This is a genomic window from Desulfonatronum sp. SC1 (assembly GCF_003046795.1).
Taxonomy (GTDB): Bacteria; Desulfobacterota; Desulfovibrionia; order Desulfovibrionales; family Desulfonatronaceae; genus Desulfonatronum.
Genome location: NZ_PZKN01000010.1, coordinates 1 through 56,875, shown reverse-complemented (window position 1 = coordinate 56,875; position 56,875 = coordinate 1). Strand labels below are relative to the sequence as shown.

Below are 56,875 nucleotides of genomic sequence, written 5' to 3'. Positions count from 1 at the left end.
TCCACGTGTTCAGCGACGAGGAACCGGCCTTCGAGTATGCCCGCAAACACCCGGTGGACATGGCCATTCTGGACATCAAGCTGAAGAAGATGAGCGGCGTGGAAGTCCTGGAAGAACTGAAAAAAATCAACCCAAGAATCCGGGTGATGATGCTCACCGGCTACCCCACTCTGGAAACGGCCAAAGAGGCCTTGCAGCTGGGAGCGGACGAATACTGCGTCAAACCCATCGACATCGACGAACTGGAAGAGAAGACCGCCGAAATTCTGGCCAAGGGATGACGAAAGGGAAAACGCCATGGCTCTTGCATCCATCAAGCGCTGGGCCGAACGGGTCTTCACCCCGGATGAGGCGGTTCGCCGCCAGTTCGGCCTGTTTCGGGAGCTGCTGCATGAAGACAAGCTTTGCCTGAAAGCCATCACCCGGCTGGAAGAGATCGGCCGGGAACCGATCCTGGTGGACTGGTCCCGGGTGGAACTGCTGGCGCGTCACCTCCTGGACTCCATGGACCGCTTGGCGGACCGGCTCCAACGCATGGCTCCGGACGGCTACCCGGCCCTTGCCCCGGCTTGCGGGCGCATCCGCGGAGAGATCGAGGCCTTGCTCGGCCAGGAACACTGGCGACCGGAAAGGCCATACGTGCTGCACCTCGAAAAAGGCTCCGCTACGGAGAGCGCCCGCGAAGTCATGGGCGGCAAGGCCCAAGGGCTGACCCAAATCATTGCTCGGACTGAAATCCCGGTGCCCCCGGCCCTGGTCATCACCACCAACGCCTACCAGCGTTTTCTGCAGGCCAACGGACTGCGGGAGATGGTGCGCAAGAAGCTCCTGACCCTGGACTTCCGGCGGCCCGAGCGCTTGGAACGTACGGCGGCCCTGATCCGGAAAGCCATTCTTGAGGGTGTTGTTCCCGACGACATGGCCGAGGAGGTCGACGCGTCCCTGGGCCAGCTCGAAGCCATGGCCAAGGATGAACCCGGAAACACCGCCGACCGACAGGCCGCGGAGCCGTTGTTCGCCGTGCGCAGCAGCGCTCTGGCCGAGGACGGCGACGCCTCCTTCGCCGGGCAGTACGCCACGCGACTCAACGTCTCCCGTCGGGATTTCTGGTCCGCCTATAAGGACGTCCTGGCCGGAAAGTTCACTTCCAAGGCCCTGACCTATCGCCTGCACTACGGCCTGAGCGACGCCCAGACGGCCATGGCCGCGCTGGTCCTGCCGATGATCGAAGCCAAAACCAGCGGGGTGGTCTACAGCCGCGACCCGCTGGATCTGTGCAAAGGCGCCTGCCTAGTGATCTCCGCCGTAACCGGAGCTGGCAGCCGCTTGGTGGACGGCAGCGCGGTGCCGGACACTTTTTTGGTCTCCCGCCGGGACCCCACCCATTTTCTGGCCAAACAGGCCGCCCCGGAACAGGACGATCGCCCCCTGCCCACCTTGCGCGACGAACTCTGCCTGGACGACGCCTCCGCCACGACCCTGGCCCGGTGGGGCTTGGAACTGGAGCAGGCCTTCGGCCGCCCCCAGGACATCGAATGGGCCCAGGACCATGCCGGCAATCTGATGATCCTTCAATCCCGTCCGATCCACGTCACAGCCCCAGGGGAAGACAACGGCAGCGTTCCGTCGGAAAGCATGGACGAGGCGGACCGCGCCACCCCCCAGCCCTCGGACCACGTGGCCTCGATCCTGGACGTGGGCACTCCGGCCAGCATCGGGGTCGCTTCGGGCCGGATACACCGCATCACTTCGGAAGCGGACCTGGACGCCGTGCCCCAGGGGGCCGTGGTCCTTGCTCCGGGCATCCCGCCCTCCCTGGTCCAGATCGTTCACAAGGCAGCCGGCGTGATCGCCGAGCAGGGCGGCAAGGCCAGCCATTTCGCCTCCGTGGCCCGGGAATTCGGCCTGCCGGTGATCGTGGGCATCGGAAGCGGGGCCGCGGCCCTGGAACAGGACCGCCTGGTGACCATGGACGCCCACCGCGGCGTGGTCTACGACGGCGAGCTCCAGGAATTGCTTCAATGGCAACAAAGGCAGCGGGCCAAACCGCCCACGCCCTTCCAGCGGCGAATGACTCCGCTGCTCAAGCTGATCGCGTCCCTGAACCTGACCGATCCGGAGGCCGATACCTTCTCCCCGGATCATTGCCAAAGCGTGCACGACGTGGTCCGCCTCGTCCACGAGCACGGTACACGGGAAATGTTCTCCCTGATGGACATCAAGGGCCGGGGCATGCGGCGGGCCAAGCCGTTGGAGAGCGATATCCCCATCGTCATGCACGTCCTGGACCTGGGCGACGGGCTTCGCGCCGGGGCCGAAAACGAGCGCGCCCTGACCATGGAGCACGTTCGTAGCGGGCCGATGCTGGCCGTATGGGCCGGCCTGACGGACAAAGACGTTGCCTGGTCCGAGGGACTGCTGCATCTGGACTGGGAGCGCTTCGACCAAGTCAGCGGGGGCATCTTCAGCCTCAAGTCCTCCCTCCTGAGCAGCTATGCCCTGCTGGCCAGCCACTACGCCCATCTGCTGCTGCGTTTCGGATATCACTTCGCCGTGCTGGACTGCCTGGCCGGTGAACGGGCCGAGGAGAACTACATTCAGTTCCGGTTCAAGGGCGGAGGTGGGATCGACGAAAAAAAAAGCTGGCGCCTGGAGATGATCCAGACCGTGCTCCAATCCTTCGACTTCCAGGTTCGGATCCGGGAAGACCTGTTGGAGGCCAAGTGCGCCCGCCAGGACAAACTGCGTACCGAACTGCGGCTGAACGTCCTGGGATATCTCCTGGGCCGCACCCCGCTGCTGGACATGGCCCTGGAAAGCCGCGAACATGCGTTGCGTCTGGCCGAGGAAATGCAGGGCAAATGGCGTCCGGCCGAGGAGCAATCATGAGCGACACAGGAACATATCCCGTCTACTGGGTCACCCCAAACCTGGCCACCGGACCGGCTCCCATGTCCTACGACCACCTGGACCATCTCCGGACCGAGGGTGTGGACGCCATTCTGAACCTCTGCGCCGAGTACTGCGACCTGCACGACATCGAATCCAGCCAGGGCTTTGAGGTCCACTACCTCCCGGTGGAAGACGAGGAAACGCCCCAACTCCAAGCCCTGGAAGAAGCCCTGGCCTGGCTGGACGAGGCCATCTACCTGGGCAAGAAGGTCTACGTTCATTGCCGTCACGGCATCGGGCGGACCGGAACGGTCATCTCGGCCTATCTCCTGCGGCGGGGGCTGGGCAGCAAGCTGGTCAAGCAGAAGCTCAAGAAGCTGCGCTCCCAGCCGGCCAATTTCGATCAATGGTGGCTGGTGCGCAAGATCGGCAAGAAGGAAGGCCGGCTGACCATCCGGGAACCCTCCCTGGAGTGGAAGACACTTGTAGACCTGGGTCCGTTCTTCACGGACCACGAACTGCTGCTGAGCGAAGCGAACCAGCGGGTTGAAAGGCAGGTTCCGAATCCGGAATTTTGCGGCCTGGACCATATCCGCTGCTGCACCCGGCACCTGGAGGTCAGTCTGATCGAAGCCGCCTACCTGACCCACCACCTGAACCGCAAGTTGCGCAGCGCTGACCGTTTGGCGGCCATTGAGCGCTCCGTGGAAACCACCCGCTCCATTCGGGCCTTGCGCCGGGAGACACGGGAGGAAGACCTGCCGCCACGGTTCGCCGAGGTCGGCTTGTTTTGCCCGTTGCTGAGCGAAGGCCGCTGTCTGGTCTATCCGTCGCGCCCCCTGGCCTGCCGCCTGGACGGCCTGCCCTCCGTGCCGGAGAACGAGGTCTTTCTGAAGGCGCTGCAATCCCGCACCGAACAGCTTTCTCAAGGGCTGTTCCTGGCCCTGACCGGCGACTTCTGCAAGCGCCCCCGGGTGAGATTCCCCCTGGTGGACGTGGTTTCAGGTCGGTTCGTCCAGTCGTTTTTTCATTTATTGTCCGGCCAGGGCGGCTCGCTTCAAGCCGAAACGACCGTTCCGCCCGGCGGAACCGAGGAAACCACGGGGAAACCCCGAGAAAACCCATTTTGATCCAAACCTGTACAAGGAGCACTCCGTGCACGAAGTCAGCCTTGATCAAAGCATTCAGGACTACTTGACCGGCGAAAACCTGGAAATGACTACCTACGAGGATCTGCGCCAGGGCTTGGCCCGGCTACTGGTGGAGGAAAAAGGCTACCCCAAGGACAACCTTTCCCCGCGCGTTGCCATTCAGTTCCACGTGGACGACAAACCCTTCTCCCGCAATGTGGACATCCTGGTTCGCGACGGGCAAGGCCGCCCGGCTCTCGCCCTGCTCTTCTGCTCCGGCACCCCGGAGACCTACACCCGGGAGGCGATGTACGCAGCCAGGCTGTTGCCTGACGGCCCGGCTCCCCTGGTCATTGTCACGGACAGCAAGGACGCCAAGCTCCTGAGCGCCGCCAGCGGCAAGGTTCTGGCCGACGGTTTCGTCGCCATCCCCTCCTGGGAGGAACTGCAAAATCTCCTGGCCGAACATCCGGCCCCCGACCTGGACCCGGCCCGTCTGGCCCGGGAACAGCGTGTCTTCTACATGTACAGCGGTTTTCTGGAAGGCTGTTGCGGCCAGGAATGCCCCACCTGAACCGCGCTCCACGTCATGGAGCAGTGCCTGGGGGCGAGGCCGGGGGTGCAAAGCTGAAGATCGAATGCACGCCGAATCGCCCTGTAACCCAGCCAAATGCGCCCTTGGCTGGGTTACGGGGCGATCATGTCTTGTTTTGGCTGACGAAGGGATTGCGGACGAGCACTCCTTCAATGCATTGCCCGGCATTGAGATCTTCGCTGATGACGATATCGGCTCCGGCCTTGGAAGCGGAAACGATGATCATGGCATCCCAGAACGAGAGGCTGTTTCTTTCTTGGACCTCGGATGCGCGGAGCACGTCCTGGACTTCCGGTGTCATGACCTCCCAGGCGCAATAATTTTCAATGAGCCCGCGGGCAATGGAGGGCGTCAAGGGCTGTGGGATTTTCCGGGTGATGTTGACATAGAACTCCTGCAAAACCTGGATGCTGAGCACACCCTGCCCGGTTTCCCAAAGTTCCGCTACAAGCGAGGCGGCCACGTCATGACGCCGTCCCGCGTCCAGATCGTGGGCGTAGATCAGGATGTTGGTATCTAGGAACCGCTTACCGGGCATGGAGCTCTTCCCTTGAAGCGGGACGTCCGCCAAAGTGGTAGCCTTGGCGCAGGGAGGCCAGCGCCCTGTTTTTGCACTGCTCGTATTGCTTTTCCTGCTCCACGATTTCCCTGAGTTGGCTGCTGAGCATCCCGCTGATGGACATGGATTTCCGGGCGGCGAGGACTTTCAATTCAGACAACAAATCCTTTTCCAGGGCCAGCGTAATATTCTGTTTCATCAGCAACCTCCTTTTGTCACGTAAATACGTGCCACACGCGTAACACGTGGAGCAATGAGAAGACAAGTCACGCCCAATAGCTCATAAAGATATGGAGGCAACCATGCCCGACCGCACGGTGCGTGATTTTGAAGCCATCATTGAAGCCAGGGTGGCGAGGGGGAAGACCGGTCCGTAGAGAAGGACAGGTGGGAGAGACGGTGCGCTATGCGCACGCGAAAATGGTACCCGAGACCGGGCGGAGCTCATCGCTGATCATCCGCCCCATGTGGAGCGCGGGCTTTTCGGAAGGCCGGAAAAAGGGAAAGGGACCGCCGATCAGTGTTTGACGGCCATGGGGTTTTCCTGGAGCACCAGAGATTTTTCGCCGTCTCGAAGCAGGCTGATCATCCGGGCCAGGGAATGGTCGTGAAGTTCGTGGATGTACTCCTTGTCCACTCGAATTTTGCGGCGGACGTTGAGCAGGGAGAGGAAGACGAGGCTTTTGTAGATTTTTCTATTGGTCTTGAACGAAAAGATATAGCTGTCCAGGGAGCTTTCCAGGAAACGGTCGTTGCGCCGCTGCACGGCCCGGCTGAAGCTCACGGACTGCAACCAGTAGGCACGGTGAATCATGGCGTCGGCCTGCATCTCCAGCCAGGCATGGGACTGTTCCTGCTGTTCCTCCACCAGAATCCCGTGGGCCACGGTGTCGGCGGCCAAGTGACAGAGATAGCCGTAGGCAAAGGCCTTTTCCGAGTCGTTTTGGGCCTGATCCAGAAACCGCATTCCCGTGGTCCAGCTGTGCGGGCTCTTGTCCTCGGGCAGGTAGCTCTTGCCCAGAATCATGTCCGCCATCAGGTTGCCGTATAAAAAGTCTTGACGATATTTCGTCAACAGCCCAAATATGGCGGATGGGATGATCGAGGCGTAGGCGAACAGTTCGCTGGCCACGTAGATGTGGGTCAGCGGCCCCCAGGCCCAAGCGGTGGACGGTATGACGAGCAGCCCGATAAGGACCAGCAGACATCTGATGAACATAACGATTCGGTTTCCTCCGAAGTTGAATCCGGCATCTCTAGCCGAACCTGCCAGAGACCGCAAGGCGCTTTGTTCCTTTCGCCCGCTTTTCCTCGTGCAGCGCATCAGGTATGCTCTTTCCATGCAATGTCCAGAGTGTCGCCTGATCCATTTCAAGTCAAAAACTTGACAGCCAGTGTTTCCTCCCTATCTTGGGCATTCATTTCCACATCTTGCCACGTTGATCTTGCGCAAGGAGAATAATCGACCATGAGCGTTTCCTTCAAAGACTATTACCAACTCCTGGACGTATCCAAGACCGCGTCCCAGGACGAGCTTTCCAAGGCATTCAAGAAGATGGCCCGGAAGTACCACCCGGATCTGAATCCGGACAACCCCGAAGCGGAGAAGAAGTTCAAGGAAATCAACGAGGCCTACGAAGTGCTCAAGGACCCGGAGAAGCGGAAGCTGTACGACTCCCTGGGCCCGAACTGGCAGCACGGCCAGAATTTTCAACCGCCTCCGGGCTTTGATTCCAGCCGATTCCGTTCGTATTCGTCCGGTGGCCCTTCTGGCGGTCCGCAATTCGAAGGCGGCTTCGGCGGGTTCAGCGACTTTTTCGAGACCATCTTCGGCGGCCAGTTTCGCGGAGAACAAAGCTACCAAGGCGACCCCTTCGGTTCCGGAGGATTCGGTCCCCGGCAGACCAAGGGCCGGGACGTGGAGGTGGGCATGGAACTGCCCCTGGAAGACGCCTTTACCGGGGGCAGCCGGACCATTTCCTTTCAGGAGCAGGTGATGGGCCCGGACGGAATGCCGCGCATGGAAACCAAGTCCCTGCAGGTGAACATCCCGGCCGGGATCAAGAACGGATCCCGTATCCGGCTGGCCGGGCAGGGCTCGCCCGGCATGCGCGGTGGTCCCAGCGGGGATCTGTACCTGAAGATCAGGGTCGCCCCGCACCCCAAATTCAAGTTGGAGGGCAACTCCATCATCTACGATCTGCCCCTGACGCCCTGGGAAGCGGCTTTGGGAACCAAAGTCCGGGTTCCAACCCTGGCCGGAGCCGTGGAAATGAACATCCCGGCCGGGACCGGCAGCGGCAGGAAGCTGCGCCTGCGCGGCAAGGGCCTGGGCAAGGGCGACCAGCAGGGCGATCAGCTGATCCGCGTGATGATCGCGGTCCCGGAAAAGCCCACCGACCAGGAGCGCGAATTGTGGGAACAACTGGCCCGGACGTCCACGTTTCAGCCCCGGCATGACGGCTGATCAATTCACAGGGAGCAATAATCCATGGCACTGAGCATCAAAATACTGACTGAGGAACTGCCCGCGACGTCGGAACTGGTGATCTGGTCCCGGTTCATCGAACTGACCGGAATCCACCCGACCAGACTGGGCGAGCTGGTCGAGTTGGGCTGGCTCTGCCCGAACAGGACCCAGGAAGACTGCTACCTGTTCCATCCCCGGGACGTGTACAAGGTTAGCAAGCTGGAGCGAATCTGCACCGACTTCGAACTGCCCGCCTTGGCCGGAACCATCATCATCGACCTCCTGGAACGCATCGAAGACCTGGAGTTGCAAGTCCGCGACCTGCGGCGTTTGCTGTAACTCCCATGCCCCCATCATTCTCATACGTCCCATAACTCCCATCGCACCATTCCACCTCCAAGGAGGAACCGCATATGGACATGAACAAATTCACCCAGAAATCCCAGGAAGCCCTGGCCGAGGCCCAGGCCGCGGCCATTCGTTTCGGGCATCAGCAAATCGACGTGGAGCATCTGCTCCTGGCCCTGGTCAGCCAGGAGAACGGCCTGGCGCCCCGCTTACTGGATCGAGCCGGAGTCAAGCCGCAGAATTACATGCAAGCCCTGGAAAGCGAGATCGGCAAGCTGCCCAAAATCAGCGGCCCCGGGGCCCAGCCCGGTCAAGTGGTGGTGACCCCGCGTCTGAACGGCGTTTTGCTCAAGGCTCAGCAAATGGCCAAAAAGATGCAGGACGAATACGTCAGCGTGGAGCACGTCCTGCTGGCCATCCTGGAGGAGCCCTCCTCCACGGCCGCCGGGCGGGTGAACAAACAGTTCGGCCTGACCCCGGACCGCATCCTGGCCGTGCTCACCGAAGTCCGCGGCAACCAGCGGGTCACCTCGGCCAACCCGGAAGACACCTACGAGGCTCTGCAAAAGTACGGTCGCGATCTGGTGGAGGAGGCCCGCAAGGGCAAGCTGGACCCGGTCATCGGTCGGGATCAGGAAATTCGCCGCTGCATCCGGGTGCTGTCCCGGCGGACAAAGAACAACCCTGTCCTGGTGGGCGAGGCGGGGGTGGGCAAGACGGCCATCGTGGAGGGCCTGGCCCAGCGCATCCTGAAGCAGGACGTGCCCGAGGGCCTCAAGGGCAAGACCGTCTTCTCCCTGGACATGGGCGCACTGATTGCCGGAGCCAAGTACCGGGGTGAATTCGAGGAACGGCTCAAGGCCGTGCTCAAGGATATCCAGCAGTCCGAGGGCCGGATTCTGCTCTTCATCGACGAAATCCACACCATTGTCGGCGCTGGCAAGGCCGAGGGGGCCATGGACGCCGGCAACCTGCTCAAGCCCATGCTGGCCCGGGGCGAACTGCACTGCATCGGGGCCACCACCCTGGACGAATACCGTAAGCACATCGAAAAGGACCCGGCCCTGGAGCGTCGTTTCCAGCCCGTGCTGGTGAACGAGCCCGGCGTGGAGGACACCATCTCCATCCTGCGGGGCCTGCGGGAACGCTTCGAGGTGCATCACGGGGTGCGGATCAACGACAGCGCCATTGTCGAGGCCGCGGTGCTTTCCCACCGCTACATCACGGACCGCCAGCTTCCGGACAAGGCCATTGACCTGATCGACGAGGCCGGGGCCATGCTGCGCACGGAAATCGACTCTCTGCCCTCGGAACTGGACGAGATCAACCGCAAGGTGCTCCAGTTGGAGATCGAGCGGGAAGCCCTGAAGCGTGAGACGGACGATAGTTCACGGGACCGCCTGGAAAAACTGGAGAAGGAACTGGCCGACCTCAAGGAAGCCCAGGGCACGCTCCTGGCCCAGTGGGAAAAGGAAAAGCAGACCATCGACGAGTTGCGCAACGTCAAGGAGGAGATTGAAAAGGTCCGCCTGGAAATCGAGGAAGCCGAACGGGCCTATGATCTGAACAGGGTGGCCGAGCTGCGCTACGGCAAGCTGGCCCAACTGGAAAAGATGCTTTCCGCCCAGGACGACAAGATGACCGCCGAATCCGGCGGGGCGCGGATGGTCAAGGAAGAGGTCGGCCCGGACGACGTGGCCGAGATCGTCTCCCGCTGGACCGGGATCCCGGTTTCGCGGCTTCTGGAAGGGGAACGGGAAAAGCTGCTCCGTCTGGGCGACACCCTGCACGAGCGGGTGGTGGGCCAGGACGAGGCGGTCACGGCCGTGGCCGACGCAGTGCTACGCGCACGGGCCGGGCTGAAGGATCCCAACCGGCCCATCGGATCGTTCATCTTCCTCGGCCCCACCGGCGTGGGCAAGACCGAGCTGTGCAAGACCCTGGCCCAGGCCCTGTTCGACACCGAGGAAAACATGGTCCGCCTGGACATGTCCGAGTACATGGAAAAGCACACCGTGGCCCGACTGATCGGCGCGCCCCCCGGCTACATCGGCTACGACGAGGGCGGGCAGCTCACGGAGGCCGTGCGTCGCAAGCCTTACAGCGTTATCCTCTTCGACGAGGTGGAAAAGGCCCACCAGGACGTGTTCAACGCCCTGCTCCAGATCCTGGACGACGGCCGGTTGACCGACAGCCAGGGTCGAACCGTGGATTTCAAGAACACGATCATCATCATGACTTCCAACCTGGGCTCCCAGTACCTGCTGGAAGGCATCACCCCCGAGGGCGAGCTACGGCCCGGCACCCGGGAACAGGTCATGGGCACGTTGCGCTCCCACTTCCGGCCCGAGTTCCTGAACCGGGTGGACGAGGTGGTCCTGTTCAAGCCGCTGTTGCTGGAACAGATCAAGCAGATCATCGACCTGCTGCTCCAGGGGCTGCGCGGACGCTTGGCGGACCGCAAGATCGAGCTGGAGATGGCCGACCAGGCCCGGGAATTCATTGCCCGGGAGGCTTACGACCCGATCTACGGGGCCCGACCCTTACGGCGCTATCTCCAGGCCCGCCTGGAAACCCCGCTGGCCAAGGCGATCATCTCCGGCAAGATTCTGGACGGCCAGAAGATCCGCATCGATGTGGGCGACGAGGGGTTGGTGCTGAACAATGGGTGAGGTGAAAGACAGAGATCAGAGGTCAAAGGTCAGAGGTCAGAACCCGGAAGAGGGGAACCGAGAGGAAAGCGCGGCCCGGGAGTTTGAAGAGGGGCCGCGTTCCGTTCTGTGCCTGGACATCGGCAGCGGGACCCAGGACGTGCTGTTGCACATCCCCGGCGAGCAGCCGGAAAACTGCCCCAAGTTCGTGCTGCCTTCCCCGGCCCGGGTGATTGCCGAGCGGCTCGCGGCCCTGACCGCGGCCCGGCGGGCCGTCTGGCTCTACGGGGACAACATGGGCGGCGGCTTTTTCCGGACCGCCAAGGCCCATCTGGAGCAGGGCCTGCCCCTGGCCTCCCATCCGGAGGCGGCTTTTTCCCTGGGGGACAATCCGGATCGGGTCCGGGCCCTGGGCGTGAACCTGGCCGAAACCTGCCCGCCCGGCCACGTCCCGCTGCATCTGGCGGACTTTGATCCGGGATTCTGGCGGACCTTCCTTGCCGCCGCCGGACTGGACTACCCGGACCTGATCCTGGCCGCGGCCCAGGATCACGGCTACCACCCGGATTCCAGCAATCGCGTCGGAAGGTTCCAGCTTTGGCGCGACTTCCTGCTCCAGGCCCAGGGACGGCCCGAGGCCCTGGTCTTTGCCGACCCGCCCGCGCAGCTGACCCGCCTGCGCACCCTGAAAGCCCGCATTGGCGCCGGGCTGGTGGCCGACACCGGCGCGGCCGCGGTGCTCGGCGCGCTCTTCGAGCCCGAGGTCCGGCAGCTCCAGCGCACCCAAGGCGTGTGCGTGGTCAACGTGGGCAACAGCCACGTCCTGGGCTTCCTGCTCTTCCAGGACCAAATTCTCGGCGTCTACGAGCAGCACTCCAACCGGAGCCGGGAAGACGTCCTGGCCGACCTGGACCTGTTCCGCCACGGCCTGCTGACCCACCAACAGGTCATGGACCAGTACGGTCACGGCTGCCTGACCCTGTACCTGCCGCCGGAAGCCGGAGCCTTCGCCCCCACCTACGTCCTCGGCCCCCGCCGCGCCCTGCTCCGGGACACCGGAGCCGTGTTCCTCGCCCCGGGCGGGGACATGATGCTGGCCGGGTGTTTCGGGTTGCTGCAAGGCTGGGAGTTCACGCGCCCAAGGTCGCTGATCAGGGCCGCTGATCAGGACAGGATCATCACCTTGCCCTGACTGGGTTCCAACACCCGCCCTGCTCCATTGCCACCGTTGAGCACCGCGGCGTCGTTCAGGCGCACGGCCGGACTGCCCTCGATCATCACCTTGCCGCTGCCCGTGCTGAACGACGCCGCCCCCTTGACCTCCCCGGACACCACTCCCCCGGCGACCCCTTGTTCGTTCCCCGCGCTGGGCCCGCAGGACGAGTTTTGATGCAGGGCCGGCATCCCGGCGACCAACAGCTTTTGGGCCTTGGGCCTGCCCTGGGCCGGCGACGTGGTGTTGGCATAGACGACCGGCGTGGTTCCTCCAGCCGAAGGCGTCCCGCAGACGTCCAATTCCCCGCCGATCCGACCGGCGTTGGTGGTTACGGCAAACATCGGCCCTCCGTGGCATAATCGTCAGTGTTCAATCAAAAAACCCGTTGACGCGCGTCGCGACGGCGACGCGGCTATCTGCCCTGGCCGCGGCGGAACTGCCGCACGGCCCGGTTGTGCTCCTCCAGGGTGCGGCTGAAGGTGTGCGAGCCGTCGTTGTTGGAAACGAAGTAGATCAGGTTGTGTTCTTCGGGCTGGAGCGCGGCCCGCAGCGAGGCCAGGCCGGGAGAAGCGATGGGCCCCGGCGGCAGCCCCGCGTGCATGTAGGTGTTGTAGGGGTTGCCCGGGTCGTCCAGGTGCCGTCTGAGCAGCGGCCCGGAAAAGTCCGGCCCCAGGCCGTAGATGGTCGTGGGGTCGCACTGCAGGCGCATGCCGATGCGCAGCCGGTTGGCAAAGACCCCGGCCACCCGTTCGCGTTCCTCGGCCAATCCGGTTTCCTTTTCCACCAAGGAGGCCAGAATTACCAGGTCCCGCACCGTTTCCGGGTCGGGACGGCCTTTTGGCCAGAGGTGCTGATCCGTGGCCCTTCGGAACATCTCCAGCATCATTTCCACGATGGGCCGGGCGTCCTGGTTTCGAGGCCGAGGAAGAAAATAGGTTTCAGGGAACAGGAAGCCTTCGGCGTGGTCAGCGGGGATGTCGAATCGGCGCAGCAGTTCCGGGTCCGATACGGCCTGGGCGAAGTTTTCGAAGCTGGCCAACCCGGATTCCTCCACGATCCGTCCGGTCTGCCACCAGGTCAGGCCCTCGGGGATCCGCAACCGGTGCAGGTGGACCCGGCCGGTGGTCAGGACGTCCAGGACCTGGCGAGGCGTCCAGCCGGTGTTCAGCGCGAATTCGCCTGCCTGGACCGACGCGCCCAGTCCCATGAGTTGCGCGTAGATGCGAAACCGCTGCCCGCTGGAAACGATGTTTTCCCGCTCCAGGAGCCCGCTGATTCGAACCATGGACATGCCTGGGACGATGTCCACCAGGCGGGTTTCCCCCGGCTGCTCCGGCGGAACATGCAGGAATCGGTAAGCGTCCCAGGCCGCCGCGCCGCCGACAAGCAGCAGGACGACCAATAAAAAAAGAAAAGCCTTGCGCAACCGGCCCCTGGGTTTGCCGACAGGCGTTGCAACCTGGAGGTCCGGACCGGGCTGTCCGGATTCAAAATCCGGATTCGGGCGATCAACCGTCACGGGCCAGCACCTCCATGGCCTGGTCCACGCTCAGGTCATCGTGGACGATGCCGTGCATGGCTCTGAGCAGGGATTTCGGTTTTTCTGCCTGAAAGATATTTCGGCCTATGGACAGTCCGGCCCCTCCAGCCTTGATGGAGTCGGAAACGACCTGGAGCACGTCACGAACACTGTTCATCTTCGGCCCTCCGGCAATGACCACGGGTACGCAGCAGGCGTCGACCACCCGCTGGAAGCTGTCCATATCCCCTGTATACGGCACCTTGACCAGATCCGCGCCCAACTCCACGCCCACCCTGGCGCAATGGGCCACCACTTCCGGGTCATACTCGTTGGGCACCTTTGGCCCCCTGGCGTACATCATGGCCAACATGGGCATGCCCCAGGAAGCCGCGGCGGCGCTGACCCGGCCCATGTCCTCCAGCATTTCCCGCTCGTTCTCGTCGCCCAGATTGACATGTACTGAAACCCCGTCCGCGCCCAGGCGCAGGGCTTCCTCCACCGAGGCCACCAGGGTCTTGGCGTTGGGGAAAGGGGAGAGGGAGGTGCTGGCCGAGAGGTGAATGATCAGACCGATGTCCGGCCCGCTGCCCCGGTGCCCGCACCGAACCAACCCCTTGTGCATGACCACGGCATTGGCCCCGCCGGTGGCGATTTGGCTCAGTGTTTGGCGCATGTCGGTCAGGCCGGAAAGCGGCCCCACGGTCACGCCGTGATCCAGAGGCACGATGATGGCCCGCCGGGTATCGCGATTCAGAATCCGTTCCAGTCTGATCTGTTTTCCAAGATGCATGGCGCTGACTCCTGTGAGGGCGGTTGAAAGGGCGGAAACCCGGAATAATCCGTTGAAGGGATGATCTAGCCAGGAGTGGTTCCAAAAATCAAGCGCAAAGGCGCGCTCATTGCATCAGGCGATCAATCCGTCGACTCCCGGATGCAAGGCTGAACATGAAGCGGGCAAATCCGGAAGATAAAAAAGATCCAATCTTGCTTTGCGTCCGCGCCCGGCCTATCGTTTCCGCACCCATGAACCATAATGACCCAAAGCAGTGAGAGGTTCCTTGCATGCTGGACAACGAAACCCTGCGTACCATCGCGGCCCGCCGCAGCATCCGGCTCTTCACGGACCGGGAGGTCGGCGACGAAACCGTCCACGCGGTCTTGACCGCTGCCAACCAGGCACCTTCGGCGCATAACGAGCAATCCTGGCGTTTCATCGTGCTTCGCGGGGACAAGAAGATGGAGCTGGCCCGGCTGACCACGGAACGAGCCGCCGACTTTCCCAAGCCTTCGTCCTCCCTGCTGCGCATGGCGGCCCGGAGCATCACCAGCGCGCCCATCGTGGTGGCCGTGGTGAACACCGGCAACCTGATCGCCCGGGGCGAGAAGCTGTTCAAGCTGGACATTTCGGAAGCGCGCGACTTCTTCCGGACCATGGAAATCCAAAGCTCCGCCGCGGCGGTGCAGAACCTGCTCCTGGCGGCCACTTCGCTGGGCCTGGGCTCGGTCTGGCTGGGAATCCTCTTCCTGATCAAGGAGGACGTGCGCCGGTTCCTGGGCGAGCCCGAGGGCGAATTCATGGCCGTCATCCCCCTGGGCTACACGGATCGCACGATCAAGGGGCCGAACAAAGTCCCAGCGCAAGAGGTCACGCGGCATCTCGTCTGAGAAAACGGAGAACGTGGGTGAAGGAGTACCTCCTTCATGCATTCCGCCGCCCGCCGGTTTTGATCGCTATGCCTTCCAAAAGGCCGGCAGCAGGAAGATGATCACGGCGTAGAGTTCCAGCCGTCCCAGGAGCATGCCCCAGGCGAGCAGCCATTTGGCGGCGGCGGGCAGGTGGGCGAAGTTCTGCGCCGGGCCCACGCCGCCGAAGCCCGGGCCAATGTTGCCCATGGCCGCGATGGCCGCGCTGAAGGCCGTGACCAGGTCCAGGCCCATGGCGGCCAGCAACAGGGACAGCACCAGATACAGAGCCGCGAACAGGCCCAGAAACCCCCAGATGCCGCTGATCACGCTTTCCTCCACGGGCTTGCCGCTCATCTTGACCTGGACCACGGCCTGGGGATGGATGACCCGGAAGCTTTCCCTGTACATATGCTTGACCGCCAAGAGGACGCGCATGCACTTCACGCCTCCGGAGGTGGACCCGGCGCATCCGCCGATGAACATGGCCGCGAAAAGAAGAGCCGCGGCCAGGGGCGGCCAGAGGGCGAAGTCCGCGGTGGCGTAGCCGGTGGTGGTGATGATGGAGACCAGGTTGAAGGCGCTGTACAGGAAGGCTTCGCCGAGGGTTTCGTAGGTCCGGTTCGCCCAAAGGGTCAGGCCGATCACGGCGATGGCGCCCAGGACCAGCAGGGTGAAGAAGCGGGCCTCGGAATTGCGCCACAAGGCCAGGGGGCGTCCGCGCAGAGCTTGGTAATGCAGGGCGAAATTGATCGCGCCCAGGAACATGAACACCGTGACCACCAGGTGCAGATAGGCGCTCTGGTAGTGGCCCATGGACAGGTTCTTGGTGGAGTAACCGCCCGTGGCAATGGTGGCGAACATGTGGCACAGGGCGTCAAAGAGATTCATCCCGCCCAGCAGCAGCAGAACCACCAGCACGGTGGAAAACAGCAGGTAGACCTTCCACAGGGACAAGGCCGCGGCCCGGACCCGGGGCTTGATCCGGTCCTGCCTGCCCCCGGAAAATTCGGCCCGGTAGAGATGCATGCCGCCCACCCCGAGAATGGGCAGCACGGCAACGGACAGCACGATGATGCCCATGCCGCCGATCCACTGGGTCATGCTCCGCCAGAACAGCAGCCCCGGAGCCACGGCCTCGATGTCCGTAAGCACCGAGGAGCCCGTGGTGGTGAAGCCGGAGACCGACTCGAAAAAAGCGTCCGTGAAGGTGTCGAACATTCCGCCGAGATAAAAGGGCAAGGCTCCGACCAGCCCGGCGCTGATCCAGCACAGGGCCACCACGGCCATGGCCTCCCGGCTGGTCACGGTTTCCGGGGCGTGCTTGCGCCAAACCAGGTACAGGGCTACCCCCCCGAGGCTGACCGAGACCATGGAGAACAGCAGGGGCGTGACGCCCGCGTCTCCGTAATACAACGAACAACCCAGGGCCGGGAGCATGAGCAGACCCACGGCGGCGATGATCGCGCCGGTGTAGGAGAAGATGCCTCGCCAGTGCATGGCGTTTTCCTTGCAGTGACCCGTGACGGACGGCTTGTGGCTTGCTTCGGACGAATCACCGGACACAAGCCACTGATCACGATTTCAGATGTATTCCAATTTGACGGCCAATGCCCGTTCCACCTTGGAGATATTCGCCCGGATGGAGAGGATCACGATTCTGTCGCCGGGCCGGATCACGCTGTTCCCGTCCGGAATGATCACCTCTTCGCCGCGAATCACGCAGAGGATCAGCGCGCCCTTGGGAAACCGCAGATCCTTGATCGGCTTGTGCACGATGGGCGACTTCTCCTGGGCCACGGCTTCCAGTGCCTCGGCCTCCTCGCCGCGGATGAAGACCGAGGAAATGACCTTGCCTCGGCGGACATGGCGAAAAATGGTGTGGACCGCGGAAATCCGGGGACTGATCACGTTTTCCAGGCCGATGGCCCGGACCAGGGGAATGTAGGCGAACTTGTTGATCCTGGTGATGGTTTTGGCCGCGCCCAGCCGTTTGGCCAGCAGGGAAAGCAGGACGTTGGTCTCTTCGCCGCCGGTCAGGGCGATGAAGGCGTCGATTTCCCGGATGCCCTCCTCCTGAAGCAGATCCCCGTCCGAGCCGTCGCCGTGGAGCACGATGGTCTTGTCCAGTTCCCCGGCCAGCTTTTCACAGCGTTGCGGGTCGCGTTCGATGAGCTTGACGGACAGGCCTTTGCGTTCCAGGGCTTTGGCGGCCAAGAGCCCCACGCTGCCTCCGCCGACGATCATGGCGTTGCGGATCTTTGTCGTGCAAGGGGAAAACAGGGGCAGGACGCGTTCGACCCGGTCGCCGCCGCAGATGAAGTAGACCACGTCTTCCCTGCGCAAGGCGTCCGGCCCGGTGGGGATCAGCAGTCTCTCGTCGCGGACGATGGCCGCGATGATGAACCGGTTGTCCCGGTAGCGGTCCGGGATGTCCATCAGCCGCACGCCGATCAACGGGCTGTCCGGGCAGACCTTGACTCCGATCAGTTTGACCCGGCCCCCGGCAAAGGGATTGACCTCCATGGCTCCGGGAACCTCCAGCATCCGTTCCAGGGCCAGGACCACTTCCTGATCCGGATTGATCACGTGGGCGATGTTCAGGATTTCCCGGGTCAGGGTGGACTTGTAGTGCAGGTACTCCTGGTTGCGGATCCGGGCCAGCTTGGTCAGTTCCGGGGCCAGGGCCCGGGCGAACAGGCAGGCCGTGAGGTTGGTCTCATCGCTGTCCGTGACCGCCAACAACAGCTTGGCCTGCTGGATCCCGGCCTGCTCCAGAAGCACCGGGCTGCTCCCGGAACCCAGAATGGTCTGCACGTCCAGGTGATCGCTGATCCGCCTGAGAGCCTCCGGGCTCTTGTCGATGACCACCACGTCCTTGTGCTCCTGCGAGAGGCGCTGGGCCACGTGAAACCCGATCTCCCCGGCTCCAATGATCACGATGCGCATGCGGCGGATGCTCCTTGCCATGGTTTGACGGCTCATTTCGTGAACCACTCCGATGGGCTCATTACGCCAGCTCGGACCGTCACGCAAGACAACCCTCTCAGCGAAGAGCAGAGCTTTCTTGATGTTTGCATGGGGTTTTGTCACAAGCCGTTTGGCGTTGCTCACGGAACCATGACAGGGGGTTGCCGGAAACGCTATAAAAGACCTGACCCCCGTCCAGTCCCCCTGGGGCGATTATGGCGGCTAAAAAGTGTCCGCCTTTTTTTAGCCCCCGTGAACCATCCCTTTCAGGGAAAGAGAAATCCGGCGGCGCTCCAGGTCCACTTCCAGAACCCGGACCCGGACGTGCTGGCCTGTCCGGACCACTTCCGCGGGATCGCGGACGAAGCGATCGGCCATCTGGCTGACATGGACCAGCCCGTCCTGGTGCACGCCCACGTCCACGAAGGCCCCGAACCGGGTCACGTTGGTCACGATGCCCGGCAGGACCATGCCCGGGGAGAGGTCTTCCGGACGATGCATGCCCTCGGCAAAGGCAAAGTGTTCAAATATCGGCCGGGGGTCCCGCCCGGGGCGATCCAGTTCGGCCAGGATGTCGGTCAGCGTGGGCAGCCCGGCCTCTTCGGACAGATAGCGATACGGATCAATCCCCGCCCTGATTCGGGCATCCCGCATCAGTTCGCGCACCCCGACGCCCATGTCCCGTGCCATGCCCTCCACCAGGCCGTATCGTTCGGGATGGATGCCCGAGGCGTCCAGGGGATTGTCCGCGTCCCGGATGCGCAGGAAGCCGGCGGCCTGCTCAAAGGCCTTGGGCCCGAGCCGCTTCACCCGGAGCAGATCCCGCCGGGAACCGAACGGCCCGTTTTCATCTCTCCAGGCCACGATGTTCCTGGCCAGGGCCGGCCCCAGCCCGGAAACAAAGGACAACAGGGCGGCGCTGGCCGTGTTCAGCTCCACGCCCACCGCGTTGACGCAACTGACGACGGTATCGTCCAGGGCCCGTTTCAACGCCGCCTGGTCCACGTCGTGCTGATATTGGCCCACGCCGATGGCCTTGGGATCGATCTTGACCAGCTCTGCCAGGGGGTCCATCAACCGCCGTCCGATGGACACGGCCCCACGTACTGTCAGGTCCAGGTCCGGAAATTCCTCCCGGGCGATGTCCGAGCCGGAATACACCGAGGCCCCGGATTCGTTGACCAGGACCACGAAGACGCCCTGCAACCCCAGGGAGCGGACAAAAGCCTCGGTTTCCCGCCCGGCGGTGCCGTTGCCCACGGCCACGGCCTGGACGGCGAACCGCTCCACCAACTCCCGGATGCGCCGCGCTGATTCCGCTGCCTGCCGTTCCGACCCGACCACGAAAACGGTCTCGTGATGCAGCAGCCCGCCCTGCTCGTCCAGACAGGCCAGCTTGGCCCCGGTGCGAAATCCCGGGTCCAGGGCCATGATCCGCTTGCGGCCCAGGGGCGGGGACAGGAGCAGCTCGCGCAGGTTCGCGGAAAACACGCCGATCGCCTCCGCGTCAGCCCGGGTTTTCAGGTTCGCCCGCAGTTCCGTCTCCATGGACGGCGCGAGCAGTCGCCGGTATCCGTCCTGAACAGCCAGGCGCACCTGCTGCGCGCACGCTCCCCCACCGCGCACGAAGCGGCGTTCCAGCTCGGCCGCGGCCAACGCCTCGTCCGGACGCACCTCCACGGAAAGAACAGCCTCTCGTTCGCCCCGGAACAGGGCCAGAATCCGATGGCCGGGAGCGGTTGCCGCGGGCTCCTCCCAGTCGTTCCAATCCCTGAACTTGGCCGCAACGGACGGATCGATCTTGGCCGCGCCCCTGGCCGGACGGGACCGCAACCGGGCCTTGGTCGTGAACAGGGCGCGCATCGCGGCTCTGGCCCCGGCATCCTCGGAAATGCGCTCAGCCAGGATATCCCTGGCCCCGGCCAGGGCCTGTTCCGCTGTTTCCACGCCCTTATGCGGATCAACAAAGGAGGACGCGGCAACAACCGGGTCCGCGGCCCGCTGTTCCATGAGCAGGTCGGCCAGAGGCTCCAGCCCTTTCTCCGCGGCCATCATCGCCCGGGTGCGTCGCTTGGGCCGATGGGGAAGATAGACGTCCTCCAGTTCGGCCAGGGACCGGGCCCCTTCCAGGGCGGTGCGCAAGGCATCGGACAACAGCTCCCGTTCCTCCAGGGAGGCCAGCATGGCCGCCCGGCGCTTGTCCATATCTGCCAACGCCTCCAGCCCGTCGCGCACCTTGCGCACGACCACCTCGTCCAGGGAACCCGTGGCCTCCTTGCGGTATCGGGCGATAAACACCTCGGTGGAGCCTTCCCGGAGCAAATCCGCCACGGCCTGAACCTGTCGCGCCGTCAAGCCGAGCTGCGCGGCAACCTGATTGATATGAGTCAATTGCGTTGTTCCTCTAAACGATTCCCGTTGAAACCCGGCCCCATTTCAGTGGCTACCGCGGCAGCGATGGCCGGTTCGACAAGCCTGTTTTGCCCGCCTCTATTGCTTTGTCCTCTATTGCTTTGTCCGCCGCGGACATTGGAAAAGAAACACCTGCATCAAACTCTCAAAACATCGACCGAGAAATCGCCGCCCACGTTCCTCATCCTGAAGAGGGGCAATGGACGATCCACCCGGCTGCCGTCCGACCCATGCCGAAAGCGTGGGGCGATTGCTGGGCGGATACGCGGGTGTAAAAAAAGGCCCCACGTGTTCATCATTCAGATTCCACCATCAACTCGGCCCTTTTTTGTCTGGACAATGGTATCCACTTTACAAGGAACACGGCAGGCAGGCGCTGCCAAAAGGAAAATGGGCCGTTACCGGATGAAAACTAATTCACGGGAAAGTAGAGGTGAAAGCGGGCACCTTGTCCGGGCGAGCTGTGAACCTCGATGAATCCGCCATGCTCCTCGATGATTTTTTTGCAAATGGGCAGTCCCAGGCCGGAGCCGAGATCTTTTGCCGTGGTGAAAGGCTCAAAGAGAACGCCTGTCATGGCCTCCGGCACGCCCGGACCGTTGTCCGCGACAATCAGCTCTATCCAGCGACGCTTCTCCTTTTCGACAACCTCCGCGCTGATGCTCAGCCGCCCCTCGTCGGGCAGGGCCTCCAGGGCGTTGTCCAGCAGCTGGTTCACGACAATCTCAATCTGCTCCACTTCCATCGATATCAAGGGGAGCGCGGAAGAGATACGCGCATGCATTTCAATCCCGCGTTCATCGATTTGTCGCTGATAGCGATCCAGGGCGCCTTGCAGCACCTCGGCCAGGGATTGGTTCGCCGCGAGAGGAGCTTTTTCGCGGCTATAGATGAGCAGTTCCTTCAACATTCTTTCCAGGCGGCGCAGTTCGGCCAGAATAATCCCGGCATAACGGCGTTCTTCTTCACTCTGGGCAACCATTTCCAGGCGACGGGCAAAACCTCCCGCGGACGTCAGCGGATTTCTGATGGCATGGGTTACGTTTTCGGTCATGCGGCCCAAGGCGGCCATCTTTTCCGCATGAACAAGCTGTTCCTGGGCTTTTTCCAGTTGTTCCCTGATCCGGTTCACCTCCAGCTCGAGGGTTGTATTCCATAGTTGCATTTTTTCTCTGGAAGCATGCAGCTCTTCCAGCATTGCGTTGAAGCTGACGCCCAGCAGACTCAACTCATCTCGAGGCGGTTCGACCTGGAGACGGCCCTGTTGATGGCCGGAAGACTTCTGAAAGGAGACCAACAAGCCTCGAAGAGAGGAGACGACGATTTTATTGAAAAGGACGCCCAGAGCGACAAAGATGAAAAACAGGGTCGCGAAAATTACCAGGAACCCGGAAACAGCCCTGCTCCTCAACTGGCCCAGGGCCGCATCCACGGGTATGCCTACGGAGATCACTCCGGCCAGTTCCCCGGCCCTGCGTCCAAATCCTCCCGCAAAACCGTAGATCTCGATCAATTCCGTCGGTGCGTGTTTCGGATCGCCATGACAGCGCAGGCACTCCTGTTCAAAGTAGACCGGCTTGTAGCGGCGATATTCAGGCTGCCCTTCCACCTCCACTAACCCCTGCCACTCCAGAACGTCGGGATGTTCCCGGAAATAGACAATCATTTCCACTTCGGATTCTCGTGATTCATATTTCGGATTGCGGGCATTGATCGAGGTGCGGCGATACTCGATGTCGGGCAGGGCCGGTGAAAGACGATCCGCGAAGGCTCTCGCCACATACGAGGTGGACATGGCCTCGCGCAGGAAAAAGTCATACCCCATAACTTCCTGCATTACGGGACGCAGCTCCTCGCGAACATAAGCCCTGGTGGCTTCCACCGCGGACATGACCATTTCCGACTCGGCATAGGCCTTGTCCATAAGCTGGCGCTGTTCATAAAAGTAAATGAGCAAAGCTCCTCCTAAACAAAAAGCGAGGAGAATCAAGGAAGTGCCGATCAGAAACTTTGTCTGCAGCCCCAGGGAAGGCTGTTCCCGCTGATAATGGGCATGACCGTCCGCCTCATGCTTTTTTGCTGAATCGAGAACCTGTTTGGCTGTCTGCATTATCAATCCCCGATGAGAATACGGTTTTTTTGCGCCCTTCCTCTCTTTAATCCATGATTCTTTCAGCTCTTCAAACAGGGGGAATCTCGCTGCTGGATCATTGCCTTGCGTGAACGCCGTCTTTCTCTTGAAAAGAGTCAGGTATCATGCTTGCGGCAATGAGAAAACACAAGCTGAATTCCTGTTCCTCCGGCCATATCCGGAATGGCGGCCGCATGTGGATATATCAGCGTTCGCGTCGCCCCATCCTGATCAGGATGGGTTACGGAGAAAACGCTAAAATAAATAACCTGCCCCGCGTACATTTGGTGTGTTCCGGATACATGGCAAGCACCTTTTAGCCAACTTCGAGGCATTTGTTCAGGAATATGGCGAAATTTCTTAAAACTATTATGTTTCTTCCAAAGAATACAACCGTCCTGGGACGGCATACGCCATTGATTGAGAATTGGCGAAAACGCAGGTATAGTTCTCGACATCGATAATTTGTACGTGTCCTTTTACATTTCATTGTTTCATAATCTATCTCACCAAAAGCAGACTATGGGGGCAACCCTGTATTTATCCTCCTGATCAACGGTACCGTGACCGAGCCATGACAAAGGCTCACATGCTTATGCCCGTAACAACCACATATCCAAAGTCGCCCACCGACCCCGCGGTCACTGCGGGACATCCGTTCCGCGGCGAACAACGGCCCATGCCGAAGAGGATTTTTTTGCTGCTGGCCGTGTTCTGGACGATTCTCCTGGTGATCCTGGCCGGGATGGTCTATCGCCATGCCCATTCCACGACCTTCGACGTGGCCGTGGCCAGCGCCCGGGATACTTTCTCCAGGGACCTGCTGTACCGTCTATGGGCCGCCAAAAAGGGCGGCCTGTACGTGCATCTTTCTCCCGAGACGCCTCCCAACCCTTACCTGTCCCATATTCCGGACCGGGACATCGCCACGCCCTCGGGACGGCAACTGACCCTGGTCAACCCGGCCTACATGACCCGGCAGGTTCATGAACTGGGCAAGGATCTGTACGGGTTGCGCGGGACCATCACCGGTCTGCGCCCGCTGCGGCCGGAAAACGTGCCGGACGAATGGGAAAAAGAGGCCCTGTTGGCTTTTGAACAGGGAGAAAGCGAGGTTGTCTCCCTGGAAAGCATGGACGACGAGCTGTTCCTGCGGTTCATGCGCCCCATGTTCACGGAAACAGGATGTCTGAAGTGCCATGCCGAACAGGGCTACAAGGTCGGCGATATCCAGGGCGGGATCAGTGTTTCCGTGCCCTGGGAAGAATCCGACCGGAACCTTCGGGAACTGCGGCGGACCATGGTTTTCGCCTTCGGGCCGATCTGGCTTTTCGGAATGTTGGGGCTGTTGCTCGCCCGGCAGCGCATCCATCACCATTTTCTCGCACGCCTGCGCACGGACGACGCGCTTCGGGATTCCCTCGCGGAAAAGGAGATGCTCCTGCGGGAGGTGCACCACCGGGTCAAGAACAACCTGGCCGTGGTCACGGCCCTGCTGATTATGCAGCGATCAAACGTCACCGATCCGGCCGGGGCCGCGGCCCTGCTGGATCTGGAGGGCCGGATCAAATCCATGGCCCTTGTCCACGAAAAACTGTACCACAGCGCCAATCTGGCCCGCATCGACTGCCAGGACTATCTGGAAACCTTTCTACAGGAACTGCGTCAGTCCTTGGACATCCGGGGCGACATCCGCTTCATCGCCGATGCCCAGGGCGTCAGCCTGGAGCTGGACATGGCCATCTCCTGCGGGATGATCATCAACGAACTCGTGACCAACGCCTTCAAGTACGCCTTTCCCGAAGGAGAAGCCCGGAATGGAGGAGGCGACTGTGAAATCAGGGTGGCCATGCGCGCGGCGAACGGACGATGTACCCTGGAGGTGGTGGACAACGGCGTGGGAATCCCCGCGGACGTCGATCCGTTGTCGGCGCAATCCTACGGACTGCGCCTGGTTCGAATGATCGCCACGCACCAGTTTTCCGGGCATATTGAGGTGGACCGTTCGGAAGGAACCAGGATCGCCATAACCATTGAAGCCCGGGAAGGGAAAACATGAACCCCGGACAACGCATCCTCGTGGTCGAGGACGACGCCATCCTCGCATTAACGCTGGAAACCATGCTGGACAAACTGGGATACACCGCGCTGCGGCCCGTGGCCCGGGGGGAGGACGCCGTGGCCGCGGCCACGACCGAACAGCCGGATCTCATGCTCATGGATATCCGGCTGGCCGGAGAGATGGACGGGGTCACCGCGGCCCGGCGGATCAGGTCCTTCTCCGAGATACCCGTCGTCTTCCTGTCCAGCCATTCCGAGGATGCTCTCCTTCGGCAGGCCAAGGCCAGCAACCCTTACGGCTATCTGGTCAAACCGGTCTCGGAGCGTGAGCTGGCGGCCTGTCTGGAGATGGCCCTGCACCGGCACGCCATGGACATGCGGTTGCGGGAGAGCGAGGACCGGTACCGGACCATCGTGGAGAACATCAACGACGCCCTTTTCATCCACGATTTTCAGGGCAGGATACTCGACGTCAACGAAACGGCCTGCCGCATGGTCGGACATGCCCGGGAAGTGCTTGTCGGCGCGAACTTGGCAACAATCGTCCAACCGGAAACCGCACGGCGCCAATCCCAACGCATGGCGCAACTGATGGAGAATGGAAGCGTCGTTTTTGAAACAGACCTGGTCCGCAAGGATGGGACCAGTACGCCCGTGGAAGTCAGCGCCAAAGTGGTGACCCAGGAATCAGGCGGCATTGTGCAGGGTTTTGCGCGGGATATCAGCGAGCGCAAACAATTCGAGGCGGAACTCGTCCGCAAGAATGAACAACTGCGAAAAAGCATCGCCGAGAAGGACCAATTTTTTTCCATCATTGCCCATGACCTTCGATCGCCTTTTATGGGCTTTCTCGTCTTCATCCGGCTGCTCACGCAATCCGACCACAGGTTCGAGCCGACCAGAATACAACGGCTCTGCACGGACATGAAGCAGTCCGCGGAAAGCCTCTACGCCCTGTTGGAAAATCTCCTGGAATGGGCTGCGATGCAACGAGGCGCGGCGGTTTTCGCACCAAAGGACCACAGATTGATCGACCTGGTCGAAGAGTGCATCGATCTGATGCAGGGAGTCGCACACCACAAGAACGTCATGCTCACTCACGTCGTTCCGGATGATCTGGCCGTGTTTGCCGATACGTCGATGCTCAACACGGTCCTGCGCAACCTGCTTTCCAATGCCGTCAAGTATTCTGAAACAGGTGGCACGGTGCTGGTCGCCGCGCGGCAAAATAACGGCGCGGTACAGATTTCCGTCCAGGACACGGGGATCGGCATGGACCAGAAAGTCATGTCCAGACTGTTCGTCCTGGATCAGGTCAGCTCACGAAAAGGAACCACAGGCGAAAACGGCACCGGGCTGGGACTGATCCTGTGTAAGGATTTCGTGGAGAAACACGGCGGACGAATCTGGGCGCGAAGCGAGCCGAACCAGGGATCGACCTTCACCTTCACCCTGCCTGACATGGCGGCGCGAGCCGCGCGGGAAGCGGACTGAACGACCCGTCACCAAACAAGGCAAAGAGCATCCATGGCCGACATTTTGATCATCGACGACGACCAGTTGTTCAGCGTGGCCCTTGCCGAGGTCCTGGCCGGCGAGGAACATCGCGTTTCCCACGCGCCGACCCTGGCCGAGGGGTTCGCTCTGGCCCGGTCCGGCGACTTCAGCCTGATTTTTCTGGATCTGCAACTGCCCGACGGGTACGGCATGGACGTGCTTCCGGACCTCAAAAGCCTGCCGGACTCGCCGGAGATCATCGTCATCACCGGCTCCCTGGAGGCGGAGCTGGCACAGACGGCCATCGGCAAAGGGGCCTGGGACTTCATCAAGAAGACCAGCACCCAGTTGGAGATGAAGCTGTCGTGCACCAGGGCCCTGGAATACCGCAAGACCAGGCTGGCCTCGCTGCCGGTGCATCGCGAGGGGATCATCGGAAACAGTCCTGCCTTGCGGCGCTGCCTGGAACAAATGGCCCAGGCCGCGAAAAGCGAGACGGAGGTCCTGTTGCTGGGCGAGACGGGAACGGGCAAGGAACTGTTCGCCCGGGCCCTGCACGCCAACAGTCCACGCAGGGACAAGGAATTGGTAGTCGTGGACTGCGCGGCCATGACCGAGACCATCGCGGGCAGCGAACTGTTCGGGTATCGCCGGGGGGCCTTCACCGGCGCGCTTACGGACAGGACCGGGCTGATCCAGCGGGCCCACAAGGGCACCTTGTTCCTGGACGAGGTCAGCGAGCTGCCGCCCGCGCTGCAGAAGAGTTTTCTGCGGGTCCTGGAAAGCAGAACGTTTCGCCCTCTGGGCCAAAGCCACGAGCTGGTCAGCAACTTTCGCCTAGTCTGCGCGAGCAACCGCGACCTGGACGAGATGACGCGACAAGGGGAATTCCGCGAGGACCTGCTGTTCAGGCTGCGGACCGTGACCATCCATCTCCCGCCGCTGCGGGATCGCCTCGACGACCTGGACGAACTGGTCCGCCATCACCTGGAGGCCGTCTGCCGCCATTCACGGCTGCCGGGCAAGGCCGCCTCGCCCGAATTGATGAATCTTTTCGCCCGGCACGACTGGCCGGGCAACGTGCGCGAACTGGTGAACACCCTGAAGGCTCTGGCGGCTTCCGCGCCCCTGGAACGGGTCCTTTATCCCGCGCATCTGCCCAGGGAACTGCATGTCCGGTTTCTCAAGGCCAGGCCGACCGGTGCCCAGCCGGAAGCGTCGCCTCCGCCCGGAAAAGCGCCTGAGCCGAACAAAACCTCGCCGGAGCACTTCAACCTTGACTGGAAGGCATACTGCGCCCGAATCCGGGAAACAGCGGAAAAAGATTATCTGATCAATCTGATGCAGGTCTCCGGCAACAGCATCAAAAAGGCCGTGCTGCACTCCGGCCTCAGCCAAGCCAGGCTCTACGGCCTGCTCAAGAAATACAACGTTCCCCGCCCCGGCAGGTCGCCCTGAGCGTCCTCTCCGGGAGATCATTTGCAGTCCAGTCGGCTCCCGTTTCGCAAGAATGTGTTCTTATCGCATGAGAAAACGTTCTTCCGACGAAACCCGGATGCTCTTCAACATCCTGTATTGACAAGGCCTCCAGCAGGAGATTCGGTTCGGCATCATTTTTGATTGTCATGGTATCAACGGCCATGAAACGATCCACGAACGACTTTTCCTGATCCCATGCAACGCAATCCATCCCGCAAACTCGAAGACTCCCTGGCCGAACTGGCCGGATGTCTGGAACAGACCGGCGATGTTCCGGCGGTGGTCGGTTTTACCAGAGACTCCAGCGAAACTTGGTCCGCTCACGACATTGGGGATGCGGCCGGTCGGCTGGCCCAGGGGTTGCGCGATCAAGGCGTTGGGCCCGGACAACGAGTGCTGCTGCTTGCTCCCGCCTCGGCGCGGTTCATCGTGGCCACCCTGGCCGTGCTCCGAATCGGCGCGGTCATGACCCCCGTGGACGTCCAGGCAAGCGACGAAAACCTGACCCATGTGTTCAAGGCCAGCCGGATGCGGCTGGTTTTCACCACGAAACGCATCGCCCGACGCCTCGCGCAACTCGACCCTCCCCCGGATGCGCCGACATATCTTCTGGATGTGGAAGACGCCGAAGATCAGACGGATTTGGAACAGGAGGTGGCATCCACGGCTCAAAGCTGGAAGCGCCTCCTGGCGGACACCCCCGACAAGCCGGCTCGGCCCGAAGCGGACGACATCGCGGTGCTCTTCTACACCTCGGGCACCACGGGGCCGCCCAAGGGCGTGCCCCTGTCGCACCAAAACATCCTTTCCCAGGTACGCATGATCCAGGATTCCGGGCTGCTCGTGGACGGCGACCGGCTCCTGCTGCCGCTGCCCCTGCACCACGTCTATCCCGTGGTCATCGGCATGCTGGCCCCGCTGGCTCTGAATATTCCCATTATTCTGCCCCGCGCCCTTGTCGGCAAGGAAATCACCCGGGCTCTGCGCGAGGGCCAAGCCACCATCATCCTCGGGGTTCCCAGGCTGTACAGCACCATTTTCCAGGGAATTCAGGACCGGGTTGCCTCTTCCGGGCGATTGTCCGCGCTCGTCTTTTCCATCCTGCTTGCCTTTAGTCGCCTTTGCGCCAGGCATGGACGGCGGCCGGGCCGCGCGCTGTTCAAGACCCTCCATCAGCGAGTCGGCCCCGGCCTGCGCCTGCTCGCTTCCGGGGGATCGCCGCTGGACCCGGAACTGGGTCGCAATCTGGAGGCCCTGGGCTGGCCCGTGGCCGTGGGCTACGGCCTGACCGAAACATCGCCCCTGCTCACCCTGAGATACCCTGATGAAGGCCGGTACGAATCCGTGGGCCGGGCCGTCAAGGGCGTCGAATTGCGGATCGATCCGTCCGTTCTCCCCGAGAAGGAATCAGAAGACGAGGACGGCCGGAAAGCTCAGGAAGGGGTGGGGGAGCTTCTGGCAAAGGGGCCCGGCGTGTTCTCCGGTTACGACGACTTGCCGGAGAAAACCGCGGAGAGCTTTGCTGACGGCTGGTTCCGGACCGGCGACATGGCTCGAATCGACGAGGACGGCTACGTGTATCCGCGGGGGCGGGTTTCCACGATGATCGTTCTGGAAAGCGCTGAGAACATCGATCCGGAAAAGATCGAGGAGGCCTATGCGGGGTGCGCAGAGGCGGCCGAGATCGGCGTGCTGGAGGACGCAGGCCGACTGGCCGCGCTGGTCGTGCCCGCCAAGGATGTTTCGCGAAGTCACCCGGAACGGGAGTTGGTCGAAATCGTGCGCAAGGCTCTGGACCGGCATGGAGCGGGGCTGCCGTCGCATCACCGGATATCCAAAATCGAGCTGACGCATTCGCCTCTGGATCGGACCCGGCTCGGAAAGCTGAAGCGCAAGCAGCTGAAAGAAGCCTACGAGGCGGCCAAGAAAGGGGATAAAGGCCGTGAGCAACAGCGCTCCGGTCCCGTTCCCCCCAGCGCCATGAACAGCGAGGACCGGGCCTTGCTGGAAGACGCCCGGGTGCGGAAACTCTGGGACATGCTGGCCCGTCGGTACAAGGACGGTCCGCTCTCTCCCGAATCCAGCATCGAACATGATCTGGGCGTGGATTCGCTGGGCTGGGTCGAGCTCTCCCTGGCCATTGAGGACGTGGTCGGGGTCAGCCTGGATGAGGACCAGTTCCAGCGGATCGCCACGGTTCATGATTTGATGGAGACGGTCGCCGAGTCCGACGCGGAGGAGGCTTCAGGCGGAGTAAGGCGTTTTCTGGAGCAACCGGAACTGATCATTCCCGAACACCGACAACGACTGGCCAACCCGCGCGGATGGGCGCGCCTAGTTATCGCCACCCCGTTCCATATCCTCCTGTCCGGTATCATGCGCATCCTCTTCCGCGTGGAAGGGAGAAACCTTGAAAACGTCCCCCGGAGCGGCCGGTTTGTCTTGTTGCCAAACCACGTCAGTTATCTGGATCCGTTCGCCATCGGTGTTGTTCTCGGATATGCCCGGGCCCGGCGGTGCTTCTGGGCAGGCGAGTCGGGAGTCGTTGCCCGCAACGCCGTGCTCCGGACCCTCAGCCGGATCGCCCAGATCATACCCATCGAACGGGAGAAAGGGCCGACCTCCAGCCTGGCTTTCGGCGCGCTGGTCCTGAAACAGGGCCACCCCTTGGTTTGGTTTCCCGAGGGACATCGCTCTCCGGACGGGACCCTGCAGCCTTTCCGGCAAGGTATCGGGCTGCTGCTGGGAGAATATGATCCTCCGGTCATTCCCGTGTTCATCCAGGGGACCGAACAGGCCCTGCCGCCAGGACGGTTTCTGCCTCGGCCCAGCAAGATTATCGTTCACTTCGGAAAACCCATCGATGTCGCAATGCTGCGCAGTGCGGCTAAAGAGAACGGGGAGGGGCAAGATCGGCACAAACGGATCACTACGATTCTGGAAAAGACCGTCGCCCGCCTTCGCGATGAGGCCGTCCAAGCACCTCGAGCCTGACGGTCGGGAGCTCACCGTCGTCACGCCCTCCAACTATTCCGACGCACCCCTGCTTTCCCAGACCGATGACCGGCGGGACACACCTCTCCGCGGAACCAGCCGAAAGGGAATGAATCCGCTCCGATCCGGCCTGAGGGGAGGAGCAGCGCATCCATCCTGTTCTTGTTTCTTGAGAATTATTTCTTGGATCGCATGAAAAACACGCCAGCCGGTTCAAACCAGGCAAAAATCCTCAGCAAATTCGAAAGGCTGGGTGAGGCCGCTTGTGGCATTCTTTTTGAACAATGCTCTGGCTCCATGCCATGTTCGCGGTATTGATCAGCGCCGACCAAGGGGGGCGCGGACCGATGCCGCGGCATACTCAAAAAAGGAGCAAGCGAATATATGATCGTCAGGAAAGTCTCCATCCAGAACAAGTACGGTTTGCATGCCCGTCCGGCCGCGGTCCTGGCCAGGAAGGCGCAGGCCTACAATTGCGCCATCACCCTGCGTTGTGCCCGGAAGTCGGCGGATGCCAAGAGCATCCTGGACGTTCTGTCTCTCGCTCTCGGGCCGGGCGTACAGGTGGATGTCGCGGCAACGGGCGACGATGCCGATAAAGCCGTGCGGGATATTTACGACCTGTTCGAAAACGGAATGGGAGAGGACACGAACCGATGTTCCGCCTGGAGCGCCGACATTGCCCGGGATCTCAAACAACAAGGAGACGCGCGATGCCGCTGATAAAAAAATCTGGACATTGTTTTTTCCGTTCCGGTCAAGGCATTGGAAAACGGAGATTCCGTGGAACTGCCTAATCTCGGACACATCAGCATCGACAAGAGCAGGGGCGAGGACTGTCTGTGCTACAATCCGGCCAATTCCCTGATGAAATGCGTGCTGAAGTAAAAACGGCAATGCACCAAAAAAACCGCCTCTCGATCGAGAGGCGGTTTTTTTGGTGCAACCGGACAATCAGGCGGGCCGCCCCTTGTCCGGATCATGTTTCATGAGCGTCTTCCCGGTTGGGAAGCATTCGAGGTTTTCGTACCAGGCCGTGCACAAGAGAACACCAGCAGCCGGTTCCGATTGGTTCCCACGAAATAAGGGTTGGAAAACGTCCCATTCGTCTGTTCTTTCACCGCCGGGTGAACGCACCCATGTCTGATGGCTATCAATATCGGCGCCAAAGATGCTGAGTGGGCATCACATTGAGATACGAGGATAAAATTGAATGTGCAGGATTGCGGCAACAGATTTCTTGTATCGCGAACATCATTTTCTCAAGAAACTGGAATTGTACTTTTCAGCCGCAATTTTTGGTGAAAGAGGTATTTGGTTCTTCATTTGTTACGAATAATTCTTGCTTGATGAGAATCAATTCGGATCGTGTTTCTCGGAAATCGGATGATGGTCAGCTATTCCAAGTCTTTGCGAGGAGCTTGTCGTTGGCATTTTTTTTGAAAAGTGGTGAGGAGTGTGAGCAAACCTCGACGTGCAACAAGCCAGGAGCGAACCATGCAGGAAATCAGACTCAAACGGATGAACCACCCGGACCTGGTCTTCAACGGAGACCTGGTGGCCTCGGTCGATGATCAGCGAATGACCGCGAGCATTCACACGCGCCTTCAGTTGTCCCTCTATAAAACCGCGGTGGGACGGTTCATTCTGGCCTTGGCCCTCCACCACTTCCCGTCTTCCGAGCCGAAAACCTTTCACGGGGCCTTGGCCTTTGACTCCTTCGCGACCATCCGCGATTTTCTGGCCAGCGAGGACGGCCGGGCCCTGTCGGACACGGCGGGGCAGCTTCTGGAGCGGACGGGCCATGCTCCGCGATCCGCCATGAGGGCGCCAACCCGCATGCACCAAAGGAGTGGCCATGTTTGAACAGCAAACGCGGGGCCGCGACGAAACGAACAGGCATGTCGCCGACAATGCGTGGAATCCCGGAGGGCGAAACGAATCCGAAGCGCGGACGGCCCGGCTTCCGCCCAAGGCTGATTATGAGCGGGAACTGCGCCAGGCGATCAAAAAAACTCTCTCCTGGTTTGATTATTGGAGCCGCTTTCCAAAGAATTGAAGCCGGAGCCACGGGCGGAGGCTCCCGACAACGCCGACCGCTTCAGTCCGGCTGAGCAAAAGACCGTCCCGTCCGCTTTTCTTCGCGATGTCGACCGCCCGGACATACGGACATGCTCCGGGCGGATTCGGACACGAACGCGGTGTTGCAGGATCTGGGCGGCGGGATCAAGTCCATCGCCCTTGTCCCCGAACGACTCTATCGCTACGAAAACCTGTCCCGGATCGATTTTCAGGGCTACCTCGAAACCCTGTTGAACGACCTCTGCCTTGCCCTGGCCCCAAGCCGGAACATCTCCCGCGTCGCGCAGGCGCACGGCGTCGAGCTCGGCCTGGGCATCGCCGTTCCCTACGGCCTGATCGCCAACGAACTGGCAACCAACGCCTTGAAGTATGCTTTTCCCGGCGACAAAACCCATTCCGGCCTGTCTTCCTCGGAAATCCGGGCCGGACAGGCAAGATGCTTGGCCCACCCAGGTCATTTCTCCCTGACCTACCGTCGCCGGGGGCGGAAGATACAGGAATTTCCTCATCGTCACAAGATTGATTGAAAAGATTGATTGAAAAGATTGATTGAAAAGATTGATTGAAGTGTATACGTTCAGCTTGGTGAACTTTTTTCTCACTCGCGTTTCTGATGCGGCATTTCTGAAACGGTTCAGTCGAAACCCGTTGGCGGCACAGGGAGGGGATCATGAGAATTGAAGTGGGTGGAATCTTCGGGCTGATCATTCTGATCGCCTGTGTCTGGGCCATCATTCAGACGGTTCAAAGCAATGCGTCCAACGGGTCGAAAGTCATCTGGGTGGTGTTGATCCTCATTCTCCCGCTGCTCGGACTGATCATCTGGCTCTTTGCCGGGCCGCGAGCAGCCGGATCCAGGGTGCGCTGAGTGTGTGTACACGAACCATGATACAACAATTTTATCCTGGAGGTGATGTGCAATGTCGTGGCAAAAAAGGATTCTCAACGCTCGATTGTGTTGGGCTGTGCTGACCGTCTTTTGTTTTTTCTCTTTTATTCCGCCCAATGCCGAGGCGTTTCTCGCCCAGAGTCGCCTCTCGTCCGGTGAAATCATTTCCGAGCGAACAGCGCAAATTGCAACCATTCAAGGGGCCCTGGAGCATAAAATCGTCTCCCAGCGCCTTCAGGACTACGGCATGAGCAAGGCCGAGGTCGTCGCCAAACTCGACACCTTGAGCGACGAGCAACTGCATCAACTGGCGACGCTTTCCGGGGATGTCGGAGGCGGTGTCATCGGCGCGGTCATCGGCGTTCTCCTGATCATCCTGCTGGTCGTCGTCATCCTTCGCGTGAGCGATCGGCGCATTGTTATCCAATAGCTTGCGGGCAATCGTCCTGCTCGGCCTGGTTCTTCTGGTTTTGGGGTGCGGCTTGCATCCGCGGATTTCACCTGCGCCGGGGCACGTCCAGGAGCAGTTCGCCGACGGCATATTTCTGGATGTTCCTTTTGTACCCCAAAACCAGGAGAATGACTGTGGTCCGGCCGCCCTGGCGTCCCTTCTGACCCACCGGAATCATGCCCTCCCCTTGGCAACGATTACCGCGGAGGTCTTCACGCCGGCCTTGGGCAGGACCCTACTTCCGGACATGGAAAATTACGCCCGGAGTCTGGGCCTGTCTCCTGTCACGGGACGTGGCGATCTCGATTTTCTCGAGCAGCGGATCAATGCCGGCGATCCGGTCGTTTTACTCCTGGATATGGGGCGGATGACGACCAGCCAGGGACATTACGTAGTCCTCGTCGGCCATGCTCCGGAAGGGTTCTTGATGCATTCCGGCCACGAGGCATATCGCTTCATGGCCGCGGATACGCTCAAGCAGCGCTGGAGCCGGATGAACAACCTCTATCTGTACCTGGAGTGATCCGCGTGCGCGTCGGCGTCATCATGCTCTGCGGTCTGCTCCTGGGAATTTCGGCCTGTTCGCTCCCGCGGATCACCGTGCTCTCCGATCCGCTCACGGCAGCGGAGCATAACGACCTCGGAGTCGCATACGAAGCTTCCGGAGACCGAGGCCTGGCCCTTGCGGCGTACGCCGCCGCCTTTGCAAAAGACCGAGCTTGGGATCAACCTCTGATCAATCATGGCAATATCCATGCGGCCATGGGCAACTGGACGGATGCCGCGACCAGTTACCGGCGCGCCCTGCGTCGCAACCCGGGCAACCCGGAAGCCATGAACAACCTCGCCTACGTCCTCCTTCAGGTGAATGATACCCGCCAGGCCATGAAATGGTCTGAGCGGGCCGTTGCCGTCTCACCTGGAAACGTCGCCTTCATCAGCACCCGGGCCTTGATCCTCGCGGAACTGGGAGAGACCGCGGAGGCCGCGGATATTCTGGAACAGGCTCTTCTCCGGCTCTCCCCTGATGATCCGTTACGTCAAGCCGTCCAAAAGCTGGCTGACGAGCTTTCAGCGGACCGCCCGACATTATCTCAATGACAGGAGCGTTTGCACGGTGTTCGCGACAGCGTGGCGGTCTATGCCCTCGAAAGCCAGCGCGACATGCGACATGGAGGCAGGTCTTTTATTTTGCATCCAATCAATTGCTCCTGGAGATGGCGTACGGAAGCAAGCGACTCCTCCACAAACTGGACACGGATAATCGCCGCAAGCGCTGTGAATAGACTGGCGGGGTCACGTCCTCGCTTGACTCCTCGCCTTGTTCAGTTCCGGGACTAGTTTCCAAACCACCTGAAACAGCGGCACATACCAGGACGGGAAATTCTCCTGATCAATCCAATCCCCGGCCAGGTCCTGGCCCGAGGGGGTTCGGTGGAAGGATCCCAGGTGAACGATCCGCTTCACGCTCAGGCCGCGGTCCGGCAATTCTTTATACTTCCTGCCCCCCTTTGGCCCCGTGCATGGTGGCGATGCGGATGCCCTGCCATCTCAGGCGGACATTGACGCCACTCCTGTTTCTTGGTAAAAAATAAAGTTTTGCGAATTCAAAGACCAGTGCGAACAGCTCACAGGGGGAGGACGTATGGCCAGGATTACCGTGGAAGACTGCTTGCAGCAGGTGGACAATCGATTTCTCGTTGTGCAGATGGCCATCAAGCGGGTCCAACAGTACCGCAAAGGGTATCATTCGCTTGTGGAGAGCGACAACAAGGAAATCGTCACCGCGTTGCGTGAAATTGCCGCGGGCAAGGTGCTGCCCGCCGAGAGCATCCAGGAAGCCGGCATCGTCGGCCTGACGAAGTAGTCATGGCTGGTCGAAAAGATTTTTACGACGTTCTCGGCGTGGCCCGTGACGCCGCGGAAGACGAGATCAAAAAGGCCTACCGCCGATTGGCCATGAAGTATCATCCGGACCGCAACCCGGATGATCCGCAGGCGGAAGCTCGTTTCAAGGAGGCCGCGGAAGCCTATGAAGTGCTGCGCGATCCGCAAAAGCGCGCCCACTACGACCGGTTCGGCCACGAAGGGCTGAACAACGCGGGCTTCCAGGGCTTCCGGAGCAACGAGGATATTTTTTCCACGTTCAGCGATATTTTCGGCGAATTTTTCGGGTTCGGCTCCCGAGGGCCACGCCCTCAGGCCGGCGCGGACCTGCGGTACAATTTGACCCTGGCATTTCGCGACGCGGCCAAGGGGACGGAGGTTGAACTCCAGATCCCGCGAAATGAAGTCTGCGGAGACTGCGAAGGCTCCGGCGCGGCTCCGGGAACCCGGCCCGAGACCTGCAAGCATTGCGGCGGCCAGGGCCAGATGATCCAGAATCAGGGTTTTTTCCGTCTGGCCGTGACCTGTCCGGTTTGTCAGGGTCAGGGGGAAATCCTCACCTCTCCGTGCCGGGCCTGCCATGGCCGGGGGATTGTCCGCAAAACCAGAGAGCTGAAGGTCCGCATACCCGCCGGAGTGGACAACGGCAGCCGCCTGCGGCTGCGCGGAGAGGGAGAGCCGGGCCTGCACGGTGGGCCGCCGGGCGATCTGTACGTGGTCGTCCACGTGGAGGAAGACAAAGTCTTCCGGCGTCAGGGCCAGAATCTGGTGGTCAAAACGGAAATCAGCTTCGTGGACGCGGCCCTGGGAGCGCGCATCGAGGTGCCCACCCTGGATGAGCCGGTGCCCATGGATGTTCCCAAGGGCACCCAGAGCGGGCATGTTTTTCAGATTTCTGGCATTGGCCTGCCCCATCTGGGCAGCACCCAGCGTGGGGATCTGCTGGTGGAAGTTCAGGTCAAGACCCCCACCAAACTGACCGGCAAGCAGGAGGAACTGCTCCGGGAGTTCGCCCGTCTGGAGGAGGATCGGCCCATGAAAAAAGTCAAACGGTTTTTTGAAAAGGCCAAGGACGCGGTCAAAGGATGACGGCGATGGACGAAAAATTTTCGCATCTGACCGAAGAAGGTGAGTTGACCATGGTCGACGTGGGGACCAAAGAGCAAACCCAGCGCCTAGCCATGGCCCGGGGTGAGGTGGTGCTTTCCGCCAAGACCCTGGACCTGCTCATGGCCAAGGCCCTGCCCAAGGGCGATGTACTGGCCACGGCCAAGATCGCCGGGATCATGGCGGCTAAAAAGACCGCAGAATTGATCCCTTTGTGCCACGGCCTGAATCTGTCCTACGTGGACTTGCGATTCGCCGTGGACGTCCAGCGGCAACGGATCGTGATCGACTCGGAAATCCGCTGCACGGACCGCACCGGGGCGGAGATGGAGGCCCTGATGGCCGTACAGATGGCCGCCATGACCATTTACGATATGTGCAAGGCCGTGCAGAAAGACATCACCATCGGCCCCTGCCGCCTGATCCACAAGTCCGGAGGGCGGGGCGGGACCTACGACGCCATACCGGACGACGATCTCGAATAGCAGTCCGTTGAAAAAAACCAATTGCGGCGTTGCTGCAAAGAGCTCAAACCCGAAGCGTATGACAAATACGCTTCGGGTTTGAGCTCTTTTATTTTGTGTCTTGGCGGCTTTTTTTACAACAGCCCGGAGGCGTTCTCACCAAACCTGGCGAACCTTGATCCCCTGGTTCGCCAGGATGTCCTTGATGCCCCGGATCGTATATTCACCGTAGTGCACGATGGACGCTATCAGTGCGGCGGAGGCCAGGCCCTGGGTCAAGGCGTCGGCCATGTGCTCGGGTTTGCCCGCCCCCCCGGACGCGATCACCGGGATGGACACGGACTCGGCAATCAGCCGGGTCAGGGTCAGTTCATACCCCTCCTTGGTTCCGTCGGCGTCGATGGAGTTGAGGCAGATTTCCCCCGCGCCCAGTTCCTGGACCCGCCTGGCCCAGGCCAGGGCATCCATTCCCGTGGGCGTTCGCCCCCCGTGAATCACCACCTCGTAACCGGAAGGGATCTCCAACGTGACGGGCACCTTGAGCACGTCCATGCCCACCACCACGCACTGCGAGCCAAAGGCCGCCGCGCCCTGGGAGATGATCTCCGGGGCGCGCACCGCCGCGGAATTGACGGAGATTTTTTCCGCGCCAGCCAGGAGCACGGCCCGCATGTCCGCGACGTTGCGTATCCCGCCCCCCACCGAAAAGGGGATGAACGTCTTGGAAGCCACCTCCTCCACCACCCGGAGCATGATGCCGCGGCCTTCGCTGGAGGCCGTGATGTCGTAGAAAACCAGTTCGTCCGCCCCTTCGTCGGAGTAGAACTTGGCCATGTCCACCGGGTCGCCGATGTCCACGTTGCCCTTAAACTTCACGCCTTTGGTCAGCCGTCCATCCCGGACGTCCAGACAGGGGATGATCCGCTTACTGAGCATGGGCCGCCTCCTTGCAGTAGGCATGAAAGTTGGCGAGCAGGGTCAGGCCGGGGCGACCGCTCTTTTCCGGATGGAACTGGGTGGCCCAGAGTCCGGGCCGACCGAAAAGCGAGGCGAACTCTTGCCCGTAGAAGGTCGTGGCCAGGATCAGCTCCGGCGACGGCAAGGGAAAGTAACTGTGCACGAAATAGAACTCCGCTTCGTCGGGGACATTGTTCAGCAGGACGCACTCTTGCTTGCGGCGTAGACCGTTCCAGCCCATGTGCGGAATGATCAGGTTCCGGCCGTCCTCGTCCTTCCAGGACGGATCGAAGCGGCGGCACTCCCCGGGCAGAATGGCCAATGTCCTGGTATCGTTTTCCTCACTGTAGTCCAGCAGAATCTGACAGCCCACGCAAATACCCAGAAGCGGCTTGCCCGTGCGGACCACTTCCTTGAGCACGGCGTCAAGGCCCTTGCCTCCGAGGTCGGCCATGGCCTGCCCGGCCGCGCCGACTCCGGGGAAGATCACCCCGTCCGCTTGCAGCAGCGCGCTCGGCTCCGCGGTGATCGCGCACGGGATACCCAGAAAATCCAATGCCCTGCGGACGCTGGTCTGATTCCCCGCCTCGTAATCCAAAATAGCCAGCATGGCTTGCTCCTCTTCTTTGGTGACGTCTCCAAACAAACGAACCGCCGTGCGCTCAGCGGTTCTGCTTCCAATCACATATCAGCGTGTTTGTCATCCGGTCCGGACATTCGGGGCATGAAGCCCCCCAACAGAAAAGCAGGTATTCTTACGACTCGCCTGAAAGGTGCTCACGCAGGGTGGCTTTCAGCTCTTCTGCGGCGGGTTCGGATTGCGTGAAAATCTGCTCGGCCTTGTGGAAGTGCAGCAGGCGGACCCCGGATGTTTCCGGGCGAATGAAGATGTGGGGTTCGCGGTGTTTCATCTTTTCCCCGGTGATGGCCCGCTGCATGATTTCAAAGGTGTTGAACAGGGAGTCCAGCACGTCGGGCTTGTTTTCCGTCAGCTCCGTCGGTTCCGCCACGCCGCCGGAAACGTCCACGGCCACGATCAGGTCGCACCGGTCGAGAAGCAGGTCATAGGGCAGAGGGTTCACCGTACCGCCGTCCACCAGCAGCCGTCCGTCCAACTCCACCGGAGCGAACAGGCCGAGAACGGCCATGCTGGCCTTGATTGCCGGGATTAGCAGCCCCTGGTCCAGAACCACCTGTTCCCGCTTCCAGTAGTCCGCGGCCACGACCATCAAGGGGATAGTCAGCTCCTCGAAGGTGGAAACGCGGACCTTGTCGTGCAGGAAATCGAGAAACCCTTGGCTGTCCAACAGTCCTCCGTCGTCCAGGTCGGGCCGGATCAGGTCCAGCAGGCTCAACCCCGCGCTGCCCTGAATCAGGGTGCTCATGATGTGCTTGTCCTCGGAGGCGAAGTCCAAGGCCAGCCGACGCAGGTCCGACCCGGAAAGGCCGGAGGCGTAGAGGGCTCCGATCACGGCCCCGATGCTGGTTCCGACGATCACCTTGGGGACGACGCCCAGCTCGTCGAAGACTTCGAGCATGGGAATATGGGCCAAACCGTTGGCCCCGCCGGAACCGAGAGCCAAGCCGACGGCCAAGCCGGCGGAAAACGTTTCTTCGGACTGATCCCGGGCCGGGGCGGAGAAAGGCAGGGAGGCGGCGAACGCCGCGGCTCCGGCCAGGAAGCGGCGACGGGAAATCAAGCCTTCTTCTCGCACTTCGGCAATACTTCCTTGAGTTTGGCGACGTGCTCCAGGAGTTTGACCAGCACCTCCCGGACCTGTGTTTCTGTCAGCCCCAGACGTTCCACCACGGCCTCGGAAACAGGATACTGCATGCCGTCCAAGCCCTGGCCGATGCCGGTCATAGCGGCGACCGCGGAGCCCACATGGACCAGGTCCAGGGCGACGTCCCGTTCCGGGCAGGATTCCGGGTCGCGAAAATGACGGACCACGCGGACAATCTCCTCGGGCAGGTTCCAGAAGGTCAACAGTTCAGCTCCGATTTCAGCGTGATTCGCGCCCAGGACACGACTTTCGGATTCCTCGAAGGAGACGTTCTCGCGCTCCACCAGCTCGTTGACCTGCTCGTATTCGTTATCCAGGAATTGACTCAGCACGATTTTACCGATGTTAGCCAGCAGTCCGGCGGTAAAGGTGTGAGACGGAAAGTCGATGCCAAGTTCAGCGGCGACGAGTTCCGAGGCCACGGCAATGGCCAAGGACTGTTCCAGAAGGGTGCAGGGGGCTTGGTCGTAGCCTTCCAATTCCCCGCTGATTCGGGGAGTGACGGCCACGGTGAGCAGGAGCTGAGAAACCCGCTTCGCACCCAGGCGGACCACGGCGTCCCGAAGATTGTTCACCCGGCTCATGGAGCCGAAATACGGGGTGTTGGCCAGCCGCAGGATATTGACGGTAATCCCTGGATCATGCTGCAGAACCTTAGCCAGGTTGCCCATGTCCACCTGGGGGTCGCGCAGTAGGTGCATGCCTTCCTGTACGGCACTGGAAAGCATCGGTATCCTGGTGATTTGAGAGAGGATGATCTTGCGCTTGATCATAGTTCGCGTTCCTCGCGTTTGGACCGGATCAGGACCCGGCCGGTATCCGCAAGCAAATACATGGTCCTGGGGACGCTCCCGCCCATTTCACCGGACGCGAGCTTCAGGCCGTTGTGCTCCAGCAGAGCCAGCAAGGTCTCCTGGTTGCGCAGCCCGGTGTTAAACTGGTTGAGCACGTTCATCATCCGACTGCACCCGGCGGCTTTCAGGATCAGGTTTTGGCGCTGGGCGCCCATGGCGTACATTTCCCGGATCATGGCCGGCACCCCGGTGCTGACGCACATGGCTGGATTCTCCGAGGCCTTTTTGCTGCCGGAGGGTTTCGGAAGCAGGCAGTGAATCAGCCCTGCGACCTTGAAGACCGGGTCGTAGGCCGCCAGCCCCATGCAGGAGCCCAGGGAGTGAGTGACCAGAATCACTCCAGGTTGTTTGGTCACGCGCATCTCGGAGATGCCGACGTTGATTCTCATGGCTTGTTCGTGTGCTGAAGGTGAATCCCGGACGTGGAGTCAAAAGATTATCCGACCGGGCTCAATAGGCGTCGCAGAGCCTGCACTCCATCTTCCCCCTGGCGGCGAGGCGCGATTTGAGGTGCATGATCCGGGAGTAGGACTGATGGATGCGCCACTCCGGCACCCGGCCTTCCCGGACCAGGTCCAGGATGATCTCGCCGGCCTTTTGGGCGATGTCCTCGTCGTAGACTAGGTTATTGCCGAAGATGATCACGTCCGCCCCGGCCAGGATGGTCTGCTCCAGGGCGGTTTCCAGGTCGTAGTGGTCGGTGATGGCCTGCATCTGCATGTCGTCGGAGATGATCACGCCTTGGTAGCCCATTTGGTCGCGCAGCAGTCCCTGCATGGTGGCCCGGGAGAGAGTCGCGGGCCAGTCCGGGTCGAGGCGGGCGTTGAACACGTGGGCGGTCATGATCATGTCCGCGCCGGTGGTGCGCAGGATTGCCCGGTACGGCTCCAGCTCCTTCTCGACCCAGGTCCGGGTCACGTCGGTGAAACCCAGGTGGGAATCCGTGGTGGAACTGCCGTGGCCCGGAAAGTGTTTGAGAGCCGTGAGCACGCCTTCGGTCTGATGGCCGGCGATCACCGCCGCGGCGTGAATCGCGACCGTATGAGGGTCCGCGGAAAAGCTGCGTTCCAGTTTGCCGATCACCGGATTGTCCGGGTTCACGTTCACGTCCACCACCGGGGCCAGATTGACGTTGATTCCCAGCCCGGACAGCGTCTTCGCGGTCCGATGGGCGTACTCGCCCGTAAGGCGCGGGTCGTTTTGCCCGCCCAACCAGCCCTGGGAGACCGTGGGCGGAAAGCCGTACCGCTCCTTGAGCCGGTTGACCCGCCCGCCTTCCTGGTCAATGGCCACGAACAAGGGCGCCCCGTGACTCGCGGCCCGCAGGTCCGCCACCAGTTTCCCCAGTTGTTCCGGGGAAGCCACGTTGCGTACCGGACTGCGCAAGGCCACGTCGTAGTCGAAGATGATCACTCCGCCGACCCGCCCCTCCCGGATGTCCCGGACAATGGAGCTGGATTCGTCAACTTCCAGGCCGCGAAACCCGATCAGCAGCATCTGCCCGACCTTGGCTTCCAAGTGTTCGTCCGAATCCGCCCCTCCGGCCAGGCAGGCGGACAGGAATAAGGCGATCAGAATGAGCGAAAGCAATCGCTGGGCAAAAAGAAGAAATGGGAAACGCGAATGGTATTGGTTCATGGTTTTTTCATTCAAATGATGGTTACAGGAAAAAGGATTGGCTCAGTTTCTTCAATCCACGACCGCCCTACAAAACCCGGCATCCATCCTCCGTGACCAGGATCATGTACTCCCAGCGGACGCCGCCCCAGTCCGGGTAGTACAGGCCTGGCTCCACGCTCACCACCATGCCCGGGGCCAGGAGGGTCTTGGTGTCGTGGGGGCTCAGGCTTGGGCCTTCGTGGGTTTCCAGGCCGATGCCGTGGCCCAGGCCGTGGTTGAAGCGCTCGTCCACGAAGTGGTCCCGAAAGAAGTCCTTGACCAGTTGATAGACGCTGCAAACCGGCACGCCCGGACGAATGGCGGCGATGGCCCGGTTCTGGGCCTCGCGGACCAGGTCCATGGTTCGCTTGAAGGCATCCGAGGGCCGTTCCCCCACCCAGAAGGTCCGGGTCTGGTCCGAGCAATAGTCCCCAAGCCGGGCTCCGGCATCCACCAGCACCAGACAGCCGTCCTGAATCGGAGTGTCGTTGGGAACGGCATGGGGCTGGGCCGCGTTGGCGTTCACGCCCACGATGGTCGGAAAGGCCAGCTCACTTGCCCCGCGCTCCCGGAACAGCTTTTCCATGTCCCAGGCGACTTCCCGTTCCGTGCGCCCTGGGCGCAGCAGATCCGGGACCAGGGCGAAGACCTCGTGGTTGAGTCGGCACGACGCCTCCAGAAGGGCGATTTCTCCGGCATCCTTGACCAGCCGCAGAGGCTCCACCATGTTCGTGGTCGGCATGAAGGCCACTTCCTCGGCCAGTTCTCCGTGGAGATCAACGCTCATGGCCCTGGCCTCGAACCCCAGGGGGCGATGGCCCAGACCGGCCAGGAATTCACGAATCTGTTTAATTTTTGGACTGGTGTAGATGAACAGCCGTTCCTTGGGCCAGACCTTGCCGGCGACGATTTCATAGCGAGGGTCCGTGAGCAGCCAGTCCTCGCCGCTCGCGGCAATCACCAGCATGCCGGCGCTTTCGTTGCACTGCGGGTCGTGGAGTTCGAAGCCGCTGAGGTAGAACCGGTTGGCCGGGCTGGAAACCAGCAGGGCCGGGAGTCCGGCCACCTTGAGCTTTTCACGCAGTTTGTCGCGGCGTTGGGCGTGGATTTCGGGCATGGAGGATGCGGGGGGTTGAAGGTCGGCCGGTGAAAATACGGCGCGGGCGGCGGATACACGTCTCCGGATTCCCTAAACCATTCAAAGTTGCCCTGCAATCCTCAATCCGCTATGGACCGGAAAGCCGTCTCGATTCATCTAAGTCTTCGGGCGACATCACGATAAGGAGAACACAGCACGATGAAAAAAGCACTGATCACCGGCATAACCGGTCAAGACGGGGCCTATCTGGCGGAATTTCTGCTGGAAAAGGGTTACGAAGTCCACGGCGTCAAACGCCGCTCCTCGCTGTTCAACACCCAGCGGGTGGACCACCTCTACCGCGACCCCCACGAGGAGAACGTCCGCTTCCTCATGCATTACGGGGATCTGACCGACGCCACCAACCTGACCCGGATCATTCAGGAGGTCCAGCCGGACGAGGTTTACAATCTGGCGGCCCAGAGCCACGTCAAGGTATCCTTCGAGAGCCCGGAATACACGGCCAACACCGACGCCCTGGGCACCCTGCGAATGCTGGAGGCCATCCGGCTCCTGGGCCTGACGGACAAGACCCGTTTCTACCAGGCCTCCACCTCGGAACTTTACGGCAAGGTCCAGGAAGTGCCCCAGCGCGAAACCACCCCGTTTTATCCCCGCTCCCCTTACGCCGTGGCCAAGCTTTATGCCTTCTGGATCACGGTGAACTACCGGGAGGCCTACAACATTTTCGGCTGCAACGGGATCCTCTTCAACCACGAATCCCCGGTGCGCGGCGAAACCTTTGTCACCCGTAAAATCACCCGTGCCGCGGCCCGAATCGCCCTGGGCCTGGAAAAAGACCTCTTCCTCGGCAACCTCGGCGCGTTGCGGGACTGGGGCCATGCCAAGGATTTCGTCCGCGCCCAGTGGCTGATCCTTCAGCAGGACCAGCCCGAAGACTTCGTGATCGCCACGGGCGAACAGCATTCCGTGCGAGAATTCTGCCAACTGGCTTTCCGGGAAGTGGGCATTGAGCTTCGCTGGGAAGGAGAGGGCCTGAACGAAAAGGGCATCGTCGCCAAATTTGAGCCCTCCCCGGTGATCCAATCCTGCCTGGAACGCATTGGCAAACAGGTCGCCTTTACCGAGGGCGACGTCCTGGTGTCCGTGGACCCCCGCTACTTCCGGCCCACGGAAGTGGAAAGCCTGCTGGGAGACCCGACCAAGGCCCGTGAAAAGCTGGGCTGGACTCTGGAAATCAGCTTTGCGCAAATGGTCACGGAAATGGTCGCCTACGACGTCCGGGAAGCCTCCCGCGAATCCATCTGCCTCCACAGCGGCTTCCCCCTGCCCGGCAGTTGCGAGGCGTTCATGTAGCCGCTTCCTGGCAGCTTTGCCTTGGAAACCATAAGGCCCGACTCCCTCGTTATTTCACGTGAGTCGGGCCTTTTCTTGATGCGTCCGAAGGTGATTCGCCCGCTTCACCGTAGCGGCATTTCCCGGATTATCTTGTTCGCCTTGAGCACCTTTACCCCGTCGCGGTTGATGAGCAGCCCACCGTAAACAGCCTTCACGCTCTTCACTTTCAAGCCATACTTCTCATAAACGCCCTGGGCGTCCCCCGAGCCCTCGATCAGTTCCGAATCGCTGGTATACAGGCGCAGATACTTGCCCCCCGTATACCGTGCCGCCTGGATGGCATGGCGCAGAAGCGCTCCGCCCACGCCCTTGCCCCTGGCTGACGGATGGACCGCGTACCACCCGAGCCAGACGGCCTCGTGGCCGTCCTTGCGCAAACGGTACAGTCCACTGATGCCCAAGGCTTCGCCGCTCTCGTCCACGGCGATCCAGAAAGCCAGCAAATCCGCGCCAAATACCCAGGACAGGAAACGATACGTCCATCCGCTTTTGAGCGTGTAAAGGCGCAGGCTGATCCGTTCCGCGGGACTCTGATGGGGAAAAACCGTGTCGACCAGCGCTCTGGCCTTGGAGATATTCGAATGGTCAACGGGAACAATGCGGTATTTCATTGCAAAAAAACTCTGTTCGTGGCCAAAGTTGAACATGTGGCGGGCGGAATAAGCCGATTTTAGTTGCCGGTGTCCTAGGCACGGTGCTATTGGCGAGTGAGATGTTTTCGTCTCGCCCAGGTAGATTCACAACGGGAGGAGTCATGTCCGAAGCAGGAAAAAGCAAGAACCGTCATACGGTTTTTTTTGGAGATCAAAGCTCCCGATGTTCCGCCGGAGTGCTCGGCGAGACGGAGCAGTCTTCTTCCCCCGACCTGTATTTGGCCGCGGACATTGGCGGAACCAACATTCGGTTCGCGCTGTTCGAGGATCGCGGCGACACCATGCGGCTCCGAAGCGTGGAGCGGATTCCCACGTCCGAGGCGGATTCCTTCAGCGATCTGCTGCGCCTGCTCAAGGACGGTCCTTTGGGCCGAGAACTGTCGCGCTGCCGGGCCGGGGCCCTGGCCGTGGCCGGGGCGGTGCAAGGAGGGGTCCGAGCCGACCCGCCGAACATCCCCTGGGACATCGACATCCGTTCCACGAACCTGTCCGGGCTGCCGGACACGCTGATCCTGCTCAACGACTTCGCGGCCCAGGCCTATGCCTGCAAGACCGCGGCCTTGGACGAGGCCGTCACGATCAATGCCGGTCGCCCGGATCCGCGGGGCATGGTGGGAGTGATCGGCGCGGGGACCGGTCTGGGCCACGGGATGCTGGCCCCGTTGCCCGATGGCGGTTTTCTCGCCCTGCCCTCGGAGGCGGGGCACGTCGCCTTCGCGTTCGTGAACCGGGAGGAAGCGGCCTTTGAAGACTTCGTGCTCCGGGAACTGGGCCTGGAGTATGTTTACGGGGATGTGGTCGTTTCCGGCCAGGGATTGGCCTTGCTGCACCGCTTTCATTTCGGCCAAAGCCTCAGGCCGGAGCAGGCTGCCGCGGCCATGGACGAAACATCGCCCGTGCTGAGCTGGTTTGCCAGATTCTACGGCCGGGCTTGCCGTCACTTTGCGTTGAATATTCTGGCCATCGGCGGAATGGTGGTCACCGGCGGGGTGGCGGCCAAAAATCCCGGCTTGGTGCGCCACCCGGAATTTTTACGCGAATTCACGGCCAACCCCAATTACCGGGCTCTGCTCCAGGCCATCCCGGTCCTCCTGAACACCAATCAGGACAGCGGGTTGTGGGGCGCGGCCCTGGCCGCCAAGCTCGCAACGGGACGGCGACCGGCCTTGAGCGACGCAGCATGAAAGGCGCGGCGACCGCGAGACAGGAAAGACGGTCCCAAGGCAAGAACGGCTCGACGCCGACGAATGATCAGCCCGTCAAGCCAAGGCTTTCGAAACGATACAGGATGTCCGCCTTGGACATGTACCCTTCGTAGCGCAGTACCTCTTTTCCGTCCCGGTCGAAAAAGATCAGGGTCGGCAGGATGCGGACGGTTCCGTAAGCCCGTCCGATGTCCGGATGGCGACCGATGTCAAAAGTGTAGATGCGAAACGCTTCACCATAATCCTGTTTCAACTCCGCCAGAATGGGGACCATCCGTTTGCAGTGAATGCAGTTCTCGGTTTTGAGGTTCACCAGTCGAGGCAGTTCCCCCGGCACGCCGGGCAAGGCCGGCCCCGGGTCGATTTCCGGTCCGGTCAGTTGGGACTGGGTGACGGTGTAGTGCTGAATCAGGCCCACGGAAGCGAACAGGGCCAGGATGACGATGATGATTCCGGCTTTGGTGTAGGAAGTCATAAACGCGACGTGAGGATGGTTGGATGTGAAACGAGTCCGATTGCCGTTACGTGCCGAGAGTTAATCCGCTGTCTTGAGCCCGAGACCGCGAAGCTTTTTATAGAGATAGGTGCGCTCCATGCCGATGGTTTCCGCCAGCCGGGTGACGCTGCCGTTGCAGCTGCTCAGCTTGTCCTCCAGAAACTTGGCCTCGAACTGGGCCCGGGCCGCCTTGAAGTCCACCGGCCAGTCCTCATCCGGGTCAAAAGGTCCGCGGTTGCCCGTGCCGTGGTCCGTGACCAACATCTCCGGCGGCAGCATCTCGGGCAAAATGGTTTGACCGGGATACATGATGCACATCCGCTCCAGAAAGTTTTTCAGCTCACGGACATTGCCCGGCCAGGGATAGCGTTGCAGCGCGGTCATGGTCTCCGGGGGAAAGCGCAGGGCCTTGAAGCCCTGGGTCCGGATCAGGCCGTCCATGAAATCGGCCAGGAGCAACGGAATGTCCGCGACCCGCGACCGTAAGGGCGGAACATACAGCGGAAACACCTTCAGCCGGTAGTAGAGGTCCTCCCGAAACCGCCCGGCGCGAATCTCCTCGGGCAGATCCTTGTTCGTGGCCGCGATCACCCGAACGTCTACCTGGATGGTCTTTCGTCCTCCGACCCGTTCGAAGCGCTGCTCCTGCAGGATGCGCAGAATCTTGGCCTGGGTCTTCAGGCTCATGTCCCCGATTTCGTCCAGGAACAAGGTGCCGCCGTTGGCCAGCTCGAACTTGCCCACCTGAGCCCGGTCCGCGCTGGTGAAGGCCCCCTTTTCATGGCCGAACAGCTCGCTTTCGATCAGTTCTTCGGGAATGGCCGCGCAGTTCACCTCCACCAACGGCTTGTTCACCCTGTGGCTGAGCTGATGCAGAGACCGGGCTACGATTTCCTTGCCCGTGCCGTTCTCGCCGGTGATCAGCACCCAGGCCTCGGTGGGCGCGACCTGGCGAACCTGCTGCTGCAACTGCTGGATCCTGGGCGTCGCCCCGGTCAATTCCTGGACCCGGGTGTCTCGGATTTGGCTGCGCAGGACCATGTTTTCCTGGCGCAGCTCCTTGAATTCCACGGCCTTGGCCGTGGTCACCAGCACCTTTTCCAGGGAGAGGGGCTTTTCGATGAAGTCGAAAGCGCCTTTCTTGATGGCCATGACCGCAGTTTCGATGTTGCCGTGGCCCGAAATCATGATCATCGGCAAGTGCGGAGATATCCCGCGAACCCGGTCCAGCACCTCCAGGCCGTCCATGCCAGGCAGCCAGATGTCCAGGAAGCACAGGTCCGGATCCACCTCGGCCAACACGTCCAGACCCTGCTCGCCGCTGGCGGCCTCCCGGACCTCATGGCCTTCGTCCTCCAGGATGCCCCGTAGCGTGGTGCGAATGTCCTCTTCGTCGTCAACTATGACGATCTGGGCCATGGCCGTCCTCGTGGATTGAAAAATGAATCGGAATAACCATTACGGACAGTAGCCTTCCTTGCGGGCGAACTCCAGGGTCGTGCAGCGACCCAAGACGCAGGCCGCCCGTAAATCGTCGCACCCCTGGGTCAGTTGACCGAGTTGCAGGAAAACCATTCCGCGGTTGTTCAGGGCCCCGTAATTGTCCGGGTCCAGGCGGATCACCCGGGTGTAGTCGTCGATGGCCTGGGAAAATTTCTCCAGTTCTTGATAAGCCAGACCGCGGCCCAAAAGGGCCTGGAGATGATCGGGGTCCAGATTCAGGGTCTGGGTAAAGTCGACCACGGCCCGCTGATGATCGGCAGCCAAAGCGTACAGCGAGGCTCGATGAAAGTGAATCAGCGCATTCTCAGGGGCCAAACGCAAGGCGGCGTTGAAATCCTCCAGGGCGGAACGCAGGTCACCCTGAGCGCCGTAGGTCAGTCCTCGCTCCATGTAGGCCGGAGCCGTGGGCTCCAGGTGAATGGCCCGCGTCAAATCGGCCAGGGCCGGGTCCAGCCGCCCCAGTTCCCGCAGGCTCTTTCCTCGCCCGAAAAGGGCTTCGACGGACTCCGGTGCCTGCGATGCGGCCACGTCGAAATCGACCAGGGCCTGCTGGTGATTGTTCCGCTCCAGATACATCCGGCCCCGGTACAAGCGGCCTTCCAGATGGTTCGGCGAGGTCCGCAGCAATCGGCTCAGATCCTCCAGGGCACGGCTGAGGTCTCCGGACTCCAGACGAGCCCGGGCCAGGCCGAACAAAGCCCGTTCATTCTCCGGGGCCAACTGGACCGCCCGTTCGTGATCCGCCATGGATCTGGCCCAGTTGCCCATCCGGGCGTAGGCTTCGCCGCGCAGCACCAAGGCGGTGAGATCGTCCGGGGTCAAGCGCAAGGTTTGATCCAAGTCCATGATGGCCCGCGGGAAGGATCGGTTGGCTATGTGCCGCTGAGCCCGGGCGATGTACAGCATGGCGTTGCGCGGATCATCGCTGATGGCCTGGTCCAACTCGCCCAGAGTCATGTTCGCGGCCGCGTCCGGAGTGACCGCGCAAGCCCGTTCCACGACCGGCGAGACCGCCAGCAGGACGAGGCAGGCCGCCAGGACAAGAAAGAGGAGGCGAAAAGGAAGATGAAAAACGAGTAACGCGGATGTACCGTGATGCATGGGAAACTCATCAAGGAGCGTTTCCGAAGGTTCGACAAAATGGGAATTTGCCGCAGCAAGAGGAAAAATGCAAATCCGAGCCACGGTATGGTTCACGGTGCCGAATTATATGGTTGACATTGTTTCGGTCACCCGGATTGAACGTGATGGGTGCCGTTGTGCCGTAGGGGCACACCTGTGTGTGCGCCCCTTGTGGGTTGAGGCGACGTCTCGAATGGACAAAATTCACACGATTAAGCGGCTAAACGTTGCAAACGAAACCATCAAGCCAGCGGGATCGTCCATCCGCAAGGGCGGACACACAAGTCCGCTCCTACCGCACCAAAACTCCTTCCGGCGGCGTGAATTTGAACAGCGCGGGGTCCAGGTCAGGATCGAGGCGCAGGTCTTGGAGTGCGATCTTGTTGGTGTTGCCGTAGAAATCCACGGCCAGGACCTGTTGGAGCAAAAAGGTTTCCGGGTCGACCCACATTGTCGCCTCCACCAGGCTTGGCTCGGGAACCCTTGGCCGGAGACGGATCACCAAGTCGGCTGTATCCTCGGCCAGGTCCACCTCGGTCAGAAAATCCTCGTCCAGCCGGGCCTGCCCGGAGAGAATCTTTAGTACCGTGGCCGAACCGAGCACGTCCTCCACCGCATAGCGATACGCGATGTGCTCATCTTCGAAATAGTTCCAGACCACTTCTGGCCCGACGATGAGCAGTTCCGGTTCCGGGCTGATGGTTTCCCAGCGGATCAGCCCGGGGTGGCGGAAGTACAGGATTCCCCGGCGCTCCTCACTTTCCCGGCTGGCGGCAACCGTCAGTTCCTGGGTGAACTCGGCCTGAAACGATTGGATGGATTCGTACTGGCGCTGAATTTTTCCAACGATCCCTTCCTCCGCTTGGGCCGCCAGGGCCGCGCCCGTCGCGCCCCAAAAAATGGCCGCCAGTCCGACAACCCCTACGAAAGCTCGAAAAATATGGCCCATGACTCTCTCCTCTGAAGACCGACATTCGCTCCGAGCCTGAAGCCTCGTCACTTCATCTCACTCAGAAAAACCACGTCCTCTCCATCCTGCTCCCTGACGAACACGTCCACTTGTTCCTGCTGGGAGGTGTTCACCTTTTTCCCGACATAATCCGCGTGGATGGGCAGTTCCCGGTGACCACGGTCCACCAGGACCAGCAGTTCCACCCGTTTCGGACGTCCGTAGTCCAAAATGGCTTCCAGGGCCGCGCGAATGGTCCGCCCCGTGAACAGGACATCGTCCACCAGGATGATTTCCCGGTCGTCCACGGAAAAAGGAATCCACGTTTTGTGAATTTGGGGTTGGCCGTCCAGATTGGTCCAGTCGTCGCGGTACAGGTTGATGTCCAGACTGCCAAAGGGAATTTCCCGTCCAAAGCGCTGCTCCAGGACGGATTTCAAACGCTTGGCCAGCTCCACCCCGCGGCGCTGGATGCCCACCAGAGCCAGGGATGTTCCCTCTCCGTGGCGCTCGATGACCTCGTAGGCCAAGCGTTCCATGGTCCTTCGAATTTCCTCGGCGTGCAGCAATGTCTTCTTTTCCACCTGCGCGCCTCCAACTGGTGTCGTCATGACAAGCCTCCTTCACCGTCCGACTCGCCCTTCAATCCGGGCAAGCGGCTTTGGTCCATATTCATCGAGCTGAGTGTTAAAAAAGTCTTTATCTTGCAGTTCGTTCAAAAATCCCAAGTGCAAGGAGCAAAAAAGTGCAAATTCGAAGCGTATTTAGTGATACGTGAGAGTTTGAACTATTTGCGGCGACGCAGAAATTGGGAATTTTCCAACGGACTGCTAAAATTCGGTCCATTCATACCCACAGGCCTCAGCAACAGCCTTGTAGACCACCTTTCCGCGGACCACGTTCAAGCCCTGACGCAGGGCCGGATCTTCCTGGCAGGCCTGGGGCCAGCCCTTGTCCGCCAGTTGCAGGGCGTAGCGCAGGGTGGCGTTGGTCAGGGACTCCGAGGCCGTGCGCGGATAAGCCCCGGGCATGTTGGCCACGCAGTACAGATTGACGCCGTTGCCCACCTGAAAGCAAGGGTCCCCGTGGGTAGTGGGCCGGGACAATTCCGTGGAACCGCCCTGATCGATGGCGATGTCCATGATCACCGAGCCGGGCCTCATGGCCTCGATGATCGGCCTCGTGACCAGCTTGGGCGCGGAAGCGCCTGGGATGAGCACGCAACTGATGACCACGTCAGCCTTGACCACCTGGTCCTCGATGTTCAGAGCGTTTGAAAACAGGGTTTTGATCTTCTGGTCCAGGTGATGGTACAGTCTATATAATTTAGACATGTCCACGTCCAGGACCAGCACGTCCGCGCCCAGGCCCACGGCCATCTGGGCCGCGCCCGCGCCGGAAATGCCCGCGCCGATAATCACCACCCGGGCCGGCAGGGTGCCGGTGACCCCGCCCAGGAACACCCCGCCGCCGCCGTTATGGTGGCAGAGCATTTCCGTGGCCTTGGTCACGGACATCCGCCCGGCGATTTCGGACATGGGTGCCAAAAGCGGCAGGCTTTTATCCGGCAGCTGTACGGTTTCATAGGCAATGGCCACGCACCCGGACTGGAGCAGGGCGTCGGTCAACGGCTTGTCCGCCGCCAGGTGCAGATAGGTGAACAGCGTCAGGTCTTCGCGCAGATACTTGTATTCCCGGCTGAGCGGCTCCTTGACCTTGATCACCAGTTCCTGGCTCCAGGCCTCTTCCGCGGTCCCGATCCGCGCCCCTTGGGAGACGTAGACGTCGTCCAGGGCCCCGCAGCCGTCTCCGGCCCCGGACTCCACGACCACTTCATGCCCGTGCTCCACCAGGGCCTTGACCCCGGACGGAAACAAGCCCACCCGGCGCTCCTGCGCCTTGATCTCCTTCGGCACTCCAATCCGCATTTGGTTTCTCCTTGCAAGATGGCGTCCAATGTATCGACGATCGGCCCCAAAAGCCGGTTCACAACACCGGAAAAAAATCGTACCGTAAGAATCCGACGCCCCGCCACCATCAACCCCGGAAGCGCCATGAACACTCCCCAGCCCAACGTCGAAGCACGGCCCCCGAGTCAGCCCGAAGCCCGCCGCAAATCCGAATACGCCGTCCAAGGCATGACCTGCGCGGCCTGCGTCCGCCGCGTGGAAAACGCCGCCTCCGAACTGGAAGGGATTCGCTCCGTTTCCGTGAACCTGGCCACCGAGACCATGTCCGTGGAGTGGGACCCGGACGCTTCGGGCTCCGAGGACCGTGAGGACAGCCTGCTGCAGACCGTCCGGGATGCGGGATACGACCTGCGCACCTATGACGAGACCGAAACGACCGCCGATCACTCAGGCGGTCATGTGGAACTAGGCATACGGGGCATGACCTGCGCGGCCTGCGTCCGCCGCGTGGAGCAGGCCATTGCCGGGTTGGAGGGCGTGGATTCGGCCGAAGTCAATCTCGCATCTGAAACGGCTCAGGTACGCTTCCAACCGGAAAAGGTCAATCTTCCAGCCATTCTGGAGGCCGTCCGCGACGCGGGGTACGAGGCCTTTGCCCAAGGTTCTGGACGGGACTCCGGGCAGGGAGGGCCGCGGGAATCGCTGATGGACGCGCAGCGCCGGGAAATGCTCAACCGGCTGGCCGTCCTGCGCTCCAAACTGATCCTGGCCATGGCCTTCGCCGTTCCGATCTTCATCGTGTCCATGGGCGAAATGGTCGGCCTGCCCATGCCGGGGTTGCTCAGCCCGCACCATTCCCCGCTGACCTTCGCCCTGGCCCAGTTCCTGCTCACCCTGCCCGTGGTCTGGGCCGGTCGGGAATTTTACCTGCGCGGCTTTCCCAACCTCTGGAAGCGGGTTCCGAACATGGACTCCCTGATCGCCGTGGGCACCGGCGCGGCGGTGGTCTACAGCACCTGGAATCTTCTGGAAATCGCCCTGGGACACGACCCCATGGCCAGGGCCATGGACCTGTATTTCGAGTCCGCGGCCGTGATCATCGCCCTGGTCATGTTGGGCAAGTACCTGGAAACCCGCTCCAAGGTGCGCACCTCGGACGCCATCCGCCAGCTCATGGCCCTGACGCCGAGCACGGCCACCCGGGTCCGTGACGGCCGGCGGGAAAGCATTCCCGTGGAACGGATCCAGCCCCGGGACCTGCTCCTGGTCAAGCCTGGGGAGCGCATTCCCGTGGACGGCAAGCTCACCGAGGGCCAGACCAGCGTGGACGAGTCCATGCTCACCGGGGAAAGCCTGCCCGTGTCCAAAAAAGAGGGCGATGCGTTGATCGGCGGCACCCTGAACGCCCACGGCTCCATCTACATGGTCGCCGAACGGGTCGGCCGGGACACGGTCCTGGCCAGGATCATCCGCCTGGTCCAGGAAGCCCAGGGTTCCAAGGCCCCCATCGCCAGCATGGTCGACCGCATCAGCCTGTACTTCGTGCCCATCGTGATCTGCGTAGCCGTACTCTCCGGCCTGGGCTGGTATTTCCTGGCCGGAGAACCCTTCACCTTTGCCCTGCGGATCTTCATCGCGGTGCTGGTCATCGCCTGCCCCTGCGCCATGGGGCTGGCCACGCCCACGGCGATAATGGTCGGCACCGGACGTGGCGCGCAGCTCGGCGTGCTGATCAAGGGAGGAGAAGCCCTGGAAATGGCCCGCAGCGTGCGGACCGTGGTCCTGGACAAGACCGGCACTCTCACCGAAGGCCGTCCGGCCGTGACCGATGTCTTTACCCTTTCCGGCCAGGCCTTGTCCGATAAAGAGCTGCTGCGTCTGGCTGCCGGTGCCGAAGCCCGCTCCGAACACCCCCTGGCCGCGGCCATTGTCCAGTCGGCCCGGGAGCGCGGACTGGAAGAACCCCGAGCCGAGGACTTCGCCTACATTCCCGGACAGGGCATCCGGGCCCGGGTGGAAGGCCGCGTTTTGCTTCTGGGCAACAGTCGGCTCCTGGAAGCCGAAGGGGTTCACGGCAGGGACTCTGAACAGCTTCAGGAAATGCGCGACAAATTGGCCGGAGAGGGCAAGACCCCCCTGCTCATGGCCGTGGACGGCGAAGCGGCCGGGGTCCTGGCCGTGGCCGACCGGATCAAGCCCGAGGCCAAAGAAGTGGTCGCCAAACTGAAGAGCATGGGCCTACGGGTGATCATGCTAACCGGCGACAACCTGCGCACGGCCCAGGCCGTGGCGGCCCAGGCCGGAATCGACGATGTCCGGGCCGAGGTCTTGCCGGAGAACAAGGCTGAAACCGTGGCCGAACTGCAGAAACAGGGAATCAAGGTGGCCATGGTCGGCGACGGGATCAACGACGCCCCGGCCCTGGCCAAGGCCGACCTGGGCATCGCCATGGGCACGGGCATCGACGTGGCCATGGAATCCGGGGACATGGTCCTGATGAGCGGCAATCTGCACGGCCTGACCACCGCCTTGACCCTCAGCCGGGCCGTTGTCCGGAACATCAAGCAGAACCTGTTCTGGGCCTTCGCCTACAACGTCATGGGCATCCCCATCGCCGCCGGCCTGCTCTACGCCTTCGGCGGCCCGACCCTCAGCCCGATGATCGCCGGAGGGGCCATGGCCATGAGTTCGGTTTCCGTGGTCACCAACGCTCTGCGTCTGCGCCTTTTTCAACCTTCCTGATCCCGACCGCGACGTCTGGAATTTGACAAAACGAGTCCGCGTATTTAAATATACTCGACTTGACGAACTATTTCACTTGGAGGTTACAATGTTTGAATTGACACCGTCCGCGAAGCAGCAACTGGACAGCTATTTTCAGGGCAAGGACAGCTCGCCGATCCGCGTGTACATGGCCCCCGGCTGAGGCGGTCCGAAGCTTGCTCTTGCTCTGGATGAGCAGAGGGATTCCGACAGCGTGCACGCGATCGAAGGCTACACATTTGTCGTCGATCAGGATCTGATCAAAAATGCCGAAGGCATTAAGGTCGACATGACCCCCTATGGGTTCGCCGTCAGCTCGACCGTGAACCTGGGCGGCGGAGGTGGCGGAGGTTGCTCAGGCACTTGTTCTTCCTGCTAGCCGCGCCTTCAGGCCGAACGGCCTCGGCAACGACTCACGACAACGCGGGTGGAACCGGAAGGTTCCACCCGCGTTCATTTTATATCCCACGACGCATTGGCGTCTTCATCGAAATCGTGATCGAAATCGAACGTCACATCCAAGTAGACGCCATAAACACGTTGTGGTGCAGATGCACATTGTTTTCCGATTTCGATTTCAATTTCGATACCGATCCAGAGCTACTGCGGTTCGAGAACATAAGTGCCCTGGGGCCGCCCATTCACTTCCTTGACAGCGGCGTGTCCAGTCCATAGATTATTTTGTTTTTTACATCTTTATTTCACGGAAAGGAGAGCAATTCATGGCTTACGATATCCGATTGGTAAAGCTGATCACCGGTGACATGGCCCTTGGAAAATGGGAAGAAAGCGAACACAAAATCAAGGACATCGCCGTCATCCAGACCATGCCCACCCAGAGCGGGGGCGTCCAGATGATGCTCCTGCCCTTCGGCTACCCTTTTGAGAACGAGATCACCGGCGAAATTTCCCTGGATCACGTCATATACGTCTACAAAACCTTCCCGGACGAACTGAAGACCAAATACATGGAAGCCAGCAGCAACCTGACCCTGTCTTCTCCCGGGGACCTGCAGCGCCTGAAGAACATGGG

Annotated in this window: 53 protein-coding genes (1 of these 53 cut by a window edge); 29 read left to right on the top strand and 24 right to left on the bottom strand. The window is 61.3% G+C overall.

Annotated elements, in window-relative coordinates; genetic code table 11:
* The 4 genes in view from C6366_RS07335 to C6366_RS07320 are tightly spaced (at most 25 nt apart) and all read left to right on the top strand, a layout consistent with a single transcriptional unit that may run on beyond the window.
* Positions 1 to 281 carry the 3' portion of a response regulator gene (locus C6366_RS07335; RefSeq protein WP_107736679.1) on the top strand. The gene continues 82 nt to the left of window position 1, outside the view, so the window shows 281 of its 363 coding nt (coding positions 83-363); its start codon lies off the left edge, out of view; its stop codon occupies positions 279 to 281.
* 16 nt (positions 282 to 297) lie between these two features.
* Positions 298 to 2,889: a PEP/pyruvate-binding domain-containing protein gene (locus tag C6366_RS07330; protein WP_107736678.1), complete on the top strand. Its 2,592-nt coding sequence runs from the start codon at positions 298 to 300 to the stop codon at positions 2,887 to 2,889.
* Positions 2,886 to 4,022: a dual specificity protein phosphatase family protein gene (locus tag C6366_RS07325; protein WP_107736677.1), complete on the top strand. Its 1,137-nt coding sequence runs from the start codon at positions 2,886 to 2,888 to the stop codon at positions 4,020 to 4,022. The genes C6366_RS07330 and C6366_RS07325 overlap by 4 nt, the downstream gene beginning before the upstream one ends.
* 25 nt (positions 4,023 to 4,047) lie before the next feature.
* Positions 4,048 to 4,596, top strand: a complete 549-nt coding sequence (locus C6366_RS07320; RefSeq protein ID WP_107736676.1) for a type I restriction enzyme HsdR N-terminal domain-containing protein — start codon at positions 4,048 to 4,050, stop codon at positions 4,594 to 4,596.
* A 124-nt stretch (positions 4,597 to 4,720) separates the two neighbouring features.
* Here the strand turns inward: C6366_RS07320 and C6366_RS07315 are convergent, their stop codons facing one another.
* The 3 genes from C6366_RS07315 to C6366_RS07305 all read right to left on the bottom strand — a co-directional run bounded on the left by C6366_RS07315 (position 4,721) and on the right by C6366_RS07305 (position 6,395).
* Complete coding sequence (locus tag C6366_RS07315) at positions 4,721 to 5,155, bottom strand: PIN domain-containing protein (RefSeq protein WP_107736675.1); 435 nt, start codon at positions 5,153 to 5,155, stop codon at positions 4,721 to 4,723.
* Entirely contained in the window at positions 5,145 to 5,375 is a 231-nt protein-coding gene (locus C6366_RS07310; RefSeq protein ID WP_107736674.1) for a hypothetical protein, read from the bottom strand. Before C6366_RS07310 ends, C6366_RS07315 begins: the two co-directional genes overlap by 11 nt.
* 318 nt (positions 5,376 to 5,693) lie before the next feature.
* Positions 5,694 to 6,395 (bottom strand): zinc dependent phospholipase C family protein, encoded by a 702-nt coding sequence (locus C6366_RS07305; protein WP_158269684.1) that lies wholly within the window; start codon positions 6,393 to 6,395, stop codon positions 5,694 to 5,696.
* A 249-nt stretch (positions 6,396 to 6,644) separates the two neighbouring features.
* Between C6366_RS07305 and C6366_RS07300 the strand changes: the two genes are divergently transcribed.
* From C6366_RS07300 to C6366_RS07285, 4 genes are all read left to right on the top strand, one after another.
* Positions 6,645 to 7,643 (top strand): DnaJ C-terminal domain-containing protein, encoded by a 999-nt coding sequence (locus C6366_RS07300; protein WP_107736672.1) that lies wholly within the window; start codon positions 6,645 to 6,647, stop codon positions 7,641 to 7,643.
* Positions 7,644 to 7,667: 24 nt separating this feature from the next.
* Positions 7,668 to 7,985: a chaperone modulator CbpM gene (locus C6366_RS07295; RefSeq protein ID WP_107736671.1), complete on the top strand. Its 318-nt coding sequence runs from the start codon at positions 7,668 to 7,670 to the stop codon at positions 7,983 to 7,985.
* A 74-nt stretch (positions 7,986 to 8,059) separates the two neighbouring features.
* Entirely contained in the window at positions 8,060 to 10,666 is a 2,607-nt protein-coding gene (clpB, locus tag C6366_RS07290; RefSeq protein WP_107736670.1) for an ATP-dependent chaperone ClpB, read from the top strand.
* Positions 10,659 to 11,837: a DUF1786 domain-containing protein gene (locus C6366_RS07285; protein ID WP_107736669.1), complete on the top strand. Its 1,179-nt coding sequence runs from the start codon at positions 10,659 to 10,661 to the stop codon at positions 11,835 to 11,837. Before clpB ends, C6366_RS07285 begins: the two co-directional genes overlap by 8 nt.
* On the opposite strand, the gene C6366_RS07280 is transcribed toward C6366_RS07285, so the two are convergent.
* The 3 genes from C6366_RS07280 to C6366_RS07270 all read right to left on the bottom strand — a co-directional run bounded on the left by C6366_RS07280 (position 11,810) and on the right by C6366_RS07270 (position 14,173).
* Positions 11,810 to 12,202, bottom strand: coding sequence for a DUF4150 domain-containing protein (locus C6366_RS07280; RefSeq protein ID WP_107736668.1), 393 nt, complete (start codon positions 12,200 to 12,202; stop codon positions 11,810 to 11,812). The genes C6366_RS07285 and C6366_RS07280 overlap by 28 nt on opposite strands.
* A 71-nt stretch (positions 12,203 to 12,273) precedes the next feature.
* Entirely contained in the window at positions 12,274 to 13,380 is a 1,107-nt protein-coding gene (mltG, locus tag C6366_RS07275; protein WP_233248422.1) for an endolytic transglycosylase MltG, read from the bottom strand.
* On the bottom strand, positions 13,370 to 14,173 hold the full coding sequence (locus C6366_RS07270) for a 2-amino-3,7-dideoxy-D-threo-hept-6-ulosonate synthase (RefSeq protein WP_107736667.1): 804 nt from the start codon (positions 14,171 to 14,173) through the stop codon (positions 13,370 to 13,372). Before C6366_RS07270 ends, mltG begins: the two co-directional genes overlap by 11 nt.
* Positions 14,174 to 14,445: 272 nt before the next feature.
* Between C6366_RS07270 and C6366_RS07265 the strand changes: the two genes are divergently transcribed.
* Entirely contained in the window at positions 14,446 to 15,048 is a 603-nt protein-coding gene (locus tag C6366_RS07265; RefSeq protein ID WP_107736666.1) for a nitroreductase family protein, read from the top strand.
* Between the two features lie 66 nt (positions 15,049 to 15,114).
* On the opposite strand, the gene C6366_RS07260 is transcribed toward C6366_RS07265, so the two are convergent.
* From C6366_RS07260 to C6366_RS07245, 4 genes are all read right to left on the bottom strand, one after another.
* Positions 15,115 to 16,566, bottom strand: coding sequence for a TrkH family potassium uptake protein (locus C6366_RS07260; protein ID WP_107736665.1), 1,452 nt, complete (start codon positions 16,564 to 16,566; stop codon positions 15,115 to 15,117).
* Between the two features lie 84 nt (positions 16,567 to 16,650).
* Positions 16,651 to 18,015: a Trk system potassium transporter TrkA gene (gene trkA, locus C6366_RS07255; RefSeq protein ID WP_107736664.1), complete on the bottom strand. Its 1,365-nt coding sequence runs from the start codon at positions 18,013 to 18,015 to the stop codon at positions 16,651 to 16,653.
* Between the two features lie 264 nt (positions 18,016 to 18,279).
* Positions 18,280 to 20,427, bottom strand: coding sequence for a Tex family protein (locus tag C6366_RS07250; protein WP_107736663.1), 2,148 nt, complete (start codon positions 20,425 to 20,427; stop codon positions 18,280 to 18,282).
* A gap of 433 nt (positions 20,428 to 20,860) precedes the next feature.
* Positions 20,861 to 22,558 (bottom strand): DUF3365 domain-containing protein, encoded by a 1,698-nt coding sequence (locus tag C6366_RS07245; protein ID WP_107736662.1) that lies wholly within the window; start codon positions 22,556 to 22,558, stop codon positions 20,861 to 20,863.
* A 700-nt stretch (positions 22,559 to 23,258) separates the two neighbouring features.
* Here C6366_RS07245 and C6366_RS07240 point away from each other — a divergent pair.
* The 15 genes from C6366_RS07240 to moaC all read left to right on the top strand — a co-directional run bounded on the left by C6366_RS07240 (position 23,259) and on the right by moaC (position 37,511).
* On the top strand, positions 23,259 to 24,638 hold the full coding sequence (locus tag C6366_RS07240) for a histidine kinase dimerization/phosphoacceptor domain -containing protein (RefSeq protein WP_158269683.1): 1,380 nt from the start codon (positions 23,259 to 23,261) through the stop codon (positions 24,636 to 24,638).
* A complete protein-coding gene (locus tag C6366_RS07235; protein WP_107736660.1) occupies positions 24,635 to 26,134 on the top strand; it encodes an ATP-binding protein in 1,500 nt (499 codons plus the stop codon). Before C6366_RS07240 ends, C6366_RS07235 begins: the two co-directional genes overlap by 4 nt.
* A 33-nt stretch (positions 26,135 to 26,167) precedes the next feature.
* Positions 26,168 to 27,595, top strand: a complete 1,428-nt coding sequence (locus C6366_RS07230) for a sigma-54 dependent transcriptional regulator (protein WP_107736659.1) — start codon at positions 26,168 to 26,170, stop codon at positions 27,593 to 27,595.
* A gap of 216 nt (positions 27,596 to 27,811) precedes the next feature.
* Complete coding sequence (locus C6366_RS07225) at positions 27,812 to 30,610, top strand: AMP-binding protein (RefSeq protein ID WP_107736658.1); 2,799 nt, start codon at positions 27,812 to 27,814, stop codon at positions 30,608 to 30,610.
* A 384-nt stretch (positions 30,611 to 30,994) separates the two neighbouring features.
* The gene (locus tag C6366_RS07220) at positions 30,995 to 31,333 is read left to right on the top strand and encodes an HPr family phosphocarrier protein (protein ID WP_107736657.1); all 339 of its coding nucleotides are present in this window, start codon (positions 30,995 to 30,997) and stop codon (positions 31,331 to 31,333) included.
* A gap of 774 nt (positions 31,334 to 32,107) precedes the next feature.
* Positions 32,108 to 32,476, top strand: coding sequence for a hypothetical protein (locus tag C6366_RS07215; protein WP_107736656.1), 369 nt, complete (start codon positions 32,108 to 32,110; stop codon positions 32,474 to 32,476).
* A complete protein-coding gene (locus C6366_RS07210) occupies positions 32,469 to 32,669 on the top strand; it encodes a hypothetical protein (RefSeq protein ID WP_107736655.1) in 201 nt (66 codons plus the stop codon). The genes C6366_RS07215 and C6366_RS07210 overlap by 8 nt, the downstream gene beginning before the upstream one ends.
* A gap of 112 nt (positions 32,670 to 32,781) precedes the next feature.
* Positions 32,782 to 33,219, top strand: a complete 438-nt coding sequence (locus C6366_RS07205) for a histidine kinase dimerization/phosphoacceptor domain -containing protein (RefSeq protein WP_107736654.1) — start codon at positions 32,782 to 32,784, stop codon at positions 33,217 to 33,219.
* A 143-nt stretch (positions 33,220 to 33,362) separates the two neighbouring features.
* Positions 33,363 to 33,560, top strand: a complete 198-nt coding sequence (locus C6366_RS07200; RefSeq protein WP_107736653.1) for a PLDc N-terminal domain-containing protein — start codon at positions 33,363 to 33,365, stop codon at positions 33,558 to 33,560.
* Between the two features lie 52 nt (positions 33,561 to 33,612).
* Complete coding sequence (locus tag C6366_RS07195) at positions 33,613 to 34,011, top strand: PA2779 family protein (RefSeq protein ID WP_107736652.1); 399 nt, start codon at positions 33,613 to 33,615, stop codon at positions 34,009 to 34,011.
* Positions 33,998 to 34,555 (top strand): cysteine peptidase family C39 domain-containing protein, encoded by a 558-nt coding sequence (locus tag C6366_RS07190; RefSeq protein ID WP_158269682.1) that lies wholly within the window; start codon positions 33,998 to 34,000, stop codon positions 34,553 to 34,555. The genes C6366_RS07195 and C6366_RS07190 overlap by 14 nt, the downstream gene beginning before the upstream one ends.
* 5 nt (positions 34,556 to 34,560) lie before the next feature.
* The gene (locus C6366_RS07185) at positions 34,561 to 35,133 is read left to right on the top strand and encodes a tetratricopeptide repeat protein (RefSeq protein ID WP_233248421.1); all 573 of its coding nucleotides are present in this window, start codon (positions 34,561 to 34,563) and stop codon (positions 35,131 to 35,133) included.
* 544 nt (positions 35,134 to 35,677) lie between these two features.
* Entirely contained in the window at positions 35,678 to 35,899 is a 222-nt protein-coding gene (gene rpoZ, locus C6366_RS07175; RefSeq protein ID WP_107736649.1) for a DNA-directed RNA polymerase subunit omega, read from the top strand.
* Between the two features lie 2 nt (positions 35,900 to 35,901).
* Positions 35,902 to 37,008 carry a molecular chaperone DnaJ gene (dnaJ, locus tag C6366_RS07170; RefSeq protein WP_107736648.1) on the top strand — a complete coding sequence of 369 codons (1,107 nt, stop codon included), beginning with the start codon at positions 35,902 to 35,904 and terminating at the stop codon, positions 37,006 to 37,008.
* A gap of 5 nt (positions 37,009 to 37,013) precedes the next feature.
* Positions 37,014 to 37,511 carry a cyclic pyranopterin monophosphate synthase MoaC gene (moaC, locus tag C6366_RS07165; protein WP_107736647.1) on the top strand — a complete coding sequence of 166 codons (498 nt, stop codon included), beginning with the start codon at positions 37,014 to 37,016 and terminating at the stop codon, positions 37,509 to 37,511.
* A 135-nt stretch (positions 37,512 to 37,646) separates the two neighbouring features.
* On the opposite strand, the gene hisF is transcribed toward moaC, so the two are convergent.
* The 7 genes from hisF to C6366_RS07130 form a co-directional block, all read right to left on the bottom strand.
* The gene (gene hisF / locus C6366_RS07160; RefSeq protein WP_107736646.1) at positions 37,647 to 38,426 is read right to left on the bottom strand and encodes an imidazole glycerol phosphate synthase subunit HisF; all 780 of its coding nucleotides are present in this window, start codon (positions 38,424 to 38,426) and stop codon (positions 37,647 to 37,649) included.
* Positions 38,416 to 39,057: an imidazole glycerol phosphate synthase subunit HisH gene (gene hisH, locus C6366_RS07155; protein WP_107736645.1), complete on the bottom strand. Its 642-nt coding sequence runs from the start codon at positions 39,055 to 39,057 to the stop codon at positions 38,416 to 38,418. Before hisH ends, hisF begins: the two co-directional genes overlap by 11 nt.
* Positions 39,058 to 39,202: 145 nt before the next feature.
* The gene (locus C6366_RS07150) at positions 39,203 to 40,162 is read right to left on the bottom strand and encodes a patatin-like phospholipase family protein (protein WP_199221456.1); all 960 of its coding nucleotides are present in this window, start codon (positions 40,160 to 40,162) and stop codon (positions 39,203 to 39,205) included.
* A complete protein-coding gene (locus tag C6366_RS07145) occupies positions 40,144 to 41,004 on the bottom strand; it encodes an HDOD domain-containing protein (protein WP_107736644.1) in 861 nt (286 codons plus the stop codon). The genes C6366_RS07150 and C6366_RS07145 overlap by 19 nt, the downstream gene beginning before the upstream one ends.
* Positions 41,001 to 41,474 (bottom strand): chemotaxis protein CheD, encoded by a 474-nt coding sequence (locus C6366_RS07140; RefSeq protein ID WP_107736643.1) that lies wholly within the window; start codon positions 41,472 to 41,474, stop codon positions 41,001 to 41,003. Before C6366_RS07140 ends, C6366_RS07145 begins: the two co-directional genes overlap by 4 nt.
* Before the next feature lie 61 nt (positions 41,475 to 41,535).
* Positions 41,536 to 42,723: a glycoside hydrolase family 3 protein gene (locus C6366_RS07135; protein WP_107736642.1), complete on the bottom strand. Its 1,188-nt coding sequence runs from the start codon at positions 42,721 to 42,723 to the stop codon at positions 41,536 to 41,538.
* Positions 42,724 to 42,790: 67 nt separating this feature from the next.
* Positions 42,791 to 43,861: a Xaa-Pro peptidase family protein gene (locus C6366_RS07130; RefSeq protein ID WP_107736641.1), complete on the bottom strand. Its 1,071-nt coding sequence runs from the start codon at positions 43,859 to 43,861 to the stop codon at positions 42,791 to 42,793.
* Positions 43,862 to 44,041: 180 nt separating this feature from the next.
* On the opposite strand from C6366_RS07130, the gene gmd reads away from it, so the two are divergent.
* Positions 44,042 to 45,199 (top strand): GDP-mannose 4,6-dehydratase, encoded by a 1,158-nt coding sequence (gmd, locus tag C6366_RS07125; RefSeq protein WP_107736640.1) that lies wholly within the window; start codon positions 44,042 to 44,044, stop codon positions 45,197 to 45,199.
* 104 nt (positions 45,200 to 45,303) lie between these two features.
* Here the strand turns inward: gmd and C6366_RS07120 are convergent, their stop codons facing one another.
* Positions 45,304 to 45,852 (bottom strand): GNAT family N-acetyltransferase, encoded by a 549-nt coding sequence (locus tag C6366_RS07120; RefSeq protein WP_158269681.1) that lies wholly within the window; start codon positions 45,850 to 45,852, stop codon positions 45,304 to 45,306.
* A 143-nt stretch (positions 45,853 to 45,995) separates the two neighbouring features.
* Between C6366_RS07120 and C6366_RS07115 the strand changes: the two genes are divergently transcribed.
* Positions 45,996 to 47,078: a glucokinase gene (locus C6366_RS07115; protein WP_107736638.1), complete on the top strand. Its 1,083-nt coding sequence runs from the start codon at positions 45,996 to 45,998 to the stop codon at positions 47,076 to 47,078.
* A 67-nt stretch (positions 47,079 to 47,145) separates the two neighbouring features.
* Here C6366_RS07115 and C6366_RS07110 read toward each other — a convergent pair whose 3' ends face one another.
* From C6366_RS07110 to ald, 6 genes are all read right to left on the bottom strand, one after another.
* Positions 47,146 to 47,574: a co-chaperone YbbN gene (locus C6366_RS07110; RefSeq protein ID WP_107736637.1), complete on the bottom strand. Its 429-nt coding sequence runs from the start codon at positions 47,572 to 47,574 to the stop codon at positions 47,146 to 47,148.
* 60 nt (positions 47,575 to 47,634) lie between these two features.
* Positions 47,635 to 49,014 (bottom strand): sigma-54 dependent transcriptional regulator, encoded by a 1,380-nt coding sequence (locus C6366_RS07105; RefSeq protein ID WP_107736636.1) that lies wholly within the window; start codon positions 49,012 to 49,014, stop codon positions 47,635 to 47,637.
* A 39-nt stretch (positions 49,015 to 49,053) separates the two neighbouring features.
* The gene (locus tag C6366_RS07100; protein WP_107736635.1) at positions 49,054 to 50,199 is read right to left on the bottom strand and encodes a lipopolysaccharide assembly protein LapB; all 1,146 of its coding nucleotides are present in this window, start codon (positions 50,197 to 50,199) and stop codon (positions 49,054 to 49,056) included.
* 313 nt (positions 50,200 to 50,512) lie between these two features.
* A complete protein-coding gene (locus C6366_RS07095; RefSeq protein ID WP_107736634.1) occupies positions 50,513 to 51,169 on the bottom strand; it encodes an outer-membrane lipoprotein carrier protein LolA in 657 nt (218 codons plus the stop codon).
* A 47-nt stretch (positions 51,170 to 51,216) separates the two neighbouring features.
* Complete coding sequence (gene pyrR / locus C6366_RS07090; protein ID WP_199221455.1) at positions 51,217 to 51,780, bottom strand: bifunctional pyr operon transcriptional regulator/uracil phosphoribosyltransferase PyrR; 564 nt, start codon at positions 51,778 to 51,780, stop codon at positions 51,217 to 51,219.
* 219 nt (positions 51,781 to 51,999) lie between these two features.
* Positions 52,000 to 53,097 (bottom strand): alanine dehydrogenase, encoded by a 1,098-nt coding sequence (gene ald, locus C6366_RS07085; RefSeq protein WP_107736633.1) that lies wholly within the window; start codon positions 53,095 to 53,097, stop codon positions 52,000 to 52,002.
* A 126-nt stretch (positions 53,098 to 53,223) separates the two neighbouring features.
* Between ald and C6366_RS07080 the strand changes: the two genes are divergently transcribed.
* The 3 genes from C6366_RS07080 to C6366_RS07075 form a co-directional block, all read left to right on the top strand.
* Positions 53,224 to 55,821: a heavy metal translocating P-type ATPase gene (locus C6366_RS07080; RefSeq protein ID WP_107736632.1), complete on the top strand. Its 2,598-nt coding sequence runs from the start codon at positions 53,224 to 53,226 to the stop codon at positions 55,819 to 55,821.
* An 88-nt stretch (positions 55,822 to 55,909) separates the two neighbouring features.
* Positions 55,910 to 56,221 (top strand): IscA/HesB family protein, encoded by a 312-nt coding sequence (locus C6366_RS20005; RefSeq protein ID WP_199221454.1) that lies wholly within the window; start codon positions 55,910 to 55,912, stop codon positions 56,219 to 56,221.
* A 343-nt stretch (positions 56,222 to 56,564) separates the two neighbouring features.
* Positions 56,565 to 56,875 (top strand): hypothetical protein (locus C6366_RS07075; protein ID WP_107736631.1); only part of this gene is annotated, 311 nt, incomplete at its 3' end.

Bases quoted from the DNA above. Each gene is read 5' to 3' on its own strand.
- C6366_RS07330 (WP_107736678.1), top strand. From the start codon at position 298: ATGGCTCTTGCATCCATCAAGCGCTGGGCCGAACGGGTCTTCACCCCG.
- C6366_RS07325 (WP_107736677.1), top strand. From the start codon at position 2,886: ATGAGCGACACAGGAACATATCCCGTCTACTGGGTCACCCCAAACCTG.
- C6366_RS07315 (WP_107736675.1), bottom strand. From the start codon at position 5,155: ATGCCCGGTAAGCGGTTCCTAGATACCAACATCCTGATCTACGCCCAC.
- C6366_RS07310 (WP_107736674.1), bottom strand. From the start codon at position 5,375: ATGAAACAGAATATTACGCTGGCCCTGGAAAAGGATTTGTTGTCTGAA.
- C6366_RS07305 (WP_158269684.1), bottom strand. From the start codon at position 6,395: ATGTTCATCAGATGTCTGCTGGTCCTTATCGGGCTGCTCGTCATACCG.
- C6366_RS07300 (WP_107736672.1), top strand. From the start codon at position 6,645: ATGAGCGTTTCCTTCAAAGACTATTACCAACTCCTGGACGTATCCAAG.
- C6366_RS07295 (WP_107736671.1), top strand. From the start codon at position 7,668: ATGGCACTGAGCATCAAAATACTGACTGAGGAACTGCCCGCGACGTCG.
- clpB (WP_107736670.1), top strand. From the start codon at position 8,060: ATGGACATGAACAAATTCACCCAGAAATCCCAGGAAGCCCTGGCCGAG.
- C6366_RS07285 (WP_107736669.1), top strand. From the start codon at position 10,659: ATGGGTGAGGTGAAAGACAGAGATCAGAGGTCAAAGGTCAGAGGTCAG.
- C6366_RS07280 (WP_107736668.1), bottom strand. From the start codon at position 12,202: ATGTTTGCCGTAACCACCAACGCCGGTCGGATCGGCGGGGAATTGGAC.
- C6366_RS07270 (WP_107736667.1), bottom strand. From the start codon at position 14,173: ATGCATCTTGGAAAACAGATCAGACTGGAACGGATTCTGAATCGCGAT.
- C6366_RS07265 (WP_107736666.1), top strand. From the start codon at position 14,446: ATGCTGGACAACGAAACCCTGCGTACCATCGCGGCCCGCCGCAGCATC.
- C6366_RS07260 (WP_107736665.1), bottom strand. From the start codon at position 16,566: ATGCACTGGCGAGGCATCTTCTCCTACACCGGCGCGATCATCGCCGCC.
- trkA (WP_107736664.1), bottom strand. From the start codon at position 18,015: ATGCGCATCGTGATCATTGGAGCCGGGGAGATCGGGTTTCACGTGGCC.
- C6366_RS07245 (WP_107736662.1), bottom strand. From the start codon at position 22,558: ATGCAGACAGCCAAACAGGTTCTCGATTCAGCAAAAAAGCATGAGGCG.
- C6366_RS07240 (WP_158269683.1), top strand. From the start codon at position 23,259: ATGCCGAAGAGGATTTTTTTGCTGCTGGCCGTGTTCTGGACGATTCTC.
- C6366_RS07235 (WP_107736660.1), top strand. From the start codon at position 24,635: ATGAACCCCGGACAACGCATCCTCGTGGTCGAGGACGACGCCATCCTC.
- C6366_RS07230 (WP_107736659.1), top strand. From the start codon at position 26,168: ATGGCCGACATTTTGATCATCGACGACGACCAGTTGTTCAGCGTGGCC.
- C6366_RS07225 (WP_107736658.1), top strand. From the start codon at position 27,812: ATGCAACGCAATCCATCCCGCAAACTCGAAGACTCCCTGGCCGAACTG.
- C6366_RS07220 (WP_107736657.1), top strand. From the start codon at position 30,995: ATGATCGTCAGGAAAGTCTCCATCCAGAACAAGTACGGTTTGCATGCC.
- C6366_RS07215 (WP_107736656.1), top strand. From the start codon at position 32,108: ATGCAGGAAATCAGACTCAAACGGATGAACCACCCGGACCTGGTCTTC.
- C6366_RS07210 (WP_107736655.1), top strand. From the start codon at position 32,469: ATGTTTGAACAGCAAACGCGGGGCCGCGACGAAACGAACAGGCATGTC.
- C6366_RS07205 (WP_107736654.1), top strand. From the start codon at position 32,782: ATGCTCCGGGCGGATTCGGACACGAACGCGGTGTTGCAGGATCTGGGC.
- C6366_RS07200 (WP_107736653.1), top strand. From the start codon at position 33,363: ATGAGAATTGAAGTGGGTGGAATCTTCGGGCTGATCATTCTGATCGCC.
- C6366_RS07195 (WP_107736652.1), top strand. From the start codon at position 33,613: ATGTCGTGGCAAAAAAGGATTCTCAACGCTCGATTGTGTTGGGCTGTG.
- rpoZ (WP_107736649.1), top strand. From the start codon at position 35,678: ATGGCCAGGATTACCGTGGAAGACTGCTTGCAGCAGGTGGACAATCGA.
- dnaJ (WP_107736648.1), top strand. From the start codon at position 35,902: ATGGCTGGTCGAAAAGATTTTTACGACGTTCTCGGCGTGGCCCGTGAC.
- moaC (WP_107736647.1), top strand. From the start codon at position 37,014: ATGGACGAAAAATTTTCGCATCTGACCGAAGAAGGTGAGTTGACCATG.
- hisF (WP_107736646.1), bottom strand. From the start codon at position 38,426: ATGCTCAGTAAGCGGATCATCCCCTGTCTGGACGTCCGGGATGGACGG.
- hisH (WP_107736645.1), bottom strand. From the start codon at position 39,057: ATGCTGGCTATTTTGGATTACGAGGCGGGGAATCAGACCAGCGTCCGC.
- C6366_RS07145 (WP_107736644.1), bottom strand. From the start codon at position 41,004: ATGATCAAGCGCAAGATCATCCTCTCTCAAATCACCAGGATACCGATG.
- C6366_RS07140 (WP_107736643.1), bottom strand. From the start codon at position 41,474: ATGAGAATCAACGTCGGCATCTCCGAGATGCGCGTGACCAAACAACCT.
- C6366_RS07135 (WP_107736642.1), bottom strand. From the start codon at position 42,723: ATGAACCAATACCATTCGCGTTTCCCATTTCTTCTTTTTGCCCAGCGA.
- C6366_RS07130 (WP_107736641.1), bottom strand. From the start codon at position 43,861: ATGCCCGAAATCCACGCCCAACGCCGCGACAAACTGCGTGAAAAGCTC.
- gmd (WP_107736640.1), top strand. From the start codon at position 44,042: ATGAAAAAAGCACTGATCACCGGCATAACCGGTCAAGACGGGGCCTAT.
- C6366_RS07120 (WP_158269681.1), bottom strand. From the start codon at position 45,852: ATGAAATACCGCATTGTTCCCGTTGACCATTCGAATATCTCCAAGGCC.
- C6366_RS07115 (WP_107736638.1), top strand. From the start codon at position 45,996: ATGTCCGAAGCAGGAAAAAGCAAGAACCGTCATACGGTTTTTTTTGGA.
- C6366_RS07110 (WP_107736637.1), bottom strand. From the start codon at position 47,574: ATGACTTCCTACACCAAAGCCGGAATCATCATCGTCATCCTGGCCCTG.
- C6366_RS07105 (WP_107736636.1), bottom strand. From the start codon at position 49,014: ATGGCCCAGATCGTCATAGTTGACGACGAAGAGGACATTCGCACCACG.
- C6366_RS07100 (WP_107736635.1), bottom strand. From the start codon at position 50,199: ATGCATCACGGTACATCCGCGTTACTCGTTTTTCATCTTCCTTTTCGC.
- C6366_RS07095 (WP_107736634.1), bottom strand. From the start codon at position 51,169: ATGGGCCATATTTTTCGAGCTTTCGTAGGGGTTGTCGGACTGGCGGCC.
- pyrR (WP_199221455.1), bottom strand. From the start codon at position 51,780: ATGACGACACCAGTTGGAGGCGCGCAGGTGGAAAAGAAGACATTGCTG.
- ald (WP_107736633.1), bottom strand. From the start codon at position 53,097: ATGCGGATTGGAGTGCCGAAGGAGATCAAGGCGCAGGAGCGCCGGGTG.
- C6366_RS07080 (WP_107736632.1), top strand. From the start codon at position 53,224: ATGAACACTCCCCAGCCCAACGTCGAAGCACGGCCCCCGAGTCAGCCC.